This is a genomic window from Terribacillus sp. DMT04, from assembly GCF_019056395.1.
GTDB classification, from domain to species: Bacteria; Bacillota; Bacilli; order Bacillales; family Amphibacillaceae; genus Terribacillus; species Terribacillus aidingensis_A.
Genome location: NZ_CP077639.1, coordinates 2,804,610 through 2,862,280, shown reverse-complemented (window position 1 = coordinate 2,862,280; position 57,671 = coordinate 2,804,610). Strand labels below are relative to the sequence as shown.

Here is a 57,671-nt window from a genome sequence, read left to right as displayed (position 1 = left end):
AAGTTGATGTTCTTTAAACCTTTGACGCCATTAGGATATGTTTTCGAAACATTGCGAAATTCTATCACTTTCTATACCAACCTTTTTATGTAGTTTAATAGTTAAAGATAATAAGAAATACAGTTCGGAAAAAATATACATACAGACAAAAGCCCAGCCAGTCTAAGGAAATCTCAGGCCGGCTGGATTGATAGTTAGATTATAAACTTAATTATTCTTGTGCGAATTTTTGGTAGTCACGTACGATATCAAAGTTGCTTTCATTAGATTCTACATAACCTTCGTGAGAGTAAACTTCACGAATGATTTCCAAACCTTCGGGATCTTTACCGATGTTGATGAAAGCATCTGTGATTTTTTGTTTCCACTCGTCACTCATGTCTGGATCAACAGCAATTGTATCGTTTGGAATTTTTTCGGTAGTTGCAATAACTTTTGTATCTTCAAATACAGTCGGATAGTCACCTTTTACAATATTACGTGCATCCTGGAAAGTAACAGCTGCATCTGTGTCACCATTCAATACACTGACGATACCCATGTCATGACCCTTAACAATAGTTGGATTCAAGTCAGACTGGATGTCCAAACCAGCACCATCAAGTGCACCAGCTGGCCATACATAACCCGCAGATGAAGTGACATCCTGTACAGCGATGCTCTTACCTTCAAGGTCTTCAAGAGATTCGATATCGGAATCTTTCTTCACGACAAACTGTGCTAGATAAAAGTCTACTAGCTCATCAGTTGGAGAACCATCTTCCGGATTAACACCATAACGCTGAGATTGCAAGATTACATCAGCTGCACCTTTTTCATGTGCCAATGCGTATGCTGTAGGCGGAAGGAAACCAACGTCTACTTGATCAGAAGCCATTGCTTCCACGATTGTATTGTAGTTAGTGGATACACTTACATCAACAGGAATGCCCAGCTCTTCTTTAAGAAGTCCTTCGAGCGGCTCAGCTTTTGCTTCCAATGTCTCTGCGTTCTGAGAAGGAACAAATTGTACACGAAGTTCTTCTAGTTCTTTATTGCTGTCGCTTCCTTCTGCACTAGAGTCATCCGATCCACATGCACTTAGCAAGCCTGCTGCCAGAAATAGAGTTGCGCCAACACCTGCAATTTTCTTAAACATGATATACCCCCAAAGTTTTGTTTAATTTGCACTGCATGAACAACTATATCACGTCTTGTTCCAGTTTATGTTAACTTACTGTAATAAGAATGTAAAGATAGTTTTAGCATGTTATGATAGATAATAGCAAATACTGTTTTAATTCAGAAAACGATGCAGGAGGAATAGCCTGAATGAGTGAAAATACAACAAATATCACCTTGCTTGTAACGAGTGATGTGCATGGTAATATCTTTCCGACTACCTACCGTGATAGAGAACCGGCTCCACTTGGGTTGGCACGTGTTGCAACTTTAATTAGACAAATAAGGCAGGAAAAAGAACATGTTCTGCTTCTTGATAATGGCGATATGATACAAGGAACACCGCTGACGTATCATCATGCAAAATACGGTGCGGCAGAAGATAATCCAATGATCCGCTGTATGAATGAATTGAGATATGATGCTGCTGTAATCGGAAATCATGAATTCAATTACGGCATGCCTTACTTGCAGGCGGCTATCCAATCAGCTGCGTTTCCTTATCTATGCAGTAACATATTGGATAAGACAAAAAAGGAACCTGTATTTGGTAAGCCATACAAAATTCTAATGGCAAATGGAGTTAAACTTGCTATTCTCGGTGTTACTACGCATTTCATTCCAAACTGGGAAGACCCCAACCATATTGAAGGTCTGGCTTTTGAGCATGTGCTGGAATCGACAAGAAGATGGGTAAAGAAAGTCCGAGAAGAAGAACAGCCGGATGTCCTTGTCGTTGCGTATCACGGTGGTTTTGAACGCGATTTAGAGACAGGCAGTCCAACTGAATCACTTACTGGGGAAAACGTGGGCTATGAGATTTGTCATTCAATAGAAGGAATTGATGTTTTGGTAACAGGGCATCAGCATCGGACACTTGCGGAGAAGGTGAATGGGGTCACAGTTATCCAGCCTGGTTCCACTGGTGCATTTCTTGGTGAAGTAACCATTGATGTAGAGCAGCTGCATAATAAGAAGAAAAGCGTCACAACAGAATCAACATTACATCCTATTACTAACGAGATTGAACCGGACGAACAGCTCTTGACCCTAGTTTCTTCCTATGAAAATGAAACACAGAAATGGCTTGATCAGCCCATTGGAAAAATTGACGGCGATATGATCATTCATGATGCTTTTGAGACGAGAATAAAAGAGACAGCTTTCATTGAATTTATTAATAAAGTACAAATGGATGCAGCTGGTGTAGATATATCCAGTACCGCTTTGTTCCATAATGCATCTCCAGGATTCCCACAAGATATTACGATGCGGGATATTGTTGCTAACTATATTTACCCGAACACATTAAAGGTTATAGAGATTACGGGTGCTGATATGAAGCAGGCACTCGAACTATCGGCCACTTATTTCTCTTTAGATGAGGATTTAGAGCTCGAGGTTAGCCCGTCCTTTCTGGAACCAAAGCCGCAGCATTATAACTACGATATGTGGGAAGGTATCTCCTATACGTTAGATATCAGCCGAGAGGTCGGAGACAGGGTTCAAGGATTGTCGATAAAAGAAAATCCCGTTTTGGCGGATGAGACATACCAAGTAGTGATGAATAATTACCGAGCAGCTGGCGGGGGCGATTATATTATGTTTAAAGGAAAACCTGTAGTTCGTGAGATTACAACGGACATGACAGAATTAATTGCGGATTATATTAGCCAACGCAAAGTAATTGAAGCTGCTTGCAACCATAATTGGCAAGTTCGAAAGTGAGAAACAGGAGCAATAGCTTCTGTTTTTTCTTTGTAATTGGTAAATAAAGGGATATTGGAGTTGTCTTCTGTAACATTTGTCCTAAAAACAACGGAAAAACGACAGAAAATGAAGTGAAAAAAACAAAATAGAGCCAAGTCAATAAAAAAAAGCATTTTTCTATATTCCAGTTTTTAGGCTAAAAAGGGGGGTTTTTATTACAAAAATGCCCGATGTAGCTTGGTTATCTCTCTATTTATTACGAAAAGATTACAATGTAACAATAATATTGCTGTGAGGATTTGCTGTAATATAACCTTAAACTTCTTGTAACCCACTGGGTTAAGCCCATGTGATAGCATAAGTCTTGTTAGAAATTTAAGGAGGTAGACGGCGTATGAAAAAAACAGTCGTATCTTTAGCTACAGGACTAGTGGTCGCGGGGGCATTCAGCACAACAGCATCAGCTGCTGAATATAACGTTCAAACAGGGGATACCCTTTGGGATATCGCACACAAATACGAAGTAAGTGTTGATCAGCTTAAAGAGCTTAACCAACTTGATTCTGACCTAATCTTTCCTAATCAGAAGTTAAATATAGATAAAGAAACAACAAACACAACAGATTCATATACAGTAGTAAAAGGCGATACTCTATCTAAAATCGCAGGGAAGTTCAACGTATCGGTAGGAAACATTAAAGCATGGAACAGCTTGAATTCCGATTTGATTGTAATAGGTCAGCAACTTGCAGTGACTGGTAGCGAAACAGCAGCGGCAGCACCAGTAAAACAAGAAGCGGCTAAAGCGGAAGCTCCGAAACAAGAAGCTCCAGCACAAGAAGCGCCGAAGCAAGAAGCTCCAAAACAAGAAACAGCACCGAAGCAAGAAGCTCCAGCACAACAGGAGTCTAAACAAGAAGCAGAACCTGCTAAACAAGAAGCAGCTCCTGCCAAAGAAGAAACAGCAGCTGCAAGTACAAATCAAGAAGCTGCAAAAGAATTGACAGTATCAGCAACAGCATATACTGGACAATGTGATGGTTGTTCTGGTGTAACAGCTACTGGTATTGATTTGAATGCAAATCCAAATGCTAAAGTTATTGCAGTAGATCCAAGTGTTATTCCTCTGGGATCTCGTGTATGGGTAGAAGGCTATGGAGAAGCAGTCGCTGGCGATACTGGCGGTGCAATTAAAGGCAACAAGATCGATGTACACGTACCTGACAAAGGCACAGCACTTAGCTGGGGACGTAAATCTGTAACTGTAAAAGTTCTAGACTAATACAAATAGATGCAGCAGGTAGAGCAAATGGCGGTTTGCTTTGCCTGTTTTTTATTTATATATATATTATATTTTACCCGTTCGCGTGCAGAGTAAACGCTATCATTTTAAATTTATTGACGATTTGCTCGCCTCATTTAGTTGTATTTCACCTTGAAGCAAACCGATGATGCTGAAGCCAATGATCAGCAGAGCGAAGATGCCGATCAGCACTTTATGCATATAATTTCCCCCCTAATACGTGTATACTGATATCTTACAAACTTTTTGCGGGTACATCTAGCATAATTTCACATGATAATACTGGAAAATGTATGAAAGAAGGAATAAAAAATGAAGCATTTCAGTGAGTTAAACTTACAAGAAAGCAGATTAGAACTGTTACATAAATTAGGAATAGCAGAGCCCACGCCTGTTCAGCAGCAAGCAATACCGGAGATTTTGGCTGGAAAAGATGTGATTGCGAAAGCACAGACAGGTACCGGCAAGACGCTTGCTTTCTTGCTGCCAATACTTGAAATGCTTGATGCAGAGAGTGAAGGAATACAAGCGCTTATTCTTAGCCCGACGAGGGAATTGGCGATCCAAATTTATGATGAACTTGCCAAGCTAGTTCATCCAGAAGAAGAAATAGGCATCCTCGCTGTTTACGGGGGACAAGATATTGTGAAGCAGCTGAAGCGTTTGGAAGGAAGAATAGATATTGTTGTGGCAACTCCAGGGCGGCTTCTCGATCATATGCGACGCGGCACAGTTGATTTAGCGCATGTTCGTACATTTGTCTTGGATGAGGCGGATCAGATGCTGCATATGGGGTTTTGGCATGATGTAAAAGATGTCGCGAATGCTTTGCCTAAAACAAAACAGACGTTATTGTTCTCTGCGACGATGCCAAAAGAAATCCGGCAGCTGGCTGGTACGCAAATGCAGCGCCCGAAGGAGATCACGATTGAAACAGACAATGTCACATTGCAGGAGATCAAACAGATTGTCTTGGAAATGTCAGACAGAGAAAAGCGCAATACGCTTAAAACGCTATTGCAAATGTATCGGCCATTTGCCGCCATTATTTTCTGTCGAACAAAAAGACGTGCATCTGAGCTGCATGGCTATTTGCGTGGATTAGGTCTCGAATCGGACGAGCTGCATGGCGATCTTTCACAAGCAAAACGAGAGCGAGCGATGAAAAATTTTCGTGAGTACAAAACCCAGTTCCTTGTTGCAACAGATGTAGCAGCTCGCGGATTGGATGTGGAAGGTGTTACGCATGTATTTAACTATGACTTGCCGGAAGATACAGAAAGCTATATCCATCGCATCGGTCGTACCGGCAGAGCAGGAAGTACAGGCTTGACTGTTGCGTTTGTAACACCGCGTGACCGTCATCAAATTAAGCAAATTGAAAAAGAAACAAAACAGCGCTTGCCTCGAAAACAGCTAGTCTTTGGTGACAACGGCAAAGCCGATTTACAGGATGCTGGAAAAGAAACCTCTTGACATGTGCTTACAAGGGGTCTACAATGAATCCAAGTAAAACAGATACGGTAGCGATGACGAAGAGTAGTAGCTAATGTGATCACTTATAGAGAGCCGGTGGCTGGTGGGAACCGGTGTGATGCATTTGTGAATGGACTTCTGAGCACTATGGCTGAAATGGATAGTAGGCTGTGGCGGCATCTCCCCCGATAAAAGGAGTAAAGTGAGCTAGTTCGCTAGCTAACAAAGGTGGTACCACGGGTAATCTCGTCCTTTATTGGAGAGATTGCCTTTTTTTATACACAAAATCGTTGATGAAGAGGAGTACATGCTGCAGGATTTGTACAGAGAGCCGGTGATGGTGGGATTCCGGTCAAATCGGCAGCATGGAATGGGCTTCAGAGAGATTCCTTGAATGCAAGTAGGGGAATCCGGTTTCCCCCGTTACCGGGATAGGATATTAAGCATTTGCTGCGTATCCGAATGAGCGGAAAGTGAGAGCTTTCAATAGAGGTGGCACCGCGGTGAAGAACCGTCCCCTATGCACATGACCAAACCATGTGCATAGGGGACGGTTTTTTTTATTATCTAAAGCAGAGGAGTGAGAAGAATGAGCACTACGCAAACGATTCATTTTGAAAAGAAGCAGCTGAACGGAGATACACTGACACCAGTCATCATATATAAACGATTACGTGGACAAAAAAAGTTCTTGCTGGAAAGTTCGGTCCATCATACAGGAAAAGGACGCTATTCCATCATTGGTGCTAATCCATATAAGGAATTGACAGGAACAGGACAGCGAACAGTAATTACCGAGAATGGAAAAGAAGAGAAGCTAAAGGAGAAACCGCTGGAAATGTTAAAGCAGCATATAAGCGGTGTTCAGCTTCCACTTGACTTTCCGTTTTATGGCGGAGCAATCGGCTACATGGCTTATGATACGATTCGGCAATATGAAGCGATTGGCGAGATGCCAGCAGATCCAATTGGTATGCCGGAAGTTCATTTCATGTTTTACCAAGACATCATCATTTACGATCACAAGCATGAACGAGTTACGCTGCTGGCAGTTAATGGTTCTGGTAATCGGTCAGCAGAAGCTTTGCAAGAGCGTCTGGAGGAGATGGAGAAGGATATTACTACACATCAGGAAATACCGGATGCAAGTTTACCTGCTGTCCATTTCCACCCAGAGATAGACCAGGCAGCCTTTATGAAAATGGTTGAAGATGCGAAAGCTTATATCAAAGCAGGGGATGTCTTTCAAATCGTGCTTTCGCAGCGGCTGACAGCAGATTTTGATGGAGATGCATTTAGTTTTTACCGAAAGCTGCGAGCGAGCAACCCCTCTCCATATATGTTTTATCTTGATTTTGAAGACTATACCGTATTAGGTGCTTCGCCAGAGAGCTTGATTAAAGCAAGTGATGGCAAAGTAATGGCAAATCCTATTGCTGGGTCACGGCCGCGGGGCAAAACAACCGAACAAGATGAGCAATTGACTACAGAGCTGTTAGCAGATGAAAAAGAGTTAGCAGAACATCGTATGCTCGTTGACTTGAGTCGGAATGACCTGGGGCGTGTATGTAAGGTAGGCACGGTTGAACTCACAAAGTATATGACGGTGGAAAAATATCAGCACGTGATGCACATCGTATCTGAGGTGCAAGGAGACTTGGCCGAAGGAATGACCGGATTGGATGCACTCATAGCAGCACTTCCGGCAGGAACCGTATCTGGGGCACCAAAGATACGGGCCATGCAATTAATCAATCAATTTGAGAAGAAAAAACGAGGTCTCTATGCAGGAGCGATAGGCTACATCAACATGAACGGCGATCTAGATCTGGCGCTGGCAATCCGGACCATGGTTGTCAAAGACAAAAAAGCTTATGTGCAGGCAGGCGCCGGACTTGTTTATGATTCGGATCCTGCAACAGAGTACGATGAGACACTTCATAAAGCGAAATCACTAACGGAGGTAGGTTTGCATGATTCTGCTAATCGATAATTACGATTCTTTTACGTATAACTTATTTCAATACACAGCGGAGCTTGGAGAAGAGGTAACAGTAGTCCGCAATGATGAGGTAACCATTCAGGATATCGAAAGAATGCAGCCAGAAGCAATCATTGTGTCACCAGGGCCAGGAAGACCGGAGGAGGCGGGCATCTGCGTGGAGGCTATTCAGCACTTTGCTGGCAAAACGCCTATTCTCGGTATTTGTCTTGGTCACCAGGCAATTGGGACAGCATTCGGAGCTGAAGTCAGTCGCGCAGGTCAAATTAAACATGGTAAAACATCTACGCTGCGCTATGAAGGCGAACATGATATAGCGCTGATTATCAAGGACCTGCCAATTATGCGTTATCATTCGCTCGTCATTAATAAGCAGACTGTTCCGGAAGAATTAGAAGTGACGGCATACGCAGAAGATGATGAGGAAATCATGGCTGTCCAGCATCGCCAATATCCAGTCTATGGCCTGCAGTTCCATCCGGAATCAATTGGAACCGAAGCTGGTAAGGAAATTGTGAAATACTACATTGAACGTATGAAAGAAGGGAAAAGTTATGGAACCGTTATTGGCTAAGCTTACGAACACAGCATCCTTGAGTTATGCAGAAGCATTACACGCATCAAGAGAATTGTTGGATGGGACTATGCCAGAAGCCGTAGCAGGAGCGTTCCTATCGATGCTGCAAACCCGCGGAGAAACAGCTGATGAAGTAGCAGGAATGGTAGCAGCCATACGTGAGAAAGCCCAGACTATTCCTTTTCAAGCAGCTGATGTGATGGATAACTGCGGCACCGGCGGCGACGGATCACAAAGTTTTAATATCAGCACTACCGCAGCATTTGTCATCGCAGGAGCGGGCATAACCGTCGCTAAGCATGGCAACCGCAGCGTCTCTAGCAGAACCGGCAGTGCCGATGTTCTGGAAAATCTCGGTGTGCCATTATCCTTGCCAGCAGCAGAGACAACGGACTTGCTAAAAGAAAATAAAATCGCATTTCTATTTGCGCCGCATGTTCACCCTGGTTTAAAACAGGTAATGCAGCTACGGAAAGTACTGCGGATTCCAACGATTTTCAATCTAATCGGTCCGTTAACCAATCCAGTGCCGCTTGATTCACAGCTGCTCGGAATTTACCGCCGCGATATGCTTGGTATGATGGCCGAAGCCTTGCATAAGCTGGGGCGAAAGCGAGCGATCGTTGTAAATGGTGCAGGTCACATGGATGAAGCATCCTTAGCAGGCGACAATCATTTGGTGTTGTTAGAAGAAGGCAAGCAAACAGCTTTCACGCTTCATCCAGAAGAAGTTGGACTGCCAGTGTATCCACTGGAGGCAATTAAGGGCGGCGACGCAGCGGATAATGCACAAATTTTGCTGCGTGTATTGAACAGAGAAGCAGGTGTCCATCGCGATACTGTCGTACTGAACGCCGGTCTTGGTATCTATGCGAATGGAAAGACAAACTCCATTCGGGAAGGCATAGAAATGGCACAGGAAAGCATTGATAGCGGAGCAGCCAAAGCGAGGCTGCAATACTTGATTGATTACAAGCAAAAGGAAGTGACCTCATGACATTTTTGGAAAGAATACTAAAGGAAAAGCGAACGGAAATTGCAACATTAAAGCAAACGTACCGACCTACAGCGGCGCAGCGTAAACCAATCTCTTTATACGAACGTTTTCAACAGAAAGATCAGCTGCAAATCATCGCTGAAATCAAGCGTGCTTCTCCATCCAAAGGAGTAATCAATCCAGATGTTGTGCCAGCAGATCAAGCCAAAATCTATGAAACTGCAGGAGCAGGAGCTGTGTCTGTATTGACGGATATGCCATTTTTTAAAGGTACAATGGATGACTTGGCAGCTGTGAGGGAAGCGGTAGATTTACCTGTTTTAAATAAAGACTTTATTTTAGAAGAAATTCAGATTGACAGGGCAGCTGATTACGGTGCTGATGTGATTTTGCTAATCGTCGCAGCGCTCGAGAATGACCGCTTGCATGATTTATATCAATATGCAAGATCAAAAGACATGGATGTACTGGTAGAAGTGCATAACGAAGAAGAATTAGAGCAAGCACAAGTGCTGGATGCGAACATTATTGGCATCAATAATCGGAATCTTAAGACTTTTGAGGTGGATCTTGGTGTGACAGAACGGCTGATAAAGAAAATAAATACAGCAAACACATTGGTAATTAGTGAAAGCGGCATGGCTGTGCCAGCAAATGCAGAGCGTGTAGCACGAGTAGGAGCAAGAGGAATATTAGTTGGCGAAACACTTATGCGCGCTTCTGATATTGCATCCGCATTACAGTCGCTTCAAGTGTCTGTAGGAGCAGAGCGCTCATGATTGTTAAGATTTGCGGTATCCAGTCTGTTGACGCTGGCCTGGCAGCTGCAGAAGCAGGCGCTGATATGATTGGTTTTGTTTTCGCTGAGAGCAGCAGAAAAGTAACGGCGGAGCAGGCAGCACAGATTGGCAAGAAGCTGCCGTCACATATAAAAAAAGTTGGTGTGTTCGTGAATGAGCCGATCGAAACACTCTTACACATTGCAGACACTGCTGCATTAGATTACATTCAGCTGCATGGCGATGAAACACCAGCATATGTAAAAGAATTGAATAAGCCAGTGATGAAAGCTTTCTCCGTTTCGTCAGAGGCAGACCTAGAGCTGCTCACTGCTTTTGCTTGCGATTACTATTTGCTGGATAGTCCGGCTGAAGCTTACCGCGGCGGTAATGGAACATCATTTGACTGGTCGTTAGCAAGTTCAAAGACACTGCCGAGGGAAAGATTATTCCTAGCTGGCGGGCTGCACGCGGACAATGTGCAGCAAGCTATCCGCGAAGTAAGCCCTGCTGGAGTTGATGTAAGCAGCGGTGTGGAGACAAATAAACAAAAAGATACGCTAAAAATACAGCAATTTATTGCAGCGGCAAAGAAAGGAAAGTGAAAATCATGGCAGCATATCCGACAGAAACGGGGCACTATGGAGACTTTGGCGGTCGATTTGTGCCAGAAACATTAATGCCAGCTATACTTGAATTAGAAAAAGCGTTTAAAGAAGCGAAAGAGGATGAAGATTTTCAAGAAGAGATGCGCTATTATTTAAAGCAATATGTCGGGCGGGAGACACCGCTTTATTATGCAGAACGTCTCACTAAGCATTTAAATGGGCCGAAAATTTACCTAAAGCGAGAAGATTTAAATCATACAGGTGCGCATAAGATCAACAATACAATCGGGCAAGCATTACTGACACAGCGAATGGGGAAGAAAAAGGTCGTAGCGGAAACAGGAGCTGGTCAGCATGGAGTGGCAACAGCAACGGTTAGTGCTTTGCTTGGACTAGAATGCATCATTTTCATGGGAAAAGAAGATGTCAGACGCCAAGCATTGAATGTGTATCGCATGGAGCTGCTTGGCGCCCAAGTTGTATCCGTCGACCAAGGCAATGGGACACTGAAAGATGCCGTAAATGAAGCGATGCGCTACTGGACTGCAAACGTGGAGGATACGCATTATATCTTTGGTACTGCGGCTGGTCCGCATCCGTTTCCGCAAATCGTGCGGGATTTCCAACGTATTATTGGAGACGAGACACGCAAACAAATTATCGAAGCGGAAGGCAAGCTGCCTGAAGCAGTCGTTGCCTGTGTTGGTGGAGGCAGCAATGCCATCGGTATGTTTTATCCGTTTGTAGACGATCGGGATGTGAAAATGTACGGTGTGGAAGCTGGCGGTAAAGGATTAGTGTCTGGGATGCACGCAGCATCGCTAACAGAAGGGAAAGCGGGTATTTTGCATGGATCGTTATCTTATCTGCTGCAAAATGAAGATGGCCAGGTACAAGAGCCGCATTCGATTTCGGCTGGTTTAGATTACCCAGGGGTCGGCCCAGAACATAGCTATCTTAAAGATGCCGAACGTGTGACATATGATGCTATCACAGATGAAGAAGCACTGGAAGCAGTACGAATGCTTTCCAGAACAGAAGGGATTATTCCTGCTTTGGAAAGTGCACATGCCATAGCTTACTGCAAAAAACTAGCACCAAAGATGAACAAAGATGATGTTTTGGTTGTATGCCTGTCGGGGCGTGGCGATAAAGATGTGAACACAATTAGAGAAGCGCATGAAACAGGAGGTGAGCTGCATGAGTAAAGCAAAGCTGGATACTGCATTTCAAACGGTAGAAGAAGCCGGAGAAAAAGCGTTTGTGCCGTATATCATGGCTGGAGATGGCGGTTTGGATAATCTGAACGAACGCATCCGTTTTCTTGCAGAAAGCGGAGCAACAGCGATTGAGCTCGGATTGCCATTTTCAGATCCTGTTGCAGACGGTCCGACCATTCAAGCAGCAGGCATCCGTGCCTTGGAAGCTGGAACAACGGTACAAGCTGTTCTGGATGAAGTCGCAAAAGAGAAAAATAATCGCACAGTACCTCTGGTTATTATGACATATCTGAATCCTATCTTTGCTTATGGCATAGAAGCCTTTGCATCCGCTTGCGAAGCTGCAGGAATATCAGGCCTCATTTTGCCGGATTTGCCGCTTGAAGAAGAAGGACTTGTTATGAAGACACTGCAAAAGCACAATATTGCGCTCATTCGTTTGGTCGCTTTGACGAGCACACCAGAAAGAATCCGTACACTTGCCGAACGCTCGGAAGGATTCCTTTACGCGGTAACAGTCGCAGGCACGACAGGAGAGCGAGCTAGCTTTGTTGATCAAATCGGCACGCACTTGCAAGCGTTGAAGAAGATCAGTAAAGCTCCGGTACTTGCCGGATTTGGAGTCTCTACACCCGAACATGTGAAGGAACTTAGCCAGTATTGTGATGGTGTTGTAGTGGGAAGTAAGATTGTTGATGCGCTCTATCGAGGAGACAAACAGCAAGTGGCTGATTTGATTGCGTCCAGGAAGTACTAACGAAATAAAGAGTGCAGAAGAATAATAGATTCCTCTGCACTCATTTTTACTTGCTTTTCATAAATAAATGCTTACTTCTGAAAGCGACTATACTAACTGCAGCTAGCAGCATCCCGGAGATCATGAAGACAACCCGAATCCCAAGCAAGTCTGCTAATAATCCCATAACTAAGGAACCAATGCCAAAAATCCCTGTCCCAATAGCACCTAATGATGTATAGACCGTAGACAGTTGTTCTTTTGGGACGCTAGTTTGGATAACAGATTGCTGCGGGATATTTTTGATCTGTCCAAACAGTCCAACACAAAATGATAACAGCAAGGAAATGAGTGGCAAACTGTTTAGGCTAAACAGTAAGGTGACAAATGCACTTAATAAAGAACCGATAAAAATAAAACTTCCTAATCTTCTTTCCATTACAGCACCATATTTAATACAATACACACTTCCTGCAATTAACCCTAAAAAGAATGCTCCATTGATAAACCCCCACCACTTTTCATCAACATGCAGTGCTTCACTGACAAATGCATATAAAATGGCGGCTATCCAAACTGTTCCAGCAATCGTTTCGAAAATATCAATCCAAGCAATTCTTCTTAATACTGGCGTTTTGGATAAGGCTATCCAGCCTGCTTTTATTTGTTCTAATTTTCCTTTAGGCTCTGTTGTTGTATGTCTAACACTATCTAACTGACATAGCAAGAAACTAGCAATGATGAACAAGGCCCCGACAAACCAAACCAGCTGCTGAGCACTCAACACCATTAGAAACAAACTTCCTGCAAACCACATGGCTGCCTGTATGGCCTGTGTTACAGTTTCCGCAACTCCATTCGCCTGCATTAACTGATCTGATCTCACATAGTGCGGAATTAATGTTTGTCTTATCGGATTAGCACAACCATCTAAAAATGCAATCAACCCTATTAATAAGAAGATGATGTAATAATTAGATACGGTAATTACCATTAACAGAAAACCTAGTATAACAAGCAAAATAGTTTTTCCAATCTGTGATCCGGCCAGCAACCATTTCAGATTTACCTTTCCCACTAAAAGAGGTGTTAGCAAGCTGGATACAAACATAGAAGTAGTAATGGTAAATGGTACAAATGCTGATGCAGCTGCAGAACCTGTTAACATATAAATCGAACTTATCACACTAACCATATATAATACATCACCGATATTGGCAATGGATTGGCCCCATAATAATAAAGAGAAACTTTTATTAAATTCATTTTCATCCCCCGAATGTTGAATTGTATGTTGTCTTGTTGAATTGGGAGATTTTTAAATTGGACTGTTCACTAGATTTTACTCCTTTTATTTGGAGGATTAATCTGGGGGAATAGATTGATCCAAGTTTGTGGCACGATATACCAATTATATGAATTTTAGCACAATTTAGTCGCTTTATGACTATATAATTAGGAAATATGTGAATACACATGCTCATCTGGATATTTTGGAAGAAATCTAGGTCATTTTTAATGTGAAAGTGAAACATTTCCAGTGCTTATCCGTATAACTAACAAAAGAAGCAGGAAAGGGTGAAGTTAGTGCTTCAACTAAAGGAAGTAACAAAAAGATTTGGGAGTTTTACTGCTGTTGATCAGCTGACGCTGTCGATACCAGAAGGAGAAATGTTTGGTTTCCTAGGGGCTAACGGTGCTGGTAAAACAACTACCTTCCGAATGATTCTGAACTTAATGGAAAATACAGAAGGGGAAATAACTTGGCAAGGCAAGAAGATTACTTATGCAGACAGCGATAAGATCGGCTATCTTCCCGAGGAGCGCGGATTGTATCCGAAGCTGAGTGTAAAAGAGCAGCTCGTTTACTTAGCTAAGATGAGAGGCATGGCGAAAGCAGATAGTGTTAAAGCGCTAAAAACATGGTTGGAGCGATTTAACATAACCGAATACGAAAACAAAAAGGTAGAAGAGCTATCCAAAGGAAATCAGCAGAAAATCCAATTTATATCCGCTGTATTACATAACCCGCGGCTGCTTATATTGGATGAACCATTCTCCGGTTTAGACCCAGTGAATGTGGAAATGCTCAAACAAGCAGTCCTTGATTTAAAGAATACAGGAACTTCGATTATATTCTCCTCTCACCGGATGGAGCACGTCGAGGAATTATGCCGTTTTCTTTGTATTATGAAGCACGGCAAGCCGGTTGTAGAAGGCGATTTGGTAGAAATCAAGCGTTCTTTCCGTAAAAAGAATATTACCATTGCGGCAGATTATGATGTGAGTTTCTTAAAAGATACTGCTGGCGTTATCAAATACCAGGAAACACAGCAAGGATGCCGCCTTCAAATTGCGTCAGCAGAAGATGCGCCGACTGTGTGGAAACAGCTGGCTGAAAAGGGGTTTGTCAGCAAGTTTGAAGTCGAAGAACCTACATTGAATGATATCTTTATTGAAAAGGCAGGGGAGTCCTATGCGTAAGTTTTGGATTGTATTTTCCCACACCTATCTATCTAGGGTTAAAGCAAAAGGCTTTATTATTTCGAGTGCAATTTTTCTATTATTAATTTGCGGACTCTTTTATTTGCCAGATATTATTGAGCGTTTTACCGGTAACAGTGAAGATCCTGTCGTGGCTGTTATAGATGATACAGAGAATCAACAGGTTTACGAAGCTCTAAGTGCTTCTGCTGATGGCTATCAGCCGGAATTGTTCGAAGGAACAGAAGAAGCAGCAAGGCAGGCTGTTGAGGAGGAAGAATATGAAGGCTTGCTAGTGTTGCGTCAGTCAGAGCAAAATCTGCCTGCAGCTACCTTTTATAGCATGCAGCTGACCAACAATGTGAGTGATGATATCGAGTCCCAGCTGCAGCAGGTGAAAGTTGCACAGGCGGCTTCACAGGCTGGTATTGATGAAGCGACAATTCAGGAAATTTATACACCAGTATCTTTTGAACGAGAAGCATTGGATGAAGAGGCCAAAACAGAAGAAGAGCTAGCAGGCTCACAAGGTCTTGTATATATTCTTGTATTCGGGCTTTATATGAGTGTTATCATCTACGGTATGATGATTGCTACGGATATTAGTAATGAGAAAACATCCAGAGTGATGGAAATATTGATTTCCAGCTCCTCTCCTGTCAGTCAGATGTTCGCTAAGATATTAGCGATTGGATTGGTGGGCCTTACGCAAGTAGCAGTAATCGCAGCTGCTATATATATAATGATCCAAGTGCGGGGAAGTGAGCTGGACGGCGGTGTATTTAAATTCACAGGTCTTGCGGATGCATCACCGGTTACACTGTGGTTTGCACTAATCTTCTTTATACTTGGATACTTCTTGTATGCAACAATTTGTGCAGGTCTTGGGTCGGTTGTAAGCAGAATGGAAGATGTACAGCAGCTTGTGACACCTGTTATCTTTCTAGTAATGGCGGCTTTCTTCCTTTCTATCTACGGACTGGACTCGCCTGATTCACCAGTAATTGTCGTAGCATCGTACATCCCATTCTTTACGCCGATGATTATGTTCTTGCGTATTGGTATATTAGGTGTTCCGGCATGGGAAGCTGCTCTTTCTATAGCGGTCTTAATAGCAGCAATTCTAGTAATTGCTTGGATTTCCGCTAAAGTGTATCGCGGTGGCGTGCTGATGTACGGAAAAGGCGGTGCATTTAGTCAGCTAAAGCAAGCACTGAAGCTTTCTGGAAATATTAAAAACAAGAAATAATAAACAAAATAAGAAGTGCGCAGGAATGAACTGCACCCCAAAAGTTAGAGTAACATTTAACTTTTGGGGTGTATTTTTTATGGTGAAATATAGCGAAGGATTTAAATTGAAAGTCGTTAAAGAATATCTGAATGGTAATCGAGGGTATGCCTCCCTAGCTAAGAAGTATGGAATAGGTAGTAAAACTCAAGTTATAAGATGGGTCGCCCTTTACGAAAAGTTTGGCGAAGATTCTCTATTACGTAAACGGAATTATGAGGCTTACTCTGTTCAATTCAAACTAGATGTATTAGACTTTATGAAAAGAACAGGCGCTTCAACGGTCGAAACTGCACTCTCTTACAGAATTATGAATCCATCTGTAATCTCTCAATGGAAAATAACATACGAAAAAGAGGGTATTGACGCCTTGGAACGACCGAGAGGACGGCCTTCCATGTCTAATAAACCTAAGAAAAAAAATAAAAAGATGGATAAGAAAATGATGTCTAGAGAAGAAGAACTCGAGAGAGAAAATGAACTTCTTCGTTTAGAGGTGGAATATCTAAAAAAGTTACGAGCTTTTCAGATGAATCCGGAAAGTTATCTAGAAAAGCACAAGCAGCGTTATCATTCGAACTCAAAGAAACGTTCCGATTAAAAGATGTTTTAGAAAGAGTTGGCATCCCGGAATCCAGTTACCATTACCACATAAAAGCGATGCAGAAGGGAAATCCCAATCAAGAGCTGGAATCTTCTATCCAGTATTTATTTGAGGAACACAACGAAAACTATGGATATCGCAGGATTCACTTGGCATTGCGCAACTTGGGCTTAACTGTGAATCATAAGAAAGTTCTCCGCCTGATGCAGAAACTAGGTTTAAAGGGGACGAGCTTCACTCGTAAATCGCGAAAGTATAGTTCATATAAAGGAAAAGTCGGAACAGTAGCTAAAAACCGGATCAATCGACGTTTCATGACGGACCGCTGCCATCAGAAACTGGCCACAGACATAACCGAATTTAAGTGCACAGATGATCGAAAACTATATCTCAGCCCCATCATGGACTTGTGTAATGGTGAAATTATGAGTTTTGGGATTAGTATGCGCCCGACACTTGATCTCGTTTTAGATCCTCTTAAACAGACATTTGGAAAAGTTAAGGATACATCATACAGAACAACAATCCACTCCGATCAAGGCTGGCAATACCAGCATCAAAAATGGGTGAAGGCACTCAAGAAACAAAAAGTCTTTCAAAGTATGTCTAGAAAAGGAAACTGCATTGATAATGCGCCGATGGAAAGTTTCTTTGGCACATTGAAGCAAGAAATGTATTACGGACGGGAAAAATGTTCATACGAAGAGCTGAAAAAAAGACTTGAGGATTATATAGATTACTATAACAACAAGCGTATAAAAGAAAAGTTGGCTGGTATGAGTCCGGTACAATACCGTCTCCACACCAGCCAACTCGCTAATTAATATCGACTCCAACTTTTGGGGTGCACACCAGAAACGGAATGTTTTCTGGGCGCTTTTTTATTTGAATGAACAAGGAGCTTCCGTTGCGGCGGGAATATACATTTGCATCAAAGATAAAAGGCCGCCAAATCTCTCGGCAGCCTGCATGTGTTTATTATGCTTCGCTTATTGTAGATACTTGCCAAGTTACCCCAAACTTATCTTTCACCTGACCATAAAGCGGACTCCAGAATGTTTGCTGCAGTTCCATTGTTATGTGACCATCCGCTGCTAGACTGTCAAACACTGATTTTGCTTTTTCCGGTGTGCTGATTATGACGGCAATTCCTACTTGATCGCCAAGTGTGTAAGGAGCTCCCGGAAAGTTATCCGATAACATAAGCTCGTTCGCTCCGATTTTCATATGTGCGTGTAAAACATAATCTTTTGCTTCATCAGGAATAGGATATTCCGGATTTTCTGGCAAGTCATCAAATGTTTGCAGACTTATAACCTGTGCATCCAGTGCCTCCTCGTAGAATTTGACCGCTTCTTGTCCATTACCATTCGTTACGATATAAGCATTAATCCCTTGCACCATGTGAACCTCATCCTTCGCTATGGCTTATTTGTCTTCTATACTTTTCGCTGTCTGCTGCAAAATCCCTTTCACAAATAAGATAGAGTTATTCGCTATTATCTTCCAAAGTTGGTGAATGGACCGCCAATATAATCTGTCACATTTTCGAGTTTTACATTTTCAATTTCGTCACGAAAATCTTCTGGGTTGTCCAGTGGCTCATAGCCGATTAACGCTGCATCACGATTATCAAAATAATCATTGTGCAAGGAAGAAACACCATAATAGACATTCGTACTGATTTGGTTTGCTTCGAGGCAGCAGACGATCAACTGGTTCATATCACGGACGCTGATCCAAGTATTCAAGTTGCGATGCTCGGTTGGCTTCTCTAGATAGCTGCCAATTCGCAAGCTGGCTGTTTCAATCGCATGTTTCTGATAATACATGTTCGCTAGATTCTCTCCGAAGGCCTTACTCGCACCGTAATAAGTATCTGGCATATGCAGCGCATCGGCTCCAATCGATTGATTGATAGGCTGGAAGCCGACGGCATGGTTGCTGCTAGCGAAAACAATTCGCTTGATACCGTGTTTGCGTGCTGCTTCGTATACATAATAAGTAGTGTTGAAATTATTTTTATTAATCAATTCATATGTGCTTTCTGTTGCAATACCGCCTAAATGGACAATAGCATCCACGTTCTTTACCAGCTCATCTACTTGTTCAGGCACAGCCAAGTCTGCTTGCTGATAGTGACCAAATTGCTTGAGTTCTTCATCTTGCTTGATATCTGTCAGTACGAGATCGTATTTCTGATGGATAGCTTTCACAAGGTTTTTGCCAATATGTCCAGCAGCTCCTGTTACGAGTACTTTCATCAAATTATCTGCTCCTTTGCTGTTCAAAATTCAATAGCCATTCTTTCCGCCACGCTTCCCAGCGATAACCTGTGAGGCTGCCGTTTCTGCCAATAACACGATGGCAAGGAACAACAATGGCGAAGGTGTTCCGTCCAATTGCATTCGCTGCAGCTCGAACAGCGCGTATATTTCCGATACTTTCTGCAATAGCGCTATAATTACTGGCGCTGCCATAAGGGATTTGATTCACCTGTTCCCAAATACGCTGCTGAAACAAGGTGCCGCTTACAGCTAGTGGTAACTCAAACAAGGTGCTGTGACCAGAAAAATAAGCGTACAGCTGCGCTTGAGCTGACAGTGTGAGTTCGTTTGTATAGACAGGCAGTTCCTCGCCGAAAGCAATACTTGTGATAACTTGATCGGTGGCGGTGATTTGGATGTTGCCAATAGGGGTTTTGACATTATCGGTGTAAGACATCATTTCCTCCTATAAAACAAGCTCCAAAGCGGAAGGCCTTGGAGCTCTTAGGTACATTAGCTGTACATTGCTGCGATTTCTTTTTGCAATTTCTTGTCAGAAACATATTCATCATATGTCATTTCTTTATCAACGATACCAGTCGGCGTAATCTCGATCAGGCGGTTTGCAATACTGTTAACGAACTGTTGGTCATGAGAAGTGAACAGCAATGCGCCTTTGAATTTAATCAAGCCTTCGTTCAAGGATTGAATAGACTCTAGATCCAAGTGGTTTGTTGGTTCATCCATAACCAAGACATTGGACTTGCTAAGCATCATCTTCGAAAGCATACAACGAACTTTTTCACCACCGGAAAGTACATCTGCTTCTTTCAAAGCATCTTCTCCGCTGAATAGCATACGGCCAAGGAAGCCGCGCAAGAACGTTTCTGTCTGATCTTCCGGTGAATACTGGCGAAGCCATTCTACCAATGTCAGTTTTACACCGTCGAAGTACTTGGAGTTATCTTTCGGGAAGTAAGACTGAGAAGTCGTGACGCCCCATTTGTACTCGCCGGAATCTGGTTCCATTTCACCCATGATGATTTTAAGCAATGTTGTTTTGGCAATTTCATCACGGCCGACTAGCGCTAGTTTATCTTCACGGTTCATCGTAAAGCTGACGTTATCAAGAACTTTAACGCCATCAATTGTTTTGGAAATATCTTTCACCGTAAGTACGTCGTTACCGATTTCGCGTTCCATTTGGAAGCCAACGTAAGGGTAGCGGCGGGAAGAAGGTTTGATATCTTCCAATGTGATGTTATCGAGCATTTTCTTACGGGATGTTGCTTGCTTCGATTTAGAAGCATTGGCACTGAATCGTGCAACAAAGGCTTGCAGCTCTTTGATTTTTTCTTCTTTTTTCTTGTTTTCATCCTGTGCCATTTGTGTTGCCAGCTGGCTGGACTCATACCAGAAATCATAGTTACCGATGTAAAGCTGGATTTTTCCAAAGTCAACATCCGCAATATGTGTACAAATTTTGTTTAAGAAGTGACGGTCGTGAGAGACAACAATGACTGTGTTCTCGAAATTAATCAAGAATTCTTCCAGCCATTGAATAGCCTGCAAGTCTAATCCGTTGGTAGGCTCATCCAGCAATAGAATATCCGGGTTGCCGAATAACGCTTGTGCTAGAAGAACTTTTACTTTTTCAGAACCTGTCAGTTCCGCCATTTTTTTATCGTGTAAGTTCTCAGAGATTCCGATACCTTTCAATAATACAGCAGCATCAGATTCTGCTTCCCAACCGTTCAATTCAGCAAATTCGCCTTCAAGCTCAGCTGCACGCATACCATCTGCTTCAGAGAAATCAGCTTTTGCATATAGTGCGTCTTTTTCTTCGATAATCTTGAAAAGACGTTCATGTCCCATCATGACAGTTTGCAGTACTTCGTGCTCTTCATAGCCAAAGTGGTTCTGCTTCAAGATAGCGAGGCGTTCGCCATCAGAGATAGACACATTGCCTGTTTGCGGCTCAACTTCACCAGAAAGAACCTTTAAGAATGTTGATTTTCCGGCTCCGTTTGCACCAATTACTCCATAGCAGTTTCCAGGAGTAAACTTTATATTAACTTCTTCGAATAGCTTTTTATCGCCATATTGTAGTCCTACATTATTTACCGTTATCATGTATACCTTTTCCTCCATGATCAAAAATGTCACGCATGCCTTAAGCTTAAGGGATTTGGATGTGTAAGTCAATGTTCTTACTAGTAGAAGAATGGAAACAGCATGAATTGTATTTGTTATGATTTGGCCGGTGAAACAATTTTTGGTTATGTGTTGGTATTGCCAGTTTGCAGCAGTTACAAACAGCAGCTGGAATACGCATTGCATATCGTTTTAAATCACCCGTGCTTATGTGGGAAACCTTAGGGAGTAAGCGATTAAATCCGGTTGCTATCTTCAAGCCGTTGGCTCCCGCTTCAAGCCGCCATGTGCTAAAATATAGGAAGTGTGATTCGAGAAAGGATGTTTTCATGGGTAAAACGGTTGTACTGGCAGAGAAACCTTCTGTCGGCCGCGATATAGCGCGTGTTCTTGGATGTACGAAGAAGACGAACAGCTATATGGAAGGAAAAGATTATATTGTGACGTGGGCGCTTGGTCATTTGGTGACACTAGCGGATCCAGAGACATATGACGATAAATATAAAACGTGGAAAATAGAAGATCTGCCAATGCTGCCTGAGAAGCTGAAGCTTGTGGTAATCAAGCAGACTGGCAGACAATTCAGCACGGTGAAGACGCAGCTGAACCGAAGTGACGTGAGCGATATTGTTATCGCGACAGATGCTGGACGTGAAGGGGAGCTTGTTGCACGTTGGATTTTAGAAAAAGCTCGTGTAAACAAGCCGGTAAAACGTTTGTGGATTTCCTCGGTAACAGATAAGGCCATTAAAGATGGCTTTAAGAACCTGAGAAGCGGCAAAGAATTTGAGAATCTATATAAATCTGCTGTAGCACGGTCGGAAGCAGACTGGTATGTCGGGCTGAATGCAACACGCGCGTTAACAACAAAATTTAATGCGCAGCTGTCCAGTGGACGCGTGCAGACGCCAACATTGGCAATGGTGCATCACCGCGAAGAAGAAATCAAATCCTTTAAACCAGAAGCTTTCTACGGTATCGAAGCAAAGACGCAAAAAGGCTTGCGTCTCGTATGGAAGGATCAAAAACATAACAGCACACGTACTTTCGCCAAAGACAAAGCAGAACAAGTACTGCAAAAGCTGAAACAGGCCAAAGGGAAAGTAACTAATGTCGAGAAAAAGCTTAAGAAAAGCTATGCACCGCAATTGTATGATCTAACGGAACTGCAGCGTGATGCCAACCGACTGTTTGGTTTCGGCGGTAAAGAAACACTGAACATCATGCAGCATCTATACGAGCGGCATAAGCTATTAACCTATCCGCGGACAGACTCCCGTTATTTGTCCTCCGATATCGTACCAACGTTGAAGGACCGTGTGAAAGCAGCAGGAGTTGGCAGCTATGGACGTTTAGCTACGAAAATTACGAACGCGCCTATCAAAGCAACAAAAGCATTTGTGGATGATAGTAAGGTGTCTGATCACCATGCCATCATTCCAACAGATCAAAACGCATATGGCGCGGACCTTTCTGATAAAGAACGTAAAATTTATGACTTGGTTATCAAGCGCTTCTTCGCAGTACTTTTTCCAGCGTTTGAGTATGAACAGACAACTTTAACAGTGGAAGCTGCTGGTGAGAGCTTCACTGCCAAAGGGAAAATCGTGAAGAAACAAGGATGGAAAGAAGTGTATGCCAACCGTTACGATGACGAAGAAGCAGATGATGACCAAACCTTGCCGAATGTGGAAAAAGGTGAAGAATGGACGCTTTCGTATCGAATGACAACAGGTGAAACAAAACCGCCGGAGCGATTTACAGAAGGTACCTTGCTTCATGCGATGGAGAACCCGGTGCGTTTTATGGCTGGCGAGAACAAAGACCTCATCAAAACAATTGGACAGACGGGCGGTCTTGGTACTGTAGCAACACGTGCTGATATTATTGATAAGCTGTTCAACACCTTCTATATCGAGAAGCAAGGCAAGTATTTGAAGATGACTTCTAAAGGAAGACAGCTGCTGGAGCTTGTTCCGGAAGAGTTGAAATCTCCTGCACTGACAGCAGAGTGGGAAATGAAGCTAAGTGCAATTGCAGAAGGAAAGCTGAAGCAGCAGCAGTATATTTCCGAAATGAAGCAATATGCTAAAAAAGTTGTAAACCAAATTAAGAACAGTGAGCATAAATATAAACATGATAATATAACGGGCACAAACTGTCCGGATTGTGGCAAGCTGATGCTAGAAGTGAATGGAAAACGCGGTCGTATGCTTGTCTGCCAGGATCGGGAATGCGGACATAAGAAGAATATCGCGAAAACAACCAATGCTCGCTGTCCGAACTGTCATAAGCGTTTGGAACTGCGCGGTGAGGGAGAAGGCCAGATGTTCTTCTGTAAGTGCGGACATCGCGAAAAACTAAGTACATTTAACGAGCGTCGCAAAAAAGAGAAAAATAACAAAGTGAGCAAGCGTGACGTACAAAAGTATTTGAAGAAAAATAATGAAGATGATGGCTTTGCCAATACTGCTCTAGCTGATGCACTAGCAAAACTGAAGAAAAAGTAACGAGGAAGATCTGCCAAAACATATTGGCAGGTCTTTTTAGCGTAAACGCACTGTTTTTTCTAGGAAAGAAAGCTTCTGTATTACATCCTCCCAAAAATTTTACCGCCGTACAAAAGAAAGGCAAATACAAACAATATATCTAAGGAAGCAATGAATCTGCGTATACGCTTTATGCCGACTAGAAACAGTGTACCTATATACCAGCTGCTGTTGCCAATACGTATAAAAATTCTTTATAACGGCAGGTACTAACTCACTTCTTATGGAAAAGAGGAGGAGATAAACATGCCACCAAAGCATATCGTGTCCGCAGCAGTAATTGCACAAAATGAAGCAGGTCATATTTTATTGATTAAAGGACCAAAGCGCGGCTGGGAAATGCCGGGCGGTCAAGTAGAAGAAGGCGAAGCGCTCGATAAAGCAGCCGTTCGGGAAGTAAAAGAAGAAAGCGGCATTGACATCGAAGTTACTAAGTTTTGTGGGATTTACCAAAACACAGAGATGTGCATCTGTAATACACTTTTCCTCGGTAAACCAATTGCAGGTGTGTGTACACCGTCAGAAGAAAGTTTGGAAGTTGGTTATTTTCCCATTTAACAAGTGCGCAAGATGGTTACATGGGGAATTTTCTTAGAACGAATTGAGCATTGCCTGAATCACGAATCCCATCCATTTTATGTGCCTTTTAATACATAGGAAACACCTTGTTTAGTGAAAATAAACAAGGTGTTTTGTTTTCGGCTTAATCTAGAAGGGAAGAGGCTAGTAAAAAAAGGAAGGGTGAGGTCGTATGAGTGACACTTCCATGCCAAAGGAAGAAGGACTGGATCACAGTCTGGCATTTTTACGGGAAGGCTATGAATTTATTTTGCATCGCAGAAAGAGTTTTCAATCCAATATATTTGAAACCACACTGCTTTGGAAAAAGGCAATTTGTTTAGGCGGAAAAAAGGGCGCGGAGCTGTTTTATGATCCAGATAAATTTATGCGCGCTGGCGCTGCGCCGAATCGCTTGGTTAAAACACTTTTCGGTGAAGGGGCAGTCCAGACGTTGGACGGAGAGCAGCATCGAAACCGCAAAGGGATGTTCATGTCAATTATGACAAGAACACAGCTGCAAAAATTAGATCAGCTGATTGAAAGAGAATGGGAGAAGGCAAGTGAGCAGTGGGAACAATATGATCAAATCAACCTTTACGAGGAATCACAATATATTTTGATGAGAGCAGCTTGCGCATGGGCAGGAGTGCCGCTGGATGATGAACAAAAGCGAACAGAGCAAATGCGTCATTTGTTTGAATCGCCGGCAGCACTTGGTCCGGACTACTGGCAAGGTCGAACTTCAAGGTCTGGCGCGGATCAATGGATGGCAGAACTGGTAAAGCAAGTAAGAAATGGTGAGCTCCATCCTATCCGTGAAGGCGCACTCTATGTCTTCTCTTGGCATCGAGATATAGATGGAGAGCTTCTTCCTGAAAAAGTTGCTGCAGTGGAAGTGCTGAATATCGTCCGGCCGATTGTCGCCATTAGTATTTTTATAGCCTTTTCGGCGCTGGCACTTCATCAATTTCCACAAGAAAAAGGCAGACTGCAAAAGGGGGATGGCAGTATCCACCGCTTCGTGCAGGAAGTGCGTCGCTTTTATCCATTTTTCCCAGCTGCGATAGCGAAAGTAAAAAAGGACTTCCAGTGGGAAGGATATCAATTTCAAGAAGGCACGTTAACCTTGCTGGATATCTACGGCAATAATCATGACCCACATCTATGGGAGCAGCCTGATCTCTTCCAGCCCGACCGATTTCTCGACTGGGATGGTAGTCCATTTGATTTTATTCCTCAAGGCGGCGGAGATTTTCATATGGGACATAGATGTGCAGGAGAATGGGTGACGATTCAAGTAATGGAAGTGAGCGTCGACTATCTCGTAAATCGTTTGCAGTATAAAGTCCCAAATCAGGATTTAAGCTACAGCCACACCTCCATGCCGACTATGCCAAAAAGCCAAATGATACTGACAGATATACAGAAGATAACCAGCTGACGCTAGCAGAATATGATTGAAAAGAAAGAGCAGGAATCATGTGATCCTGCTCTTTTTGCATTCATGAAGAAACCGACATTACTATCATGTTAACGGCAGTCTTTTAAAACTTATTTTTTTAAACCAGCTGCATATAAGGGACCGTAAGCCGTCATGGTTGTTAGGATGTGTCCCATTTCTAGAGGAGATTCCTTTCTGCCGCTATGCAGCCATTGTTGGGTTACACCCAGTATTGCGTTTCCCATATAGGATGCCAAATACTGTTTTGGAACTCGAAAATTTTCTTCCTTTACAAATGAATGCGGATTATTCCCATAAATCTCTCCCCACATAAATTCTTTCAATCTTGTTTGAAAGGATAAATTTCCTTTTGGACCTAATACAGCTGTCATAACGTCGCTATTCTTATTTAGGTATTCATATATAGATACAGTAATAGAGAATGGCTGTGCAGTCGGAGAATCTGTTTCAAGAGAAGCAAGAACCTTTGGGAAATTCTCTCTCGCAATACGAGATAAGTCTAGCATAATCTTATCTTCACACTGCTTCATTAAATCAAATTTGTCTTGATAATGAGCATAAAATGTCCCCCTATTAATTTTCGCAGCAGTCGTTATATCTTTAACGGTAATTGCTTCAAATCCTTTTTCTTCGATTAATTGTATTAAGGCATTTCGAATGGCTTCCTTAGTCCGAATAACTCGTAAGTCAGCTTTATTGTCAGTCACACATCATTCTCCTTATTTTTTATTATTTTTATCCGACACAGTTCATATAAGTGTCCCGTAACCAACATATATTGGATATTTGATTATTGAATAGCATGGAGTAGGTACATATAATCTAGAGTGTAATAAACAACACGGTGTTCATTTATTATAAAGTAATATCAAGGAGGCGTTCAAGAATGTTCAAAAACAAGCTGCTATTTCTATCACCAATTATCGTTTTAGTCATTATATTTATTTTCTCGCTTACATTAATTCCATCTGTGCAGCCTGAAGCTAAAAATCTGCCGGTTGCAATCGTAAATGAAGATACAGGGGTCGCTATACCAAATCAAGGGCAAATGAATATGGGCCAAACGATCGTAGAGATGGTAAAAGAGAATGCAGAAGCAACTGCAGACCAAGAAGATCCTGCTGTGAAATGGATTGAAGTAAGTAACGCGGAGGAAGTTCAAAAAGGATTAGATAACCAAGAATATTATGGAGCGTTGGTTATACCGGAAGATTTCAGTGAAAAGCAGTCTTCCTTACAAACGGAAACACCTTCTTCCCCTGGCATTGAACTATTTGTTAACCAAGGCATGAATACAATGGCATCTACAATTGCCGGACAAGTATTGAATGGTGTAGTGGACAACATAAACAATAATGTTCGTACGCAACTTCTAGACGGGTTAGAACAACAAGGAGTACCTTTAACTACAGATCAAGCGGAAAGCCTAGTGAGCCCGGTTAAAAAAGAAATCATAACTGTAAACGAAACAGGCGCGAATAGTGCAAACGGTAATGCACCGAGTTCATTATTTCAACCGCTTTGGATGGCGAGTATAGCGAGTGCTGCTATTATTTTTATCGCACTGAGAAAAGTAACTACTACGAACCGAAAAGAGAACTTTTCAGTAAAAATGATGCAAATTATTGCAGGTGCAATTGTCACACTTGTGGTCGGATTTGGTTTAACTTGGATGGCCGATACGATAGCAGGGTTTCATATACCAGATTTCACTAGTACAGCATTTTTCTTAGCAATTACATCTTTCAGTTTCTTTCTTATGATTTCAGCGGTGCTTTCTGTCATTGGGCTTAAAGGAATACCAATATTTATTTTAATGTTATTCTTTGGTGCACCATTGCTTGCTATGGCTCCAGAAATGCTGTCACCATTTTATCAGCATTGGATTTACGCGTGGCTGCCAATGCGGTTTATGGTCGAAGGTTTACGAGAATTGCTCTTCTTCGATACAGGCCTGACTTGGGGTTCCGTATCCACTCTTGTATGGATAGGAATAGCAGGTATGGTAATCCTATTAGCTTCTGCATTACAATCTAAAACAACAACTAAAGAAACAGAAGATCAAGCGTTAGTTGGTTGACTTGATTAGGCCGCTCTCCATAAAGGATGAGTGGCTTGTTTTTATGGAGGTTACTATTAAAACCAGGGCTATCTTAACGCTGACAGCTTGTGGAGAGAAAGCATATTACCAAAGCGCAACAGTACAAGATGTATTGACAGATGTGATAGTAGAGGAAGACACAAAGTTGTATGATAACAATATGATTGTACGTACAGAAAAAGAGGATGTCTCCTATGAGATTCCTGTTGAAAAAGGTGCAGATCATCTAGAGGAATCAGTTAAAGATCACAATCTATTCCATGAAATTGAGATAGAGAAATGAGATTAGCATGAGTACCAGAACACAAGGTGCTTATTTTTTTGCTTTGTTCTTCTTGGGAGAGATGAAGAAATTCTTTGGTTAAACTATACATATGTTACCGTAAACATGAAGCATTGTAGTACAATTTAACAACAGTGAGATAGAAACGTGTTTATAAGCACTTATAATGGTTATAAAACGGATAGGGTACAGGATACATAAAGCTGCTTTGTAAGAAATGTAGCAGACATAAACGTAGCAGATATAAAAACAGCAAGTATCAAAGGATGATTTTTGTATGAAAACAGATTGGTACAAACTAGATAGCGCTGGGAAACTATATGCATCAACTGTTACATCCAGAGTATCTACCGTTTTTCGTCTTTCAGTCAATCTGTATATCAGTATTAATGGAGAATTGCTGCAAGAAGCACTGGAAGAGACGTTAGAAGAAGTTGCCTCATTCAAAGTCGTTGTAAAACGAGGCGTGTTTTGGTATTACTTTGAAAAGACAAACTCTATTCCTGTGGTGACGAAAGAATATTATTATCCTTGTTCGAATCTATTTTTTAGAGGACGAAACACGTTTCCGTACAGGGTGCTCTATTATAATAAAAAGATTTCGTTAGAACTATCTCATATGCTGACGGACGGAACAGGCGGAATTGAATTTTTAAAGCTTCTCGTCAAAAATTATCTAAGAAAAGAAGGTTTGGTGTCTGAGTCGGTTAGTGAAGACAAGAAAGACTACCATCTTGATAATGCTTTCTTTCAGCATTACGAGGAAGTGGTGCCAAGCTATCAGGAAACGTTGGACAAAGCGTATAAAATACCGATCCGGCTGGACAAACGCGGTGTGTATCATGTCACAACCGGAAATGTAAAAACACAAGCGATAAAGAATCTGGCGAAACAACATCAAACATCGATTACTACCTACTTGCTCGCTTTATACGCAGAAACATTAATTGAAATTCAACAGAAGAATTCGGATAAGAAAAGACCAATTTCCATTAATGTTCCTGTGAACTTGCGCAATTTCTTTAAAAGTGACACGCTGCAAAATTTCTTTGTTAGTGTGCCAATCACGATTGATCCTAGATTAGGTGTGTACAGCTTTCAAGAAATAATTGAAGCCATCAGTATCGATCTAAAACGGTTTGTAAATGAAAAACAGCTTAAAATGTTAATTGCTCGCAGTGTTAGGGGAGAGCGTAATATGCTGCTTCGTTCGCTGCCTTTATTTGTAAAAGATTGGATTTCGCCAATGGTGCATGCGAGATTTGGCGAAAATTATTATACAAGCTCTATTTCTAACTTAGGCCTTATAGTACTGGAGCAAGAAGTAGAAAAACATATTGAACGATTTGAATTTTATCCGCCACCTAGTATCGGTAATAAAATCAAAGTAGGGTTAATTAGTCACAAAGCGAACATGTATATTACATTTGGCAGTTTATCGAATGACAGCCTGGTAGAAAGAATGTTCTTCCGAAAATTAGTTAAAGAAGGCATTCACGTGAAAATAGAGACAAATAGGAGTGCATATTAATGGCCTACTGTCCGAAATGCGGTGTTAGTGTAGAAAAGGATCAAATACCTTGTCCGCTATGTTATACATATATACCAAAAGTGCTCAGTGACGAAGAACTGTCAGATGCGAATGGTTTTCCTGCTTATTATAGTTTGTATGAGAACTTATTGCATTTCTTCATCCGCAGTGTATATCGCGTTCTCTGTATTCTATTGATTCTAGGCTTTCTTGTCCCAATAATTGTCGACCTATCTTTGAACGGTGAGCTAACGTGGTCTTTATACAGCAGTTTATCTGTACTGATGAGCTGGTGTTATCTGCATGTATTCTTCGGTTATGTAAAACGTATGCGAAACAAGCTGACAGTCTTGATTGCTTCAGCTAGCATAGGGCTTATTGGTTTCGATGGCATTGATGGATATGCGGGCTGGTCCGTCGAAATAGCCATTCCGATAGTAGTGCTGACTGTACTCTTGTTTCTAGCAAATATCGCTATTTACAGAGTAAATGTAAGCTGGCTGCGTCAAAGTGGTTATATTATTTTTTCCCTGCTCATCCTTTGTATCGGAATAGAGTTTATCTTGCGGATCTATTTAGATGCAGAAGATGTATTTATTCAATCAGCCGGAGATGTGATCCTGTCCATTATAATAGGAGCCGTCTTACTGATTATATCTTACACAGTACCAGAGAAATGGAAAGAAAAGATGAAGCGTAAATTTCATATTTAGTGTCTTTTTTCGTATGAAACATTCATTCGTTTATTTTATAAGCGGATGGATGTTTTTTTGTAGTTCGGGCTTTCTCCCTTACTTCTCCGTTCCTAACCGGCTTTTTCCGCCTTTCTTGATGTCTAGCTCCAAAGACCAGAAACTGCGCTGTAAGCAATGAATCCCTGCGTGGGAATGGCGCCCACTCCGGGCTCCCTTGCTTACCGCTTCGTTTCTGAACGGTCTTTTCCGCTTTTCTTTATGTCTAGCTCCAAAGACCAGAAACTGCGCTGTAAGCAATGAATCCCTGCGTGGGAATGGCGCCCACTCCGGGCTCCCTTGCTTACCGCTTCGTTTCTGAACGGTCTTTTCCGCTTTTCTTTATGTCTAGCTCCAAAGACCAGAAACTGCGCTGTAAGCAATGAATCCCTGCGTGGGAATGGCGCCCACTCCGGGCTCCCTTGCTTACCGCTTCGTTTCTGAACGGTCTTTTCCGCTTTTCTTGATGTCTAGCTCCAAAAGCCAGGAACTGCGCCGTAAGGGATAAATCCCTGCGGAAGGAAAAGCACCTTCCTTCGGGCTTTCTCCCTTACTTCTCCGTTCCTAACCGGCTTTTTCCGCCTTTCATAAGACCAAAGTCTTATCTAACTTACCTCTCCAGGTCGTTATGTGGCGTTGAGGATAAAGGTAGACTAGGGGTATGAAAGGAGTTGTTGGTTGATGAAGAAGGTGTTGTTGATTATTGGGGCGGTTGTTGCGGTGGCTGTGCTGTTGGCGAATCTTGGGTCGCTGCTTGTATTGGCGATTAGTGTGGCTGTTGGTTATTACGGATTGAGAAGGTTCGTTATGACTGATGCTGTTGGCGCCAAGATTGGCTGGGGTGTCGTAATTGGAATTGGGGTTTGTATCTCGCTTTCCAACCTGCCAGCGCTGATTGGTTTGGCTGCTTTGGCTGCTCTTTATTACATGTATAAAGCATGGAAAAAAGATAAAGAAGCAGAGAAGTTTGACTTTACTCTCTAATTTCAAGGAGGCGTATAGTGGACAATTATTTGGAACAACGGGTACGGGTGTTGGAATTAGAAATAGAAGAATTAAAAAAACAGCAGAAACCAGGCTGGAAGGATAACACATGGATTTGGGCGGTCATTCCGATATTGGCTTTGCTTATCCCAGTGATGGCCCTGATTCGAGACATATTTTAACTTAAAAAGGAGAGGTACACATGGAAAATATCTTTACACGAATCAAACAGGCGGTTGCAGCAGATTTTCACGAGATTTTGGATAAGAAGGAAGAAAAGAATCCGACGGTGCAGCTGAGTCAGTATATCCGTCAATGTGAGCAGCAGGCGAAGAAGATCCGTGAACTGATTGAAAAGCAGTACCAGCTGAAGCATGACTTCACGAAAGAATATCATGCTGCACAGGCAATGGCTGATAAAAGAGAACGTCAGGCGAAGTTAGCTGCAGAACAAGAAGAAGCCGAACTTGCAGAGCAAGCACAAGATGAACGTATACAATATCAAGAGCGAGCAGACAAAATCAAAGCGATGATGGATAAAGCAAATGCGGACTTGCAAGAGCTTGAAAAAAAATACGTTCAAATGAAGCACAAGCTGAAGGATCTTTATGTAAAGAAAATGGAGTTTGCAGAGCGGGAGAATGTTGCGAAAGCACATCGCGGTATGAATGAAGTGTTGAAGAATAAGCCGGAATTCGAATTCGTTTCCAGCAAGTTCAACGATCTAGAGGGATACATTGATCGTCTGGAACGAAAAGTCAATGATGATTATCGCAAACAGACGCTGGATGCGAAGCTTGCGAATCTGGAAAGGAAATCTAGTTAAAATAGGAGAGACATGGTAATCTAGGAAGGACACAGGTGACGCTGTGACTTCCTTGTTTACACTTGCTGCATGAAAGGGGTGCCTTAAGGTGAAACCAAATGATATGGTTCGCTGGCTGCTGATTACTGCCGCAGTCGTATTCCTTGCTGAAATATTAATTTCAGGCACAGGTGTACTGATTGGCGCGGGAATTGGTATCTTTATTATTTATCTGGGAAGACGGAGGCTCTCCGCCGGAAAAAAACCGATACTGCTTTGGATAGGGATAGCTATTGTGGCTTTAAGTTTATTGCAATCATTCGCTTTTTATCTTGTTTTGACTGCTGGTATTATCTATTACTTTTCTAAGATACATGATAATACAGCAGATAAGCCGCAAGTTTATCATCCATCCTTTGAACAAACAGAATCGGAACAAGAGCAAGTATTTGAACAAAAATCGCTGTTCCAAAACAGCTTGTTTGGTGCACAGTCTGCTGGAAGCGGCGTATATGAGTGGAAGGACACAAACATTCAAGCCTTTCTCGGTGATACGAATATCGACTTAAATTATACCGTGCTGCCAAAAGAAGAGGCGGTGCTGATGGTACGAAAAGTACTTGGGAATGTCCGGATTGTTGTTCCGTATGATATGGAGGTGGATGTGCATCATTCGGTGGTATATGGCTCCGTCACCATCTTTGATCATAAAGAAAAGAACAGCTGGAATAAAGTGATTCATCTGCGGACAAAAGGTTACCAGCAATCCAGTCAGCGCGTCAAAATTGTCACAAGTGTAGTGGCAGGCAAGCTGGAGGTGGTGCGCGTATGAGTAATATCGTTAAACGGCATGTCGTCTTCGGGATGCTGTATAGTGTCTTGATGCTGGCAGGTTTAGTCGTTCTGTATGTACTTAATTACCCCGTTAATAATTGGCGGGCAGTTTTAAATATACATGACAGCTCGGTACCTTTTATCATTGCAGCTCCGGTATTTGTATTGTTTTCAGGTGCTTTGCTTGGTCTGTTTTCAGGTCTGTATTGGCGCAGGCGCTGGCACCAAGCTGCACAGGAATTAGAAGGCATCCGTGAAGGACAGCAGCCAATGAAGAAACGCAGCTTTAGTATATCCGAACTGCAGCATACGTGGACTGCGCTAGAGCGGTTGCAGCTGTATATGAATGAACAAGCGAAAATCGCACAAAAGCTGACTAATGAACGGGTAATTGATCGTGAGGAAGAAGTGCAGCGAATCGTTTCCGAAGAAAGAAATCGTTTGGCCCGGGAACTGCATGACTCGGTCAGCCAGGAGTTATTTGCTGCGTCCATGCTGATTTCTGCACTTACAGAATCAGAAGAAGAAAATGCACCTATGCTTATTGCGCTAAAACAGCTGGAGTCAATGGTGCAGCAATCACAGCTTGAGATGCGGGCACTGCTGCTTCATCTCAGACCTGCGGCATTAAAAGGGAAGACACTGCAAGAAGGAATGGATTTGCTGCTTGTTGATCTTCAAGCAAAAGTACCGCTCACGATTTCCTGGGAGCTGGATGAATTTCCGGTAGAAAAGGGCATTGAAGATCAGTTGTTTCGAATTGTGCAAGAATCTGTTTCAAATACGCTTCGTCATGCAAAAGCAGAGAGCTTGGCGATCAAGCTGCTTCAGCGGGATGGCTTCATCATTCTGCTTGTTACAGATGACGGAATTGGGTTTGAAATGGACACAGAACAACTAGGAGCTTACGGTTTGCAAAATATGAAGGAGCGGGCCGCGGAAATCGGCGCCCATTTGCGGGTGGTCAGTGTGCCGAAACAAGGTACACGGTTGGAGGTACGCGTTCCAATGCTCGACAGAGAGGAAGAAGAAGCGTGATCAGAGTACTTTTTGTAGACGATCATGAGATGGTTCGAATCGGTGTGTCTGCATATCTGGCTACACAAGCAGATATTGAAGTAATAGGAGAAGCTGATAACGGAGAAGATGCCGTAAAGCTTGCACTCGATTTGCGTCCGGATATTATTCTGATGGATTTAGTAATGGATAAGATGGACGGTATTGAAGCGACGAAGCTAATTGTAAGCGCATGGCCTGAGGCAAAAGTGATTGTCGTGACTAGCTTCTTGGATGATGATAAAGTATATCCAGCTTTAGAAGCAGGTGCTGCCAGCTATCTGCTGAAAACATCTAAAGCATCTGAAATTGCCAAAGCCATCCGAGCTACATATAATGGTTCTGCTGTCTTTGAACCAGAAGTGACGAATAAAGTGATGAAGCGAATGCGAAAGAATCAGGCACCAGCCCTGCATGAAACACTGACAGTCCGTGAGCAGGAAGTGCTTCATTTAATTGCAAAAGGAAGGTCAAATCAAGAGATTGCCTCCGAGCTGTTTATCGCGTTAAAAACAGTAAAAGTGCACGTAAGCAACATCCTGAGCAAACTCGAAGTACAAGACCGCACGCAAGCCGCCATTTACGTCCATGAAAACGGGATGCTTAAGTGAAGAAGAAGCTGGGTATCTAAAGAACGTATATAGTATTTTAAAAAGTTGCGCTCTGACTGCCGCTCCGGCAGAATACCTCGCTTTCCGTGGGCACGGCCTCAGCCTCCTCGCGGAGAACCGTCGCTGCGGGGTCTTCACCACGTGCTGTTCCCGCAGGAGTCTTCGCATTCTGCCTGCGCTAGTTGGATACTCCTATTCACGGATTGATAATCCAAATTAGCAGCGTGTATTTCCAAAGCGGCAGCCTAACTCATAAAACCGTAAAAAAAACGAACAATTCCGTTCTAATACCACAAGGAATTGTTCGTTTTGAATTGCTATAACACTTTAGTCCCAGCATTTTTCTTATAAACCAATCGTGTCATTCGGAACATACAGCTTAAAGCTGAGATTGTCGTTCGGCAAGTTAAATTGTTCTACTTCTACATGGAGATTATTTTGCAATTCCATTTGCGTGACAGCTACATAGATGGATTCTTCATCCGGATTGATCGAAACCCATTCAGGCATGTTGTAGTATTTATCAATGTACTTGAGAACCTTATCATTCGGCAAGGAAAGACTGCCGAGCGAGATTTCTTTATTCTCTAGTATTAAATCACCATTCTCCTGTACATGGGGCTCTAGCGTCATTTTCAATGGGATGCGGATGCCGAAAGCTGTAATGCCGCCGCTAAGTTCTACAGCATCATCTCCAAGTACAACAGCATAATTATCGGAGTTATCATTCAGTTCCTTATCGATATAAGCGTTGATTAGTTCGTTTACGTTTGCTTTTGTGGAACTAATTGTAAACTCTGAGGAATCAGAACTGTCAAATTGTGCTTCTTTTGGCGGCTCTGGAGCCGGACTGAAAGCTGGCAGAAAAATGAGCAGCAAAAGCAGCAGCAAAACAATACCGTTAGCAATAGCTAAAACTTTAAAATATTTCTTCCAGTTACGCGTCTTTCGATCGGGCGGTTGGTTATTTCGATTCTCCATTTCTTTCACCTGCCTATTCTTCGTCTTCCTCTTCTTCCTGTATCACGGGTTTGATACTTTCCAATACCCGTTCAGCTACTTTTCCATACCCAATTTCATTTGGATGGAAATAGTCATCAGACAACAGGTTTGCTGTTTCATTTTGGAATAAGTCGACTGTCTCAATGTAATGCTGTTCTTCGTTCTGGGCGATTTTCTCTCCAATGCTGTTATACTCCTTGATAATCGTACCAAGTTGTTCTTTTAGCTCGGGGAAGTTTTCTTCAAAGGGATTATAAAAACCAATCAAATACACTTCAGCATCTGGATTTAGTGTGTCGATTTTTTGGAAGATTTCCTTCATCCGCTCTTCGTAGGCTGGCATAGCCTTACTATAATCATCATAGTCCAAGTTTGTGAAATGATCTTTCGTTACTTTCATAATGTCATTAGCACCAATTGTAATTAAAACAACATCGGCATTTTCCAGGGAAGCGGAGATGACGGGGTCTTCCATGCGTTTCAGCATCTGGTCGGTTCGATTGCCTCGTTTACCAAAGTTATCAATCTTTACACGGTCCTCTGTTTGTTCAAATGTCTGCTGAAGAATGCCGACATAACCACCCTTATCAGTCTTGTCGCCCACACCTTGTGTCAAGGAATCTCCAATTGCTGTAATATGAAGATCTTCCTTGATAAAGAGCCCAATCGTGTCATTAAACAAACGCTGAAAGGCATCTTTAATTTCGGAGGACGTATCTGTATCCTCTGATTCGCCCAAAGTATCTTCCGTATTTTCAGGGGCTGAATCTTCAATTGGGACAACTTCTAAAGGGGCGTTAGTGACGGTCGCTTTCTTATCAGAGACAGCAAATAGTATCACAGCTCCGATGACGATGGCGAGCAGAAACGATGCAATAATCAAATAAACTTTTCTTTTTTGCAAGCATCATCAACCTCGTTTTAAAAATATAGTTTCGTATCCAGCTTGTTAAACTTTAAAACTGGCGGACACGGAGAAGGTAAATTGTTAATTTAACGTAAAATTATATCTTACTAGATTTCGACAAAGTTGGATAGTGGGAAGAGATGGTTCTGTATGTTTCAGGAAAGGCGCAGTCGGGAAAAAAACAAATAAGAAAAAATAAGAGGAGGATGCAAGATGAAAGAATACAGTGTAGTCCCAAATAGAGATGTAACAGGCTGGTATGTGAAGATTGAAGACGTAGCACCAACGGATTATCACAGCACAAGAGATGAAGCTGTTATGGAAGCTGAAAGCATGGCCAAGGATAATGCGCCTAGTAAAGTTATTATCTATGATGCACATCAAGAGATAGAAGAACAGCGGCAGTTTTAAAATTACCGGCAGTTTTTGCCGGTAATTTTTAACCTTTCAGGCTGTTCCTGAATAAGCTGAACAGAGGAGGTGCAGGCATGGATTTTTCCTTACTGCTGTTAGCTTTTTCAGGAATTGCATTGATTAGCATTGGCGTACTCCGTCATTTCACAAAAGATCCGTTTGTTTTATTCATCCCTGCTGCTGTAACGGCATTGCTTTTGCTTGTCACCAGTTTTTTCTCCTTCCTGTTACAGGAGGAACTGATTAAAGGGACGTTATACATCTTTGCTACTATCTTATGTGGATTATTTGTATTATTGCTTTTTCTGCCACCTTTTCGTAAGTAAAGGTGGCTTATTTTGCAGTTTTAGCAGTATTTGGGTGCCGGGCAGTCAGGCGTTTCAACCGAATTCCGGAAATGGAGTAGAGAACCAAAGCTCCCCAAATACAAGAAAAGGCGATCAGATGCGCATGTGTGAATGCTTCCCCGAATAAAGTGACACCTAAGAGCAGCATAAGGGTTGGCGCTATATACTGAAGCAGTCCGATTTGTGTTAGCGTCAGCCTGCGCGCGCCATGAGCAAAAAGCAATAGCGGTGCAGCTGTGGCGGCACCAGATAAGAATAAGATAACAGCTGTTCCAGTCGAGATAGATGTAGCTTCTGCAGCTGGTGCGAATAGCAGATAAAGGACGGCTAGCGGTGTAACGAACATGGTTTCAATTGTAAGCCCGAACATTGGCGGGATTGTCACTACTTTCTTCAGCAGCCCATATACAGCAAAGCTGATTGCCAATAGTAAGGATACCCATGGAAATACGCCGTAGCTAACGGTCAAATAAATGACTCCAAACGCGGCCAGAATAAAACTTGCAATCTGCAGACGTGTGCTTTTTTCTTTCAGAAAAATCATAGCCAGCAGTATGCTGATCAGCGGGTTAATATAATAACCTAAGCTGGATTGCAAGACATGTCCTGCGTTCACGGCCCAGATGAAAACGAGCCAATTGACACTCACTGTCAGAGAAGCTGCGAATAATCCCCAAAACGCGCGCTTATTTAAGAAAAGGTCCTTAATTTGCTGAATGAAAGAACGGAATTTTCCCAAGACAAACACAATGAGAATCATTGTAACAAAGGACCAAACGATACGATGGGCCAATAAATGGCCAGCATCGACGTCCTCTAATAAATTCCAGAATAAAGGCAGTACACCCCACATCATGTATGCAAGTGCTGCATATATGATGCCGGACTTAGATGATTGCGATTGCATGTTGGCATGCGCCTCTCTTTCTATTTCTGTTTGAGTTAAGTCTACGGCTGGGATGGCCGCTTTTCAATACTTTTGCATCTTTTTAAGATTCTGGTAAGTTGCCAATGTCAGATATGATACTATATATTAGTATGGGCAATTGGAAATATGCTACAGATGAAGGGAGTAGCACATGTGCATATATTTGCGTATTTATTAGGATTATTAACTATTATAAATATCCTCCTCGCATTAGCGATCGTTTTCTTGGAAAGGCGGGATGCTAGTGTTACATGGGCTTGGCTGCTTGTGCTCGTTTTTATACCAGTAGCGGGATTTATCGTTTATCTACTATTCGGCCGCAAACTCTCAGGAAAAATATTCACCTGGGATACAAAATCGAGGCTTGGTGTTAAGAAGCAAGTGCAAGCCCAATTGCGGGCTATTGAGGAAAATACATTTTCTTATAGGCAACCTGCAGTTGAGGAGTACAAAGGCCTTGCCTATATGCATCTGCGTAATGATGATGCAATATTGACCCAAGGCAATGAAGTAGAAGTCTTCACGGATGGGAACAAGAAATTCGATGCACTTCTACATGATTTAGAACAAGCGAAGAATCATATTCATCTCTTGTATTACATTGTGCGCAGTGACAAACTAGGGGAACGGCTGGCAGATGTACTTATAAGGAAAGCGCATGAAGGCGTTAAAGTACGGTTCCTGTACGATGATATGGGTTCAAGAAGTATTAAGAAGAGCTATGTGCGCAAGCTGATAGAAGCTGGCGTTGAAATTGAAGCCTTCTTTCCATCCTTCATTCCTAAAATTAACTTGAAGCTCAATCATCGAAATCACCGGAAGCTGGCGATTATTGATGGTCAGGTAGGGTACATTGGCGGGTTTAATATCGGCGATGAGTACTTAGGTGAAGATCAGAAATTCGGTTACTGGCGTGATACACATCTGCGGATCACTGGTGAAGCAGTACGAGCCATGCAGACACGCTTCATTTTGGATTGGAACCAAGCTTCCCGGCATGATATTGAATACGAAGATCGCTATTATCTGTCAGAGCCAGTTGGCAATGTCGGGATGCAAATTGTCTCCAGCGGACCTGATTCGGAATGGGAACAGATAAAACATGGTTATATCAAAATGATTCTTTCAGCCAAAAAATACGTGTATATCCAAACGCCGTATTTCATTCCGGATGAAAGTTTGGCAGACGCCCTGAAGGTTGCGGTACTGTCGGGTGTCGATGTGCGGATAATGATTCCGAATAAGCCCGATCACCCATTCGTTTATTGGGCAACATATTCGAATGTTGGTGAGCTGATTAAAGCGGGTGCACAAGTTTATATTTACCAAAATGGCTTCCTGCATGCCAAAACGATTGTTGTCGATGACAAGATTGCTTCTGTCGGTACAGCCAATATTGATGTCCGCAGCTTCCGGCTGAATTTTGAAGTAAATGCATTTTTATATGATCAAAATACAGCAGGGGTATTGAAAGAAAAATTTGAAGAGGATATCCTATTATCAACACAGCTTTCACATAATCTATATCTGCAGAGATCAAATTGGATTCGATTTAAAGAATCTATCGCGCGTTTGATCTCCCCGATCTTGTAGCCGAAGTTTGGCAGAAAGAAGGAAAATCAAGTGAAATCAAAACCATGTATCGCATCTTTAACAGTGAAAACATCCCATGTACTTCCTCCTGATACAAATACACACGGTACCTTGTTCGGAGGAACGCTGATGGCTCATATTGATGATGTTGCTGCAATTGCTGCCTACCGTCATGCCAGACAGCTTGTTGTAACAGCTTCTACCGATAGCGTCGATTTTCTCGCTCCTGTAAAAGTAGGAGATACTATTTGCGTGGAGGCATTTGTAACCTGGACGAGCAACACTTCCATGGAAGTGTTCGTCAAAGCAGTAACAGAAGATTTGCGAACAGGAGACAGAAAAGTATCAGCAACAGCATTCGTTACCATGGTTGCACTCGATGATAACAAACAGCCCATCGAGGTGCCGGAAGTATTTCCAGAAAGCCCAGAAGAGAAATGGCTGTACGATGGCGCGCCGCAGCGTGCTGCGTATCGCAAAGAACGCTTAAAACGATCCAAAGAGATGGCAGTAGCATTCGGAACAGATTATCCATGGTTCCGAAATGACGGCCGTAACTTCGACGAATAAAAAAAGACGAGCTTGCTTCAAGGCAAAGCTCGTCTTTCTTTATGTACCTATACATTAAATTTCCTTAATAAAAAACAATTCGTAAAATTATAGTATGTTTTTATCTGAGAAGGTATTTTGCCTATAGATGTCGAAAAGAAGTGAAAAATAGTTGTATGGGGAATGGTTCCATGAATAAAAAAGTGAAGGTATTGGTAAGTTGGATTATTGGATTTTCCTTAACAACACTTATATTTATAGGTGTTGGAGAGGCTTTAGTGAAAATTGTTAGTTACTGGAACAACGAGACATATACAACATTCTCTATGGTAAGATGGTTGAGCTTAGTAATAGCTCTTATTGTAATATCTTCTGGAATTGCAAAATACCTTAGAACCAATGACAGTGCTGTATCTATTGGCTTTACTAACATTCCTAACATTGTTTATGATGAGCAATTTGAAAAATCTAAGGATTATAAAGATAAGAGTTTGATTAAAGAAAATACGCAATTACATGAGAAAATTAATGCGTTGGAGGATTACAACATAGATCTCATTGCAGAACTTGAGACAAAAGGGCTAGAGATGGATGAGATTACGTACATTAGTGACATCTTTATTAGACATCATAAAAATACCAGCAGGCTGGTTAGGTCACTAACCCAACTTATGGAAGAAGGAAAATCAAATTGGAAGTATGAGTTTTGTAATAACGTATTAGATGAATGTGTTACTATACTTCTTGAAGATCGAGCTGATAAATCTTCAACTATTTACTTTATAAACGATGAGAGTAAACTTGAAATGTTCACATATAATAGAATTGAATTTAGTTCATCGAGGGAAAGATTATTTAAAATTGGAGATGGTTTTGCAGGACATATTTGGGAAACTGGAGAAACATTATTAATAAATGATGTTTCCATGGACAATGAACATTTTCAGGGAGAATTTGCACCTGTACATGAGTACGGTTCTATACTCGGTGTCCCAATAAAAATAGGGAAAGAGGTAGTAGGAGTTCTCTGTATACAAAGTGAGAAAGCAGAAGACTTTGCGGAAGATGATGAAAGAACAGTGGTTTTCTATGCAGAAATGTGTGGGCTGGCACACTTTTACGATAGAATAAATTATTAGTATAGGGAGTGCTTTTATGACAACTTTAAAAAATAAAAATACTGGCTTGAGAATTGTCCAGAATAGGGACAGGAGATTAGCTTCGTCTAGAACTAGAACCAATCAATTGCTTCAAAGAGCTGCGGGTTTAGGGTTAGTTGATACCTATGTTGATAGAAAAGGAAGAGTGCGTACAAAAAAAGAGCAATAGTTGGACAAGCACATATATGTCTTTTCGTTAATTTTAAAAAGCGAATTTAGAAAATTGTTTCAGCTAAATTTTCTAAGTTCGCTTTTTTATATAGGCTTACGAGTTAATTAAACTCATGGGGTCCTGCGGTATTTGTGCGAAAAGGGTCTCCAGCCGTCCGCGGAATGTGTATGTATTTCCAGAAGCTGCATTCAGATTGTTTTCCCCCTTAAGCTCTTCGTATTTGTTATCCATTCTGTGTTTGCCCTAATTCCCTTTCATCGTCACAAGGTCGAATCAATGCATCGAATAGATCATTCAGCATTTGAAGATGATGTGTCTTCTCGCGTTCATCTCCATCATGGATTATCAAATATTCAAGTCGTCCGTAGATGTCCAGAATTTCATGCTTTTGTTCGGCAGTTAGTGATTGCACATCTAGTACAAGTGATGTATTCACATCTTTTGCTTCTAATTTCTTTAGATCTTTTCCGTATTCTTTATGTGGATTAGCCATCAGCTCTTGCGCTCTGTCACTGAGGAAGTAAGCCATAAAAAGATCAACATCTTGTTCGTACTCTTCATAAAAGTGAATACCAATCAGCTGGTCGAGATGACGTACATTTGTTTTATTACGGACAATCTGTATGCTCTTTCGGTTAAACACACTCACTAAAATTGGTGCGGGATCTAAAACTGGGAGTCGATACCAAGGTGTTCTGGAACGAATAGTATGGCGCTGGTCAACCCGATGAGCCTTTCCATCCGCTAAATACTGCATCACTGCGTGGTCTTGCTCTTGCGTATCATCAACATGAAGCAGAAGCATTTGCTCATCTTTCTGCACAAGTCGCTTGTAATCAGTGTAAGTGAAGAAAAGATCTTTCAGCTGACTTGACTTGGAAAGTGCAGGCAGGAAGTGCTGCTGCCCGATTTGCCATTGCTTCACTTTACTATTATTAAAGCAGAAATATTGGTTTGATCCTGTTTTGATACCGTGCTTTGCAGCAGCAAAATGGTTGAGCGGCTGTACATTCGTAAAACGTTTCTGGTTTTCTTGATAAAAATGCAGACGCCATTTACTAGCAGGGTTAAGATCTTGAATTCGTCTTACAATTCCAATCGGTTTTTCCCGGCTAGACGTTATATACGCGGCAGCCTGCTCAAGCTCATGTTCAGACTGCGTACGGATAAATTCAATTGTATCTGTCTTTCTTGACTTGTCGAATAAAAGCAAAGAACTTGTTGTCGCTGCACCTTTAAACCATCCCATTTGAATATCAGTGTTGATAATCATCGTCAAACTGCGATCCAAGAGAAGGTATTCTTTTATTTTGGTGCCATATCTGGCATTTAAGAAGTCGGAAGGAACGATAAAGGCAGCCCGCCCCTTCTCGTTTAGTTGGTGCAATGCCTTCAACAGGAATAAACCGTAAAAATTCGTATATGTAGACAATGTAATATCCATTCGCTGTCGGAATAGATTTAAGTAGATTTCTCTTTCATCTTCATTACGGAACGGGATATACGGCGGGTTGCAAAGGATTCCATCATACCTTGTATCCCATCCTTCCGAAAGAAAATCTCGTTGATGCAGCTGGACGGCTGGCTGCGAAGTGAAGAAGGTGCGATTTGCATCCAAGATTTCTGAATCCTCTTCATAAACATCAACTTTATAACTGCTTGGTATATTTTTTATTAACTTTCCAAGGCCGACAGCTGGGTCAAGCAAATGCTTGCCTTCCAGGTTGTGTAGCACCCACTGTTTCATCATGTCTGCAATAGCATCTGGGGTGAAATACTGACCATAGTGCCGACGATGGAGTGCGGAACTTGTATTTAAATAGGATTCTTCCAATCTATGTCCTTCCACAGGCACACCTCCACTTAAGAAAAATAGGAAAAAACAACTAGATTCATTGTATTACAAAATCAACATAGTTTTCCAGTAAAAGGAGAAGTATTTCGCTAAAAATCAACAAAAAAGCCGAATGTTTAGAAAGTTAACTCTATCTGCTTTTGTGTATCCGCGTTGGTTGATAGACAAGAAGGAATAGGAGTATAATACAATCAGCTATTAAAAATGACAGCAGATGCAAAGGGGTTGCAACAAATGAAAAAAGCTTTAACAATCGCAGGTTCAGATTCCTCGGGCGGAGCGGGTATACAAGCAGACCTAAAAACAATGCAGGAGTTCGGCGTATACGGTATGTCAGCTGTAACGACAATCGTTGCGATGGACCCTTATAATAATTGGCATCATCATGTATTTCCTGTTGATGTAAATACAGTCAAAGAGCAGTTAAATACAATTGTAGTAGGCGCAGGTGTTGACGCAGTGAAGACTGGCATGCTCGGTTCTCCTGAAATCATCGAATTGGCTGCAGCTATGATCAAAGAAAACAATATTCCGAATGTCGTTATCGACCCAGTAATGGTATGTAAAGGTGCAGACGAAGAACTGCAGCCTGAAAATACCGTGAGTTTGCGTGAAAAGCTGGTTCCGCTTGCAACAGTGATTACGCCTAACTTATTTGAAGCTGCTAAGCTTGCGCAAATGCCGTTGATTCACTCAGTGGAAGAAATGAAAGAAGCAGCACAGAAAATTCATGAACTTGGTGCAAAGTACGTGCTCGTTAAAGGCGGCAGCAAGCTGGATACAGATAAAGCAATTGACGTGCTTTATGATGGAGAAACATTCGAAATTCTCGAAAATGAAAATGTAGATACAACGTATACACATGGCGCAGGCTGTACGAGTTCTGCGGCAATCTGTGCATTGCTTGCTAATGGCAGCAGTGTGAAAGAAGCTATTTATGAATCGAAAACGTTCATTACAGAAGCGATTCGCGGAGGCTTCAAACTGAATGAATATGTTGGCCCTGTCAATCACGGTGCCAGAAAGTCCATGCCACAGCAATAAGCAGGTCTGGATAAGGAAAAGCCGCCTGGAACGGGCGGCTTTTCTATGTTCGGGAAGGAGAGAGATTATATGCGAATTTTTAGTGTGGAAAACCTAACAAAGACGTATGGAGACAAGCAGCTATTTGACCGCATTGCTTTTCATATAGAGAGCAGAGAACGAATAGGACTTGTCGGGGTAAACGGAACCGGAAAGTCAACGCTATTAAAAGTATTAGCTGGTATAGAAGGTGCTGATAGCGGGGATATTGACCATAGCAAAACGTTCCAGCTGGCTTATTTAGCGCAGGAACCGGAACTTACAGCAGGAAAGACAGTATTAGAAGAGGTATTCAGTGGAACGAGCCCTATTCTGGAGACGATTCGTACATACGAAGAGGCCATTGCTGCATTGGAGAAAAATCCGGAAGACACCAAGACGCAGAACCGGTTATTCCAGCTGCAAGCAAAGATGGATGCTGAAGACGCCTGGGATGCAAGCACGCAGGCGAAGACGATATTGTCTAAGCTAGGTGTCAATTATTATAGCAGCTCTGTCGATACATTGTCAGGTGGACAGCGAAAACGAGTAGCATTAGCGAAAGCGCTCATCCAGCCAGCTGATTTATTGCTTCTGGATGAGCCGACTAACCATCTGGATAATGAAACAATTGAATGGCTGGAAAGTTATTTGCCAAACTATCCTGGAGCGCTTCTGTTAGTGACGCACGATCGGTATTTTTTAAATAGAATTACCAGTCATATATTCGAGTTGGAGCTGGGCAGCCTTTATCGGTATGAAGGAAACTATGAAACCTACTTGACGAAGAAAGCGGAGCGGAAAGCACAAACCTTACTTGATCAGGAGAAACATCAAAACACACTTCGCCGGGAGCTTGCGTGGCTTCGCCGTGGTGCTAAAGCACGGACGACGAAACAAAAAGCAAGAATTCAGCGAGTAGAAGAGATGAAGGAAACCAAGTTCCAGACCCAAGACAATGAACTGAATCTTCAAGTTGGGGCTGCACGGTTAGGTAAGAAAGTGTTAGAAGCAAAAGATCTAACGGTTCAGTTTGGTGAGAAACCTTTATTCAGTCATTTTGATTTTCTATTCAATCCAGGCGATCGAATCGGCATCATTGGACCGAATGGTAGCGGAAAAACATCATTCTTGCATACACTTGCCGGCAGAATTCAGCCAACAGCAGGAGAGGTTGAAACTGGAGAAACGGTGAAGCTTGGATATTATACACAGCTTCAACAAGATATGAACCAGCAGCTTCGTATCATTGACTATATTAAGGAAGTTGCAGAGGTTATCACAACCGCAGATGGCGATATTATAACGGCAGAGCAGATGCTCGAGCAATTTCTCTTCCCGCGCAGCCATCAATATACGTATATTCATCGGCTATCTGGCGGAGAGCGAAAACGATTGTACTTGCTCCGTGTTCTGATGGAAGAGCCAAATGTTCTTTTTCTTGATGAGCCTACCAATGATTTAGACACAGAGACGCTGGGTATTCTTGAGGATTACTTGGATGGATATCCTGGTGTTGTTATTACTGTTTCCCACGACCGATACTTTTTAGATCGTGTTGTAGATCAGCTGATTGTTTTTGAGGGAGCAGGAGCTGTTTCCACATTTTACGGCAATTACAGTGAGCATAGAGAAAAGATGTTGGAGCAGCCGAGAGTGCAGCAGCAAAAAACGGCCCCCGCACCGGAACGCCAAGAAAAGAAAAAGCAAAAACTGTCGTACAAGGAACAGCAAGAGTGGAATACGATTGAGGACGAAATTGCGGAGCTGGAAGAACGGATAGAAGCTTGCGCAACAGGGATAACAGAAGCGGGCAGCAACAGCGAGCGCGTGCAGCAGCTGTTTGTAGAACAGCAGGAACTGGAACAGCAGTTAGAGGAGAAGATGGAGCGATGGGAAGCGTTATCTCTCGTTGTGGAAGAAATTGAAAACCAGAAGAGTTAAGGCATATTTCGTGCTATATTGCTCATACTTCACTAGAATGGAAGAATAGTCTGAATTGAGTAACGGGAAGGATTGAATCCAATGCCAGCGAAAGAAATGTTAGAAAAATATGCAGATGTCGCCTTGCGTACAGGTGTTAATATCCAAAAAGACCAGCCGCTGTTCATCATGGCGCCAATCAGCGGAGCAGATTTTGTCCGTTTAATCGCCAAACGCGCTTACGAACTAGGAGCCAGTGATGTACATATTAACTGGACGGATGATACATTAACGCTTTTAAAATATACACATCAATCAGAAGAAGAACTGACCGACATTCCAGATTGGGCAATTGAGCAGCGCGCTTATTACATGAAAAAGGGAGCTGCCTTGCTGCAAATTCGTTCCACTGATCCGGATCTTTTAAAAGATGTGGATGGCAATAAGGTGGCGCAGGCAACGAAGGCAACAGCACAAGCATTGCAGCACCTGCGCAAGTACACCATGAATGACATTATTCCTTGGACCATCATTACAATTCCAACTGATGCTTGGGCACAGAAAATCTTCCCAGGAAAATCTGCAGAAGAAGCAACACAGCTCCTGTGGGATTCTATCTTTAAAATTGTCCGTGTCGATCAGGATGATCCTGTACAAGCATGGAAAGAACATAATGCAACGCTGCATCATGCCCGTGATGTACTAAACAAAAAGCGCTATAAAAAGCTTCATTTCACATCCGAAGGTACAGATTTAACAATTGGCTTGCCGGAAGGTCACATTTGGAAAGGCGGTTCTTCGACTACAGAAGGCGGTACGGAATTCAATCCAAATATGCCGACAGAAGAAGTGTTCACAATGCCTCATAAATATGAAGTAGAAGGAACAGTTACAAGCAAGAAGCCGCTGATTTACGATGGCAATACCATCGATAACTTTACGCTTACGTTTAAGGATGGCAAAGTTGTTGATTATAAAGCAGAAACAGGTCAAGAAACGCTGAAGCACTTGCTGGAAACAGATGAGGGCGCTTTGCATCTTGGTGAGGTGGCGTTGGTGCCGCATGAATCACCAATTTCCCAATCGGGTCTGATTTTCTACAACACATTGTATGATGAAAATGCATCCTGTCACGTTGCCTTAGGAAAAGCCTATCCAACAACATTGGAAGGCGGCTCATCCATGAATGAAGAAGAGTTAGATAAGCATGGCGTTAATGACAGCTTAACGCATACGGATTTTATGATTGGATCAGCAGACCTTGCAATTGATGGTGTTTTCGCAGATGGATCATCAGAACCTGTCTTCCGTGACGGAAGCTGGGCAATCAAATTTGATTAACAAAAAAAGGATTACGGCTTTGCAGCCAGTAATCCTTTTTCTTATTCTAATATACCGTTATGCACCAGCACAGCACGAATACCATGGTAGTCACATGGCACGTCCATTTGTTCCTTTATTTCTCGCAGCCGCGGAAGTTCTTCATGCAGCTTCAGGACATCCAATACGGCTGTTTCTTGTTCTTCTGAAAAGAACTGCTCTAAATCAAGTGCTTTTCCGTCAGCATATGCTTTAAATAAATGATTGCTCACTGTAAGAGGAGTCAGGTCTCTGTCCTTTGCAATGTCATCCAAAGAGCGTCCTTGTTCGAATGCTTCGTAGCTGATCAAATGACTTGGTGTATCTTGCTTTTCTTGCAGTAAAGGCTTTTTCGTTTGTACTGGAACAGCTTGCGATTGTTCATATTGTACAAGTACCTGGAGGAATTGCTCGCCGTACTGTTCCATTCGTCTTTCTCCAATTCCCTTAATCTCCAGCATTTCCCGCTCACTATGCGGTACCAACCGGCATAGCTCCTTTAACGTAGCATCCGAGAAAATGACATATGGAGGCAGACCTTCTGCTAGGGCGAGCTCCTTGCGCAATTGCCGCAGCTCCTGGAAAAGCGTCTCATCATAATCTGCTTCCGCTGTCTCCGTAGCTTTGACAATCTGCATCATCACTTTCTTTTCACCTTTCAGAATGCGTACCGCCTCATCTGTTAGAGTCAGCACCGGATATTTATCATCCGTCGGTGCAAGAATCATTTCAGCTGAGAGATAGTGAATGAACTGGGTAATATCCTTTTCGGTACGATTTTTCATAATCCCATACGTAGAAAGGGTTTCAAGGCCAAACTGTTTGATCCGTTTGTCTTTCGATCCTTTTAACACTTTAGCTACGAGCACGGCACCAAAGCGTTCGTTCATGCGTTTCACACAAGATAGAACCATCTGTGCTTCCTTCGTTATATCTGTCTTCTCAAATTCATTAAGGCAGTTGCTGCAACGGCCGCAATCCTCTGGAATATGGGGATCCTTAAAGTAATGCAGCATATACGTTTGTAGGCAGGACTGTGTATGACAGTAATTCATCATTTGCTGGAGTTTTTGATATTCGGCTTGCGTATCGGAAGATGAATTCTCGATTAAAAACTTCAGCAAATGAACATCTTGACCGGAAAAGAGAAGTACACAATCACTTGGCTCACCATCACGACCGGCACGACCGGCTTCCTGGTAATAAGCCTCCATGTTCATCGGCAGCGCATAGTGAAGCACATAGCGCACGTTGCTTTTATCAATGCCCATACCAAATGCGTTTGTTGCTACCATCACGTTTACCTCATCTTGAATAAAGGAGGATTGAGCTGCCTGACGATCTGCTTCGCTCATACCGGCGTGGTATCTAGCTGTCTTAACTCCTTGGCGGTTAAGAAATTGGTAAAGCTGATCAACTAGTTTTCTAGTTGGCGCATAGATGATTCCGGTTTCATGCTTTCGTTTCTGAATGAAATCAAATATATATCGTTCTTTATCTGCTCCTTTTACTACTTGAAAACGCAGATTCTCTCGCGCAAATCCGGTACGCACCGTGTGATCCTCATTGATTTGCAGCAGTCTTTGGATATCGTCTGCAACCTGGGGTGTCGCTGTTGCAGTGAGTGCCATAACCGGCGGCCTCTCTGGCAGTTTATCCAGAATGGAAACAGCAGACCGGTAGCTTGGGCGAAAATCATGTCCCCACTGGGAAATACAATGGGCTTCATCGAATGCAACTAAGCTAATCGAGAGATGGCGTATCGTTTGCAGGAACCGTGGATTTTCCAAACGCTCCGGCGCGACGTAAAGAAATGTGAATGCGCCGTGTTCCGCTTGCTGCATCGTCCATTCCATTTCGGCAGCTTCTAATGTGCTGTTAACATAAGCAGCGGGTATGTTCATCGCTGTCAGTGCATCAACTTGATCCTTCATCAAGGAAATAAGAGGGGAGATGATTAAGGCTGTCCCTTGATTCAGTAAAGCTGGCACTTGATAGCAGATAGATTTACCGCCGCCTGTTGGCATAATTGCTAACGTATTATGATGCTTCATAACATGACCAATCACATCAGCTTGTCCGGCCCGAAAGGTGTCATAGCCATAATAATCCTTTAGTATTTGCTGGGCTGTAGCTTCCACGTTCAAAATCCTTTCTTCATTCCTCGTTAGGTATAGCATAACATGATTACATACGAGTTCGCTTTCTAGTAGAAAAATTAAAAAACTGCCTGAATAGAACAGGCAGTCTTGTGTTTTATACTGTCGCCTCAGTTGTCGGGCGCTTTAATTCTATTTTAATTTTCTCCAAGCGGTTGTCGCGGACGGATTCAACAGTGAAAAGCATATTTTCATATTCTACCACTGTATCTGCATCTTCATCTGGAATAGATCCGACACGGTCGAGTATGAAACCTGCAATCGTATCAAAGTTTGGTACGTCGATATCTGTATCGAAGAAGTCATTAAATTCATCAATCTGGAGCGAGCCATTCGCTAAATACGTATTTTCATCGATACGTGTTAACTGGCCCTCAATCTCATCATATTCATCATCGATATCTCCGACAATCTCTTCAATCATATCTTCCATTGTTACAATTCCGGAGAAACCGCCGTACTCGTCGATTAAAATTGCCAGGTGATTATGTGTCTGCTGCAATTCCTTCAGCAGATCATCAATGTACTTCGTCTCAGGAACAAAATGTGCTTCCCGTAAGATCGATTCAAGCCGGACGCTGTCAAACCCATGCACCCGAACTGCTTTGAAATAGTCTTTGATGTTCAGTATACCAACGATTGTATCGCTGTCTGTTTGATAGACAGGTATTCTGGAATACTTTTGTTCAAGCAGAATATCCGCCAATTCATTCGGCGGGGTATCAATGCTGAGTGTAAATGTATCTGTACGCGGAGTCATAATTTCACGGGCAATCTTATCATCAAGGTCAAAAACACCTTTAATCATCCCAAGCTCATCCTCATTCAGAATTCCTTCCTCCTGCCCCGTCTGCGCTAGAAGCTTAATCTCTTCACGGGAGACTTTCTCAGCTTCCGCATCGTTTCCTACACGCGTAATTTTAACGAGCATATTGGTGGAGAAGGATAGGAACTTTACAAACGGCATTGCGATCTTGCTAATAAATAGTATCGGCGTAACAGAGAATCTAGCTATCTTCTCCGCGTTTTGAAGGGCAACCCTTTTAGGGAACAACTCACCAAATACAAGTGTCACATAAGACAGCAATATGGTAATGACTACAACACTAATTTGCTGTGCATAAGGAATATCTCCCAGCACGCCAGCAAACCGGTCGGCAAGACCAGTAGCAGCAGAGGCACTGGAGAAGAACCCTGCCAGTGTAATACCAACTTGAATCGTCGCAATAAACTTACTTGGATCCGCAATTAGCTTCTCTAGCATTGCTGCTTTTTTGTCGCCATTATCTGCTTGCTGTGAAATGCGGTTTTTATTCAGTGAAACCAAAGCAATTTCTGCTGCAGCAAAAAAAGCATTCAGTGCAGTTAAAATACCAATCAATACAAGCTGGAGTATAACTGGACTCCCAGGATCATCCGGACTATTCATGTATAAAATCTCTCCCTTTACTAAACGCAAAAAAATGCGTATCTATAATATAGATTATACGCTTTTTCTAATAACAATCCAAAACCTTTGCATGTATTGTAGTATATCCGTTAAATTGGGAATTATTCCAAGCTTCGCAGCTGCTGCCGAAGGGTTTTTATCTCTCTTTCCATCTGCTCTAGCTGCTTTTCCATATGTGATGCACCAGTTCCGCTTGCAGCCAGCTTATCCGCATCAGCTGAAACACTGCTGTAGGTCATTTTTAATTCGGCTAATTTTGCTTCCAAATCTTGTTTGTTCATATAATCACCTCTACACTAAGAATAGGAATAATCATCCAATTCGTCAAGCTGGAGGGAAGACAATGCGTTTTATTCAAGAACACGATGCAAGCCGCCTGTTAGCGGCAGTTGAAGCTCTGTTATTACAACACGAGGCAGCGAATAATTTACTGCTTGGCCTTTTACGCAGAATAGCAGATGGGGAGGATATGAGCGCTTCTTTTGGATACGGAGAACAAGCTGGAGAGATAAGGACAGTTTTTCTGGTTATAAAGGGCGAACGTCTCATCATTTCACACGGGTTGTTATGGCAAGAGACAGATGCAGAGCGACTGGCGGCATTTGTTCAGACATTAACGCCAGATCTTCCAGGTGTCATTGGTCCAATCGTGCAAGCAAAGCAATTTGCGCATGCTTGGCATCAGCTGAGCGGTAAACAATCAGAACTGCATATGAACCAGTTTATTTATCAGCTTAATTACGTAGAGAATACAGGAAAAGCAAAAGGAGAAATACAAGTGGCGCGTTCTGCTGACTTCACTCTGTTGCGTGATTGGCTTATACGATTTGGGAAAGAGTTGGGAGAAAAGAGAACAGAAGAGCAAGCAGATGCAACGATTGGCAGACTGATTTCACAGCAGAGAATGTACATTTGGAAGGTAGATGGCCAACCTGTCAGTATGGCGGGATGTTCGAGAGAAAGCAGGAACGGTATTGTAATCAATGCTGTTTTTACGCCGCAAGAACATCGGCAGCAAGGGTACGCACAAGCGCTAGTTGGACAATTGTCAGCTAAATTACTACAAGATGGAAAGCGTTTCTGCTGTTTGTTTACGGATGCAGACAATGATGGTCCGAATAAGCTTTACCAAAGAATCGGATATAAGCAGGTGGCAGAAAGCTGCGCAATCAATTTTAAATAAACAAGGACCGTCCCATATTGGTGACGGTCCTTGCTGCATTAAATTTTGCCTTGGAAGCTGGCAAGCTCATTATAGAATGTATCGAACGTTGGAAGATCCATTTGCTGACCTGCATCAGATAGTGCAGCAGCTGGGTTCGGGTGTACCTCTGCCATAACACCATCTGCTCCAACAGCTAAAGCGGCTTTCGCACACGGAAGCATGATATCTTTTCTGCCAGTAGAGTGCGTTACATCAACCATGACAGGAAGATGCGTCTCTTGTTTTAGAATCGGAACAGCAGAGATATCAAGCGTATTGCGTGTTGCTGTCTCATATGTGCGGATACCGCGCTCACAAAGAATGATTTGTCCGTTTCCTTCTGAGTGTACATATTCAGCTGCAGCGATGAATTCTGCGATTGTTCCAGATAAAGCGCGTTTGAGCAGAACTGGTTTGTTCGTACGCCCCGCTTCTTTTAGCAATTCAAAGTTTTGGGCATTGCGAGCACCGATTTGGATAACATCGACGTAATCAAGCGCTTTTTCGATATCATGCGGCGTCACAATCTCACTAATAACAGCCAGGTCGTATTCATTTGCTGCACGCTTTAGAATCTCCAAGCCTTCCACGCCTAACCCTTGGAAGTCGTATGGAGAGGTACGAGGCTTAAAGGCCCCGCCGCGAAGCAATTTCAGCCCTTTGTTTTTCAAGGATTCTGCTACCGTGGCTACCTGATCGTAGCTTTCGACAGAACAAGGACCAAAAACAAAGCTGGCTTTACCAGTACCAATTTTTTCGCCTTTCAAATCAATAACGGTGTCTTCATTCTTATAAGCGCGGGAGACGAGCATTGGTCGCTTGCTTTCCGCTTCTTCTTCTTTTGTTTTTGCCTGCATAACAGCTTTAAAGATAGCGTCCATCGCAGCATCTCCAAGTACGCCGGATTCATTCTGTGCTTTTAGTTCTGCAAGCAGCAGTTTTTTTGTTTCGCTGCGCTCATTCTCGGGAAGATCCTTCAGCTGCTGCCTCAAGCTTGCTTGTTCGTTCAACAATTTCAACAGCTCAAAATGTGTTTGTTCATACTGCTTTTTCAGCTCCAAAACATTTGTTGTCTGCATAAATAGATCCTCCTTATAAGTATAAAATAGCCTAAACTTGCCTTCATTAGCCCATCCAGACGGAACCAGTTATTATACCTGCATGCATTCCAAGTTTCCGAAGAATTTGTTGCAAACTGCTTTCGTACTGATACAGGTTAATGAAAAACTTCAGCATCAACATTGTTAGCTGGAATTAAAGCAATGTTGAAAATATTATCCCTATACTACATGCTTTTATAAATAAATACAAATGAAAGTCGAAAAGTATGCAGAAAAAAGGACGATAATACCAGATTCCCTTTTATCAATACTTATAGATAATTACAGTATAAAATTTATATTTTCTTTACATGAAGTTTCTGTTTATTCTCACGCCGTTTGGCGAGGTAATCCAGCAGCGTAAACAGGAATACGAATAAAAACAGGAAACTCGACAGTTGGAACAAAATAGCTGTCGAAACGTACTGATGGAAGATACCGAGAATAACAGCACTTAGCCCGATGCCAAAATCAATAGATGAATAGTACATGCCATTTGCAATACCGCTTCTCTCCACATCAGTCTTGGAAATAGTCCACGCCTGGAGAGCGGGGATCATGGACCCATATCCAATTCCGAATAAAGCCCCAGATAAGATAAAATACCAATTTGCTGTTGCCATACTAAGAATCCACATCGCGACAAAGGCGACAATGGCACAGCCCATGATTAACAGCCAAGGCCCTTTTGCATCGAATAAACGCCCTGTAAACGGTCTGCTGATTGTCGCACACAAAGCATTAGTCAAATAAAAGAGGAACGTTCCGGTAAGCTGCTGTTCTTCTCCGAATAAGACAAGATAAGTAACGATAGAACCGTATCCGAAAGAAGTGAAGAATGTGATAAGTACAGGATAAGCGCTTTTTTTCTCGATAAGAGAATGAATAAATGAAAAGGTTGGCGGCTGGGCTTGGTTGCGAGCCAGAGCTTCAGGTTCTGCGTATCGGGTAAACGCCAGAAACAGAAAAGCAATAATGCCAAGCAAGATGGATACAGTGATAAGTGTGCGGAAGCTGTAATTTTGATAAAGGTAAATACCGATACTTGGTGCAATGATCATGCCGATTGTGATGGAAAGACCAAAGTATCCCATTCCTTCACCAACTCGTTTTCTTGGTATTAAGTCGACAGCAGCGGTACCATTTGTTGTGGTGCTCCATCCCCAGGCTGCACCATGCAGAAAACGAAAAATTAACAGAAGTGTGACAATTTGAGTGAAAGGATAAAGAATCGTACAAACGAGGAGCAGGAAGGAGCCAATTAAAATCAGCATCTTCCTTTTCTTCGTTAGTAAGACATGACCGATAAAAGGGCGAATCAAGATGGCTGCGATGGAAAATGTCGTTGTTACCAGTCCGACCTGCAAACTGCTGCCGCCAATTGACGCAATATAAGGCGGCAAGTTTGGCAGCAGCATTTGAAAACTCATAAAAGTGAACAAGTTGCCAAGTAAGAGGAAAATAAAGCCCTTCGTCCATAAAGGAGGCTGCGTTGGCATATGGTGTCCTCCTATTCTGATTGAGCAGATTTTTTGTTCATTCTAGAATTGACCCATTCATTGTAGAAGTGGGTAATAATCGTTTTGCAAACGGCGTAAAACGGAATAACAAATAACAATCCAAGGAAACCGGCAACACTTCCTGCAGCCAATATAAGCGTGATGACGGTTAATGGGTGAATACTGAGCGCCTTACCCATGACATTTGGAGAAATCAAGTTTCCTTCAATTTGCTGCGCAATCAGCATAACAATAGCCGCTAAAATTGCCAGTTTTGGTTCCTGGAAGAAAGCAACAAGAATCGCTGGTACAGCTGCCAAATACGGTCCGAGAAACGGAATGACATTGAACACAAGACCGATAACGGCTAGTGTTAACGCATAATCTAAACCAATAATCCAGTAGCCAATGAAGAGCATGGTGCCGACACATAAACTTACAATTAATTGACCTTGGATGAAGGAAGCTAGCGTGTGATTGACATCTTCTAACAGCTGTTTTACACTAGCTCCTTTTTTCTTATCAAAAAATTTTGTTATAAATGGAATCAATTTATCTCCATCTTTAAGCATAAAGAATAAGAAAAAGGGTACGAGAACTAGTGTGAACAAGAAGCTGACCAGACTAGATATAAAGCCAATCAAATAACCAGGAATATCCTGTAATTTGGATTGTAGATTACTTGCATAGTTCTCAATAGAATTTTCCACTTGATCTGGCAAGGAAGAGTGGTTGTTCTGCCAATAATCAACAAGTCCTGTAACCTGGTTTGTTATGGCAGGGATGTTGTTTACAAGGGACTGGTATTGATTCTGAACGATTGGGGCAGCAAATTTGTAGACAAGATACCCTAAGCCAATGAGCAGCAGGAATATTGTCAGGATGGCCACCCACTTAGGGAAGCGAATTTTCTCTAGCAGCAGCACGAGCGGCTTTGTAATGTAAAAGAGCAGGCCAGCTGCAATCATAGGAAATGCAATTGCGCTTATGTAAGTAAACAGCGGCTGGAAAATAAAATCGACTTTCGCGATTAAGAGAATCAGTGTGAAAGTCAGAACAGCTGCGACTAAGCCTTGAAACCATTTTTTCTGTGTCAATGTAAATCAGTACCTTTCCGCGTTTAGTGATATAGCCTAGCATAGCATAGCGGGGCTGTATCGTAACCCTATACACAAAGGATTTGTTAAATTTCCAGTAAGGTGGGATTCCGCGCCATTTTGAAGACGGAATGTGGTAGGATATGACTATACTTATTTTTCAGGAGGAAGCATATATGGTATGGCAAGATACATATAAGAAGTGGAGTACATTTGAATCACTTGATCCAAAATATAAAGAGGAGCTGGCAGCCCTCGCAAATGATGAAACAGCTTTAGAAGATGCTTTTTATAAAGAACTTACATTTGGCACCGGCGGTATGCGCGGTGTGCTGGGAGCAGGTACGAATCGCATGAACATCTATACCGTCCGCAAAGCCGTGGAAGGATTGGCTGTCTATTTGGAAAACAATAGCACGGATTACAAAGACCGCGGCGTAGCGGTTGCTTATGATTCTCGTTATATGTCACCCGAATTTGCAGACGAAACTGCTCGTGTGCTCGGTGCGCACGGAATCCGCGCACATGTGTTTGAATCTTTGCGTCCGACACCGCTATTATCTTTCGCTGTCCGTCATCTGAAGGCTGCTGCAGGTATTATGATTACAGCAAGTCATAATCCGCCGGAATATAACGGATTTAAAGTATATAACGAAGATGGAGGGCAGATTCCTCCCGAACAAGCCGAAGCAATTATTGGTGAAATAGCAAAAGTTGAGGACGAACTAGCAGTACAAGCAGCAGATTTAGAAACAATCCGCAATAATGGACTGCTTCATGTAATTGGAGAAGATGTGGACAGTGCTTACCTTAAAGAACTAAAAACAATCTCCAACATGTCTGATTCAGCAAGAGAGCAGCTGGACAAGCTGCAAATTGTATTCACGCCATTACATGGTACAGCACATGATTCTGTCCTTCGCGGTTTAAATCAGCAAGGGTTCCAGCATGTTCATGTTGTCAAAGAGCAAGCACAGCCGGATCCTGAGTTCTCAACTGTTGAATCGCCAAATCCGG

General features: G+C 42.4%; 55 protein-coding genes, 1 pseudogene and 2 other annotated features (2 of these 58 cut by a window edge). Of the genes and pseudogenes, 38 read left to right on the top strand and 18 right to left on the bottom strand.

All coding sequences use genetic code 11. The annotated features are described in order from the left end of the window. Together phnC and KS242_RS14870 are read right to left on the bottom strand one after the other, a co-directional pair. Window positions 1–68, bottom strand: the 5' portion of a protein-coding gene (gene phnC / locus KS242_RS14875; RefSeq protein ID WP_217322051.1) for a phosphonate ABC transporter ATP-binding protein. 712 nt of this gene lie to the left of the window's left edge; only the first 68 of its 780 coding nucleotides appear in the window; it begins with the start codon at window positions 66–68; its stop codon lies off the left edge, out of view. Window positions 69–211: 143 nt separating this feature from the next. Next, complete coding sequence (locus KS242_RS14870; RefSeq protein WP_217322050.1) at window positions 212–1,138, bottom strand: phosphate/phosphite/phosphonate ABC transporter substrate-binding protein; 927 nt, start codon at window positions 1,136–1,138, stop codon at window positions 212–214. Window positions 1,139–1,311: 173 nt separating this feature from the next. Here KS242_RS14870 and KS242_RS14865 point away from each other — a divergent pair, with 173 nt between their 5' ends. The 10 genes from KS242_RS14865 to trpA all read left to right on the top strand — a co-directional run bounded on the left by KS242_RS14865 (window position 1,312) and on the right by trpA (window position 12,590). Next, the gene (locus KS242_RS14865) at window positions 1,312–2,889 is read left to right on the top strand and encodes a bifunctional metallophosphatase/5'-nucleotidase (protein ID WP_217322049.1); all 1,578 of its coding nucleotides are present in this window, start codon (window positions 1,312–1,314) and stop codon (window positions 2,887–2,889) included. A 376-nt stretch (window positions 2,890–3,265) separates the two neighbouring features. Then, the gene (locus tag KS242_RS14860; RefSeq protein WP_217322048.1) at window positions 3,266–4,153 is read left to right on the top strand and encodes a 3D domain-containing protein; all 888 of its coding nucleotides are present in this window, start codon (window positions 3,266–3,268) and stop codon (window positions 4,151–4,153) included. Between the two features lie 333 nt (window positions 4,154–4,486). Next, window positions 4,487–5,650, top strand: a complete 1,164-nt coding sequence (locus KS242_RS14855; RefSeq protein ID WP_217322047.1) for a DEAD/DEAH box helicase — start codon at window positions 4,487–4,489, stop codon at window positions 5,648–5,650. A 44-nt stretch (window positions 5,651–5,694) separates the two neighbouring features. After that, window positions 5,695–5,907: a binding site (T-box leader), on the top strand. Between the two features lie 24 nt (window positions 5,908–5,931). After that, window positions 5,932–6,172 (top strand) — a binding site (T-box leader). Window positions 6,173–6,239: 67 nt separating this feature from the next. After that, the gene (gene trpE, locus KS242_RS14850) at window positions 6,240–7,643 is read left to right on the top strand and encodes an anthranilate synthase component I (protein WP_217322046.1); all 1,404 of its coding nucleotides are present in this window, start codon (window positions 6,240–6,242) and stop codon (window positions 7,641–7,643) included. Beyond that, a complete protein-coding gene (locus tag KS242_RS14845) occupies window positions 7,624–8,226 on the top strand; it encodes an anthranilate synthase component II (protein WP_217322045.1) in 603 nt (200 codons plus the stop codon). Before trpE ends, KS242_RS14845 begins: the two co-directional genes overlap by 20 nt. Further along, window positions 8,207–9,226, top strand: coding sequence for an anthranilate phosphoribosyltransferase (gene trpD, locus KS242_RS14840; protein WP_217322044.1), 1,020 nt, complete (start codon window positions 8,207–8,209; stop codon window positions 9,224–9,226). The genes KS242_RS14845 and trpD overlap by 20 nt, the downstream gene beginning before the upstream one ends. Beyond that, window positions 9,223–10,005 (top strand): indole-3-glycerol phosphate synthase TrpC, encoded by a 783-nt coding sequence (trpC, locus tag KS242_RS14835; RefSeq protein WP_217322043.1) that lies wholly within the window; start codon window positions 9,223–9,225, stop codon window positions 10,003–10,005. The genes trpD and trpC overlap by 4 nt, the downstream gene beginning before the upstream one ends. Beyond that, window positions 10,002–10,610 carry a phosphoribosylanthranilate isomerase gene (locus KS242_RS14830; protein ID WP_217322042.1) on the top strand — a complete coding sequence of 203 codons (609 nt, stop codon included), beginning with the start codon at window positions 10,002–10,004 and terminating at the stop codon, window positions 10,608–10,610. Before trpC ends, KS242_RS14830 begins: the two co-directional genes overlap by 4 nt. Window positions 10,611–10,615: 5 nt before the next feature. Next, window positions 10,616–11,821: a tryptophan synthase subunit beta gene (gene trpB, locus KS242_RS14825; RefSeq protein WP_371747557.1), complete on the top strand. Its 1,206-nt coding sequence runs from the start codon at window positions 10,616–10,618 to the stop codon at window positions 11,819–11,821. Further along, complete coding sequence (gene trpA / locus KS242_RS14820; protein ID WP_217322041.1) at window positions 11,814–12,590, top strand: tryptophan synthase subunit alpha; 777 nt, start codon at window positions 11,814–11,816, stop codon at window positions 12,588–12,590. The genes trpB and trpA overlap by 8 nt, the downstream gene beginning before the upstream one ends. 46 nt (window positions 12,591–12,636) lie before the next feature. Here the strand turns inward: trpA and KS242_RS14815 are convergent, their stop codons facing one another. After that, window positions 12,637–13,764: an MFS transporter gene (locus KS242_RS14815; RefSeq protein WP_217322040.1), complete on the bottom strand. Its 1,128-nt coding sequence runs from the start codon at window positions 13,762–13,764 to the stop codon at window positions 12,637–12,639. Window positions 13,765–14,156: 392 nt separating this feature from the next. Here KS242_RS14815 and KS242_RS14810 point away from each other — a divergent pair, with 392 nt between their 5' ends. From KS242_RS14810 to KS242_RS14795, 4 genes are all read left to right on the top strand, one after another. Beyond that, window positions 14,157–15,053, top strand: coding sequence for an ABC transporter ATP-binding protein (locus KS242_RS14810; RefSeq protein WP_217322039.1), 897 nt, complete (start codon window positions 14,157–14,159; stop codon window positions 15,051–15,053). Then, window positions 15,046–16,302, top strand: coding sequence for an ABC transporter permease (locus tag KS242_RS14805; protein ID WP_217322038.1), 1,257 nt, complete (start codon window positions 15,046–15,048; stop codon window positions 16,300–16,302). Before KS242_RS14810 ends, KS242_RS14805 begins: the two co-directional genes overlap by 8 nt. 79 nt (window positions 16,303–16,381) lie before the next feature. Further along, complete coding sequence (locus KS242_RS14800) at window positions 16,382–16,942, top strand: helix-turn-helix domain-containing protein (protein WP_217322037.1); 561 nt, start codon at window positions 16,382–16,384, stop codon at window positions 16,940–16,942. Continuing rightward, window positions 16,843–17,769: an IS3 family transposase gene (locus KS242_RS14795; protein ID WP_217324180.1), complete on the top strand. Its 927-nt coding sequence runs from the start codon at window positions 16,843–16,845 to the stop codon at window positions 17,767–17,769. Before KS242_RS14800 ends, KS242_RS14795 begins: the two co-directional genes overlap by 100 nt. A 154-nt stretch (window positions 17,770–17,923) precedes the next feature. Here KS242_RS14795 and KS242_RS14790 read toward each other — a convergent pair whose 3' ends face one another. The 4 genes from KS242_RS14790 to KS242_RS14775 all read right to left on the bottom strand — a co-directional run bounded on the left by KS242_RS14790 (window position 17,924) and on the right by KS242_RS14775 (window position 21,345). Continuing rightward, window positions 17,924–18,349, bottom strand: coding sequence for a VOC family protein (locus KS242_RS14790; RefSeq protein WP_217322036.1), 426 nt, complete (start codon window positions 18,347–18,349; stop codon window positions 17,924–17,926). Between the two features lie 95 nt (window positions 18,350–18,444). Continuing rightward, window positions 18,445–19,209 carry an NAD-dependent epimerase/dehydratase family protein gene (locus KS242_RS14785; RefSeq protein WP_254391880.1) on the bottom strand — a complete coding sequence of 255 codons (765 nt, stop codon included), beginning with the start codon at window positions 19,207–19,209 and terminating at the stop codon, window positions 18,445–18,447. A 4-nt stretch (window positions 19,210–19,213) separates the two neighbouring features. Then, window positions 19,214–19,669 (bottom strand): methylated-DNA--[protein]-cysteine S-methyltransferase, encoded by a 456-nt coding sequence (locus KS242_RS14780; protein ID WP_217322034.1) that lies wholly within the window; start codon window positions 19,667–19,669, stop codon window positions 19,214–19,216. Between the two features lie 56 nt (window positions 19,670–19,725). Further along, window positions 19,726–21,345: an ABC-F family ATP-binding cassette domain-containing protein gene (locus tag KS242_RS14775; RefSeq protein WP_097039044.1), complete on the bottom strand. Its 1,620-nt coding sequence runs from the start codon at window positions 21,343–21,345 to the stop codon at window positions 19,726–19,728. 350 nt (window positions 21,346–21,695) lie between these two features. Here KS242_RS14775 and topB point away from each other — a divergent pair, with 350 nt between their 5' ends. The 3 genes and pseudogenes from topB to KS242_RS14760 all read left to right on the top strand — a co-directional run bounded on the left by topB (window position 21,696) and on the right by KS242_RS14760 (window position 25,917). Beyond that, window positions 21,696–23,876, top strand: a complete 2,181-nt coding sequence (gene topB / locus KS242_RS14770) for a DNA topoisomerase III (RefSeq protein ID WP_217322033.1) — start codon at window positions 21,696–21,698, stop codon at window positions 23,874–23,876. 285 nt (window positions 23,877–24,161) lie between these two features. After that, window positions 24,162–24,572 (top strand): annotated as a pseudogene (locus KS242_RS14765) (NUDIX hydrolase). A gap of 94 nt (window positions 24,573–24,666) precedes the next feature. Further along, window positions 24,667–25,917, top strand: coding sequence for a CYP152 family fatty-acid peroxygenase CypC (locus tag KS242_RS14760; RefSeq protein WP_217322032.1), 1,251 nt, complete (start codon window positions 24,667–24,669; stop codon window positions 25,915–25,917). 110 nt (window positions 25,918–26,027) lie between these two features. Here the strand turns inward: KS242_RS14760 and KS242_RS14755 are convergent, their stop codons facing one another. Beyond that, window positions 26,028–26,645: a TetR/AcrR family transcriptional regulator gene (locus tag KS242_RS14755; protein ID WP_217322031.1), complete on the bottom strand. Its 618-nt coding sequence runs from the start codon at window positions 26,643–26,645 to the stop codon at window positions 26,028–26,030. Window positions 26,646–26,824: 179 nt separating this feature from the next. Here KS242_RS14755 and KS242_RS14750 point away from each other — a divergent pair, with 179 nt between their 5' ends. The 10 genes from KS242_RS14750 (at window position 26,825) to KS242_RS14705 (ending at window position 34,874) form a co-directional block, all read left to right on the top strand. Next, on the top strand, window positions 26,825–28,018 hold the full coding sequence (locus tag KS242_RS14750; protein ID WP_217322030.1) for a YhgE/Pip domain-containing protein: 1,194 nt from the start codon (window positions 26,825–26,827) through the stop codon (window positions 28,016–28,018). Window positions 28,019–28,061: 43 nt separating this feature from the next. Then, window positions 28,062–28,322, top strand: coding sequence for a hypothetical protein (locus KS242_RS14745; protein ID WP_217322029.1), 261 nt, complete (start codon window positions 28,062–28,064; stop codon window positions 28,320–28,322). A 277-nt stretch (window positions 28,323–28,599) separates the two neighbouring features. Beyond that, window positions 28,600–29,853 carry an alcohol acetyltransferase gene (locus tag KS242_RS14740; protein ID WP_217322028.1) on the top strand — a complete coding sequence of 418 codons (1,254 nt, stop codon included), beginning with the start codon at window positions 28,600–28,602 and terminating at the stop codon, window positions 29,851–29,853. Continuing rightward, window positions 29,853–30,566 carry a DUF6320 domain-containing protein gene (locus tag KS242_RS14735; RefSeq protein WP_217322027.1) on the top strand — a complete coding sequence of 238 codons (714 nt, stop codon included), beginning with the start codon at window positions 29,853–29,855 and terminating at the stop codon, window positions 30,564–30,566. The genes KS242_RS14740 and KS242_RS14735 overlap by 1 nt, the downstream gene beginning before the upstream one ends. Before the next feature lie 699 nt (window positions 30,567–31,265). After that, a complete protein-coding gene (locus KS242_RS14730) occupies window positions 31,266–31,568 on the top strand; it encodes a lmo0954 family membrane protein (protein ID WP_217322026.1) in 303 nt (100 codons plus the stop codon). 17 nt (window positions 31,569–31,585) lie between these two features. Next, window positions 31,586–31,750, top strand: a complete 165-nt coding sequence (locus KS242_RS14725; protein WP_217322025.1) for a hypothetical protein — start codon at window positions 31,586–31,588, stop codon at window positions 31,748–31,750. 20 nt (window positions 31,751–31,770) lie between these two features. Then, window positions 31,771–32,394 (top strand): PspA/IM30 family protein, encoded by a 624-nt coding sequence (locus tag KS242_RS14720; RefSeq protein WP_217322024.1) that lies wholly within the window; start codon window positions 31,771–31,773, stop codon window positions 32,392–32,394. An 88-nt stretch (window positions 32,395–32,482) separates the two neighbouring features. Then, window positions 32,483–33,205, top strand: a complete 723-nt coding sequence (liaF, locus tag KS242_RS14715; RefSeq protein WP_217322023.1) for a cell wall-active antibiotics response protein LiaF — start codon at window positions 32,483–32,485, stop codon at window positions 33,203–33,205. Continuing rightward, window positions 33,202–34,245, top strand: a complete 1,044-nt coding sequence (locus KS242_RS14710; RefSeq protein WP_217322022.1) for a sensor histidine kinase — start codon at window positions 33,202–33,204, stop codon at window positions 34,243–34,245. The genes liaF and KS242_RS14710 overlap by 4 nt, the downstream gene beginning before the upstream one ends. Then, a complete protein-coding gene (locus tag KS242_RS14705) occupies window positions 34,242–34,874 on the top strand; it encodes a response regulator (RefSeq protein WP_217322021.1) in 633 nt (210 codons plus the stop codon). Before KS242_RS14710 ends, KS242_RS14705 begins: the two co-directional genes overlap by 4 nt. A gap of 345 nt (window positions 34,875–35,219) precedes the next feature. Here the strand turns inward: KS242_RS14705 and KS242_RS14700 are convergent, their stop codons facing one another. Together KS242_RS14700 and KS242_RS14695 are read right to left on the bottom strand one after the other, a co-directional pair. Beyond that, complete coding sequence (locus KS242_RS14700; protein ID WP_217322020.1) at window positions 35,220–35,855, bottom strand: YpmS family protein; 636 nt, start codon at window positions 35,853–35,855, stop codon at window positions 35,220–35,222. Window positions 35,856–35,868: 13 nt separating this feature from the next. Further along, entirely contained in the window at window positions 35,869–36,780 is a 912-nt protein-coding gene (locus tag KS242_RS14695) for a DUF459 domain-containing protein (RefSeq protein WP_217322019.1), read from the bottom strand. Window positions 36,781–36,996: 216 nt separating this feature from the next. On the opposite strand from KS242_RS14695, the gene KS242_RS14690 reads away from it, so the two are divergent. Continuing rightward, entirely contained in the window at window positions 36,997–37,194 is a 198-nt protein-coding gene (locus KS242_RS14690) for a DUF2188 domain-containing protein (RefSeq protein WP_217322018.1), read from the top strand. Between the two features lie 77 nt (window positions 37,195–37,271). Beyond that, window positions 37,272–37,523: a hypothetical protein gene (locus KS242_RS14685; RefSeq protein WP_217322017.1), complete on the top strand. Its 252-nt coding sequence runs from the start codon at window positions 37,272–37,274 to the stop codon at window positions 37,521–37,523. A 7-nt stretch (window positions 37,524–37,530) separates the two neighbouring features. Here KS242_RS14685 and rarD read toward each other — a convergent pair whose 3' ends face one another. Continuing rightward, on the bottom strand, window positions 37,531–38,451 hold the full coding sequence (gene rarD / locus KS242_RS14680) for an EamA family transporter RarD (RefSeq protein WP_217322016.1): 921 nt from the start codon (window positions 38,449–38,451) through the stop codon (window positions 37,531–37,533). A gap of 174 nt (window positions 38,452–38,625) precedes the next feature. Between rarD and cls the strand changes: the two genes are divergently transcribed. The 4 genes from cls to KS242_RS14660 all read left to right on the top strand — a co-directional run bounded on the left by cls (window position 38,626) and on the right by KS242_RS14660 (window position 41,943). Beyond that, a complete protein-coding gene (cls, locus tag KS242_RS14675; protein ID WP_217322015.1) occupies window positions 38,626–40,065 on the top strand; it encodes a cardiolipin synthase in 1,440 nt (479 codons plus the stop codon). Window positions 40,066–40,095: 30 nt separating this feature from the next. Continuing rightward, window positions 40,096–40,635: an acyl-CoA thioesterase gene (locus KS242_RS14670; protein ID WP_077306999.1), complete on the top strand. Its 540-nt coding sequence runs from the start codon at window positions 40,096–40,098 to the stop codon at window positions 40,633–40,635. A gap of 170 nt (window positions 40,636–40,805) precedes the next feature. Then, entirely contained in the window at window positions 40,806–41,753 is a 948-nt protein-coding gene (locus KS242_RS14665) for a GAF domain-containing protein (protein WP_217322014.1), read from the top strand. Between the two features lie 16 nt (window positions 41,754–41,769). Beyond that, window positions 41,770–41,943, top strand: a complete 174-nt coding sequence (locus KS242_RS14660; protein WP_217322013.1) for a hypothetical protein — start codon at window positions 41,770–41,772, stop codon at window positions 41,941–41,943. 226 nt (window positions 41,944–42,169) lie between these two features. On the opposite strand, the gene KS242_RS14655 is transcribed toward KS242_RS14660, so the two are convergent. After that, window positions 42,170–43,795 (bottom strand): Eco57I restriction-modification methylase domain-containing protein, encoded by a 1,626-nt coding sequence (locus tag KS242_RS14655; RefSeq protein WP_217322012.1) that lies wholly within the window; start codon window positions 43,793–43,795, stop codon window positions 42,170–42,172. Window positions 43,796–44,035: 240 nt separating this feature from the next. On the opposite strand from KS242_RS14655, the gene pdxK reads away from it, so the two are divergent. The 3 genes from pdxK (at window position 44,036) to KS242_RS14640 (ending at window position 48,127) form a co-directional block, all read left to right on the top strand. Continuing rightward, entirely contained in the window at window positions 44,036–44,845 is an 810-nt protein-coding gene (pdxK, locus tag KS242_RS14650) for a pyridoxine/pyridoxal/pyridoxamine kinase (protein WP_217322011.1), read from the top strand. A 69-nt stretch (window positions 44,846–44,914) separates the two neighbouring features. After that, window positions 44,915–46,807 carry an ABC-F family ATP-binding cassette domain-containing protein gene (locus tag KS242_RS14645; RefSeq protein WP_217322010.1) on the top strand — a complete coding sequence of 631 codons (1,893 nt, stop codon included), beginning with the start codon at window positions 44,915–44,917 and terminating at the stop codon, window positions 46,805–46,807. Between the two features lie 81 nt (window positions 46,808–46,888). After that, a complete protein-coding gene (locus KS242_RS14640) occupies window positions 46,889–48,127 on the top strand; it encodes an aminopeptidase (protein WP_217322009.1) in 1,239 nt (412 codons plus the stop codon). Between the two features lie 41 nt (window positions 48,128–48,168). Here the strand turns inward: KS242_RS14640 and recQ are convergent, their stop codons facing one another. From recQ to KS242_RS14625, 3 genes are all read right to left on the bottom strand, one after another. Next, on the bottom strand, window positions 48,169–50,286 hold the full coding sequence (gene recQ / locus KS242_RS14635) for a DNA helicase RecQ (protein WP_371747555.1): 2,118 nt from the start codon (window positions 50,284–50,286) through the stop codon (window positions 48,169–48,171). A gap of 115 nt (window positions 50,287–50,401) precedes the next feature. Beyond that, a complete protein-coding gene (locus KS242_RS14630) occupies window positions 50,402–51,733 on the bottom strand; it encodes a hemolysin family protein (RefSeq protein ID WP_217322007.1) in 1,332 nt (443 codons plus the stop codon). A 122-nt stretch (window positions 51,734–51,855) separates the two neighbouring features. Further along, window positions 51,856–52,035 carry an SE1832 family protein gene (locus KS242_RS14625; RefSeq protein WP_217322006.1) on the bottom strand — a complete coding sequence of 60 codons (180 nt, stop codon included), beginning with the start codon at window positions 52,033–52,035 and terminating at the stop codon, window positions 51,856–51,858. 62 nt (window positions 52,036–52,097) lie between these two features. Between KS242_RS14625 and KS242_RS14620 the strand changes: the two genes are divergently transcribed. Beyond that, complete coding sequence (locus KS242_RS14620) at window positions 52,098–52,937, top strand: GNAT family N-acetyltransferase (RefSeq protein ID WP_217322005.1); 840 nt, start codon at window positions 52,098–52,100, stop codon at window positions 52,935–52,937. A gap of 38 nt (window positions 52,938–52,975) precedes the next feature. Here the strand turns inward: KS242_RS14620 and KS242_RS14615 are convergent, their stop codons facing one another. From KS242_RS14615 to KS242_RS14605, 3 genes are all read right to left on the bottom strand, one after another. Beyond that, window positions 52,976–54,037 carry a bifunctional 3-deoxy-7-phosphoheptulonate synthase/chorismate mutase gene (locus tag KS242_RS14615; RefSeq protein ID WP_217322004.1) on the bottom strand — a complete coding sequence of 354 codons (1,062 nt, stop codon included), beginning with the start codon at window positions 54,035–54,037 and terminating at the stop codon, window positions 52,976–52,978. A gap of 317 nt (window positions 54,038–54,354) precedes the next feature. Further along, entirely contained in the window at window positions 54,355–55,557 is a 1,203-nt protein-coding gene (locus KS242_RS14610; RefSeq protein ID WP_217322003.1) for an MFS transporter, read from the bottom strand. Between the two features lie 11 nt (window positions 55,558–55,568). After that, window positions 55,569–56,654 carry an AI-2E family transporter gene (locus KS242_RS14605; protein ID WP_217322002.1) on the bottom strand — a complete coding sequence of 362 codons (1,086 nt, stop codon included), beginning with the start codon at window positions 56,652–56,654 and terminating at the stop codon, window positions 55,569–55,571. A gap of 176 nt (window positions 56,655–56,830) precedes the next feature. Between KS242_RS14605 and KS242_RS14600 the strand changes: the two genes are divergently transcribed. Next, window positions 56,831–57,671 carry the beginning of a phospho-sugar mutase gene (locus tag KS242_RS14600; RefSeq protein WP_217322001.1) on the top strand. 878 nt of this gene lie beyond the right edge of the window, so only the first 841 of its 1,719 coding nucleotides appear in the window; its start codon is at window positions 56,831–56,833; its stop codon lies off the right edge, out of view.

What these genes read in the sequence shown, in the direction of transcription:
- KS242_RS14665 (WP_217322014.1), top strand. Translation starts at nt 40,806, where the DNA reads ATGAATAAAAAAGTGAAGGTATTGGTAAGTTGGATTATTGGATTTTCC.
- KS242_RS14610 (WP_217322003.1), bottom strand. Translation starts at nt 55,557, where the DNA reads ATGCCAACGCAGCCTCCTTTATGGACGAAGGGCTTTATTTTCCTCTTA.
- trpC (WP_217322043.1), top strand. Translation starts at nt 9,223, where the DNA reads ATGACATTTTTGGAAAGAATACTAAAGGAAAAGCGAACGGAAATTGCA.
- KS242_RS14750 (WP_217322030.1), top strand. Translation starts at nt 26,825, where the DNA reads ATGTTCAAAAACAAGCTGCTATTTCTATCACCAATTATCGTTTTAGTC.
- KS242_RS14815 (WP_217322040.1), bottom strand. Translation starts at nt 13,764, where the DNA reads ATGGTTAGTGTGATAAGTTCGATTTATATGTTAACAGGTTCTGCAGCT.
- KS242_RS14640 (WP_217322009.1), top strand. Translation starts at nt 46,889, where the DNA reads ATGCCAGCGAAAGAAATGTTAGAAAAATATGCAGATGTCGCCTTGCGT.
- KS242_RS14660 (WP_217322013.1), top strand. Translation starts at nt 41,770, where the DNA reads ATGACAACTTTAAAAAATAAAAATACTGGCTTGAGAATTGTCCAGAAT.
- KS242_RS14785 (WP_254391880.1), bottom strand. Translation starts at nt 19,209, where the DNA reads ATGAAAGTACTCGTAACAGGAGCTGCTGGACATATTGGCAAAAACCTT.
- KS242_RS14620 (WP_217322005.1), top strand. Translation starts at nt 52,098, where the DNA reads ATGCGTTTTATTCAAGAACACGATGCAAGCCGCCTGTTAGCGGCAGTT.
- KS242_RS14745 (WP_217322029.1), top strand. Translation starts at nt 28,062, where the DNA reads ATGGAGGTTACTATTAAAACCAGGGCTATCTTAACGCTGACAGCTTGT.
- topB (WP_217322033.1), top strand. Translation starts at nt 21,696, where the DNA reads ATGGGTAAAACGGTTGTACTGGCAGAGAAACCTTCTGTCGGCCGCGAT.
- rarD (WP_217322016.1), bottom strand. Translation starts at nt 38,451, where the DNA reads ATGCAATCGCAATCATCTAAGTCCGGCATCATATATGCAGCACTTGCA.
- KS242_RS14685 (WP_217322017.1), top strand. Translation starts at nt 37,272, where the DNA reads ATGGATTTTTCCTTACTGCTGTTAGCTTTTTCAGGAATTGCATTGATT.
- KS242_RS14830 (WP_217322042.1), top strand. Translation starts at nt 10,002, where the DNA reads ATGATTGTTAAGATTTGCGGTATCCAGTCTGTTGACGCTGGCCTGGCA.
- KS242_RS14615 (WP_217322004.1), bottom strand. Translation starts at nt 54,037, where the DNA reads ATGCAGACAACAAATGTTTTGGAGCTGAAAAAGCAGTATGAACAAACA.
- KS242_RS14760 (WP_217322032.1), top strand. Translation starts at nt 24,667, where the DNA reads ATGAGTGACACTTCCATGCCAAAGGAAGAAGGACTGGATCACAGTCTG.
- trpE (WP_217322046.1), top strand. Translation starts at nt 6,240, where the DNA reads ATGAGCACTACGCAAACGATTCATTTTGAAAAGAAGCAGCTGAACGGA.
- KS242_RS14870 (WP_217322050.1), bottom strand. Translation starts at nt 1,138, where the DNA reads ATGTTTAAGAAAATTGCAGGTGTTGGCGCAACTCTATTTCTGGCAGCA.
- trpD (WP_217322044.1), top strand. Translation starts at nt 8,207, where the DNA reads ATGGAACCGTTATTGGCTAAGCTTACGAACACAGCATCCTTGAGTTAT.
- KS242_RS14780 (WP_217322034.1), bottom strand. Translation starts at nt 19,669, where the DNA reads ATGTCTTACACCGATAATGTCAAAACCCCTATTGGCAACATCCAAATC.
- KS242_RS14860 (WP_217322048.1), top strand. Translation starts at nt 3,266, where the DNA reads ATGAAAAAAACAGTCGTATCTTTAGCTACAGGACTAGTGGTCGCGGGG.
- KS242_RS14790 (WP_217322036.1), bottom strand. Translation starts at nt 18,349, where the DNA reads ATGGTGCAAGGGATTAATGCTTATATCGTAACGAATGGTAATGGACAA.
- KS242_RS14740 (WP_217322028.1), top strand. Translation starts at nt 28,600, where the DNA reads ATGAAAACAGATTGGTACAAACTAGATAGCGCTGGGAAACTATATGCA.
- KS242_RS14625 (WP_217322006.1), bottom strand. Translation starts at nt 52,035, where the DNA reads ATGAACAAACAAGATTTGGAAGCAAAATTAGCCGAATTAAAAATGACC.
- KS242_RS14865 (WP_217322049.1), top strand. Translation starts at nt 1,312, where the DNA reads ATGAGTGAAAATACAACAAATATCACCTTGCTTGTAACGAGTGATGTG.
- trpB (WP_371747557.1), top strand. Translation starts at nt 10,616, where the DNA reads ATGGCAGCATATCCGACAGAAACGGGGCACTATGGAGACTTTGGCGGT.
- KS242_RS14805 (WP_217322038.1), top strand. Translation starts at nt 15,046, where the DNA reads ATGCGTAAGTTTTGGATTGTATTTTCCCACACCTATCTATCTAGGGTT.
- KS242_RS14645 (WP_217322010.1), top strand. Translation starts at nt 44,915, where the DNA reads ATGCGAATTTTTAGTGTGGAAAACCTAACAAAGACGTATGGAGACAAG.
- KS242_RS14690 (WP_217322018.1), top strand. Translation starts at nt 36,997, where the DNA reads ATGAAAGAATACAGTGTAGTCCCAAATAGAGATGTAACAGGCTGGTAT.
- KS242_RS14855 (WP_217322047.1), top strand. Translation starts at nt 4,487, where the DNA reads ATGAAGCATTTCAGTGAGTTAAACTTACAAGAAAGCAGATTAGAACTG.
- trpA (WP_217322041.1), top strand. Translation starts at nt 11,814, where the DNA reads ATGAGTAAAGCAAAGCTGGATACTGCATTTCAAACGGTAGAAGAAGCC.
- KS242_RS14845 (WP_217322045.1), top strand. Translation starts at nt 7,624, where the DNA reads ATGATTCTGCTAATCGATAATTACGATTCTTTTACGTATAACTTATTT.
- KS242_RS14700 (WP_217322020.1), bottom strand. Translation starts at nt 35,855, where the DNA reads ATGGAGAATCGAAATAACCAACCGCCCGATCGAAAGACGCGTAACTGG.
- KS242_RS14735 (WP_217322027.1), top strand. Translation starts at nt 29,853, where the DNA reads ATGGCCTACTGTCCGAAATGCGGTGTTAGTGTAGAAAAGGATCAAATA.
- KS242_RS14730 (WP_217322026.1), top strand. Translation starts at nt 31,266, where the DNA reads ATGAAGAAGGTGTTGTTGATTATTGGGGCGGTTGTTGCGGTGGCTGTG.
- pdxK (WP_217322011.1), top strand. Translation starts at nt 44,036, where the DNA reads ATGAAAAAAGCTTTAACAATCGCAGGTTCAGATTCCTCGGGCGGAGCG.
- KS242_RS14800 (WP_217322037.1), top strand. Translation starts at nt 16,382, where the DNA reads ATGGTGAAATATAGCGAAGGATTTAAATTGAAAGTCGTTAAAGAATAT.
- KS242_RS14720 (WP_217322024.1), top strand. Translation starts at nt 31,771, where the DNA reads ATGGAAAATATCTTTACACGAATCAAACAGGCGGTTGCAGCAGATTTT.
- KS242_RS14775 (WP_097039044.1), bottom strand. Translation starts at nt 21,345, where the DNA reads ATGATAACGGTAAATAATGTAGGACTACAATATGGCGATAAAAAGCTA.
- KS242_RS14630 (WP_217322007.1), bottom strand. Translation starts at nt 51,733, where the DNA reads ATGAATAGTCCGGATGATCCTGGGAGTCCAGTTATACTCCAGCTTGTA.
- KS242_RS14710 (WP_217322022.1), top strand. Translation starts at nt 33,202, where the DNA reads ATGAGTAATATCGTTAAACGGCATGTCGTCTTCGGGATGCTGTATAGT.